The 42,163-nt window shown below is 37.4% G+C and carries 40 protein-coding genes; 13 read left to right on the top strand and 27 right to left on the bottom strand.

All coding sequences use genetic code 11. From position 1 onward, the window contains the following. The first annotated feature begins 161 nt into the window (after window positions 1-161). The 9 genes from K9N40_03800 to K9N40_03760 all read left to right on the top strand — a co-directional run bounded on the left by K9N40_03800 (window position 162) and on the right by K9N40_03760 (window position 12,861). Window positions 162-923 carry a DUF5777 family beta-barrel protein gene (locus tag K9N40_03800; GenBank protein MCF7813590.1) on the top strand — a complete coding sequence of 254 codons (762 nt, stop codon included), beginning with the start codon at window positions 162-164 and terminating at the stop codon, window positions 921-923. Window positions 924-931: 8 nt separating this feature from the next. Beyond that, the gene (locus K9N40_03795) at window positions 932-2,494 is read left to right on the top strand and encodes a hypothetical protein (GenBank protein ID MCF7813589.1); all 1,563 of its coding nucleotides are present in this window, start codon (window positions 932-934) and stop codon (window positions 2,492-2,494) included. 113 nt (window positions 2,495-2,607) lie between these two features. Beyond that, a complete protein-coding gene (locus tag K9N40_03790; protein ID MCF7813588.1) occupies window positions 2,608-6,078 on the top strand; it encodes a T9SS type A sorting domain-containing protein in 3,471 nt (1,156 codons plus the stop codon). 144 nt (window positions 6,079-6,222) lie between these two features. Next, window positions 6,223-8,331, top strand: a complete 2,109-nt coding sequence (locus tag K9N40_03785) for a T9SS type A sorting domain-containing protein (protein MCF7813587.1) — start codon at window positions 6,223-6,225, stop codon at window positions 8,329-8,331. Window positions 8,332-8,485: 154 nt separating this feature from the next. Next, window positions 8,486-9,097 carry a penicillin-binding protein activator LpoB gene (gene lpoB / locus K9N40_03780; GenBank protein MCF7813586.1) on the top strand — a complete coding sequence of 204 codons (612 nt, stop codon included), beginning with the start codon at window positions 8,486-8,488 and terminating at the stop codon, window positions 9,095-9,097. 11 nt (window positions 9,098-9,108) lie between these two features. Next, window positions 9,109-10,509 carry a hypothetical protein gene (locus K9N40_03775; GenBank protein MCF7813585.1) on the top strand — a complete coding sequence of 467 codons (1,401 nt, stop codon included), beginning with the start codon at window positions 9,109-9,111 and terminating at the stop codon, window positions 10,507-10,509. Window positions 10,510-10,541: 32 nt separating this feature from the next. Then, a complete protein-coding gene (locus tag K9N40_03770; GenBank protein MCF7813584.1) occupies window positions 10,542-11,561 on the top strand; it encodes an LPP20 family lipoprotein in 1,020 nt (339 codons plus the stop codon). A 14-nt stretch (window positions 11,562-11,575) separates the two neighbouring features. Continuing rightward, a complete protein-coding gene (locus K9N40_03765) occupies window positions 11,576-11,992 on the top strand; it encodes a secondary thiamine-phosphate synthase enzyme YjbQ (protein MCF7813583.1) in 417 nt (138 codons plus the stop codon). Window positions 11,993-12,003: 11 nt separating this feature from the next. Further along, window positions 12,004-12,861, top strand: coding sequence for a transporter (locus K9N40_03760; GenBank protein MCF7813582.1), 858 nt, complete (start codon window positions 12,004-12,006; stop codon window positions 12,859-12,861). A gap of 110 nt (window positions 12,862-12,971) precedes the next feature. Here K9N40_03760 and K9N40_03755 read toward each other — a convergent pair whose 3' ends face one another. The 23 genes from K9N40_03755 to der all read right to left on the bottom strand — a co-directional run bounded on the left by K9N40_03755 (window position 12,972) and on the right by der (window position 33,191). After that, window positions 12,972-13,472 carry a cache domain-containing protein gene (locus K9N40_03755; protein MCF7813581.1) on the bottom strand — a complete coding sequence of 167 codons (501 nt, stop codon included), beginning with the start codon at window positions 13,470-13,472 and terminating at the stop codon, window positions 12,972-12,974. 82 nt (window positions 13,473-13,554) lie between these two features. Further along, on the bottom strand, window positions 13,555-14,442 hold the full coding sequence (locus K9N40_03750) for a M23 family metallopeptidase (GenBank protein ID MCF7813580.1): 888 nt from the start codon (window positions 14,440-14,442) through the stop codon (window positions 13,555-13,557). Beyond that, window positions 14,429-15,190: a tetratricopeptide repeat protein gene (locus K9N40_03745; protein MCF7813579.1), complete on the bottom strand. Its 762-nt coding sequence runs from the start codon at window positions 15,188-15,190 to the stop codon at window positions 14,429-14,431. The genes K9N40_03750 and K9N40_03745 overlap by 14 nt, the downstream gene beginning before the upstream one ends. Then, a complete protein-coding gene (locus K9N40_03740; GenBank protein ID MCF7813578.1) occupies window positions 15,187-16,965 on the bottom strand; it encodes a BatD family protein in 1,779 nt (592 codons plus the stop codon). The genes K9N40_03745 and K9N40_03740 overlap by 4 nt, the downstream gene beginning before the upstream one ends. A gap of 60 nt (window positions 16,966-17,025) precedes the next feature. After that, the gene (locus tag K9N40_03735; GenBank protein MCF7813577.1) at window positions 17,026-17,787 is read right to left on the bottom strand and encodes a tetratricopeptide repeat protein; all 762 of its coding nucleotides are present in this window, start codon (window positions 17,785-17,787) and stop codon (window positions 17,026-17,028) included. 147 nt (window positions 17,788-17,934) lie between these two features. Continuing rightward, complete coding sequence (locus K9N40_03730; GenBank protein ID MCF7813576.1) at window positions 17,935-18,948, bottom strand: VWA domain-containing protein; 1,014 nt, start codon at window positions 18,946-18,948, stop codon at window positions 17,935-17,937. 206 nt (window positions 18,949-19,154) lie between these two features. After that, window positions 19,155-20,144: a VWA domain-containing protein gene (locus K9N40_03725; protein ID MCF7813575.1), complete on the bottom strand. Its 990-nt coding sequence runs from the start codon at window positions 20,142-20,144 to the stop codon at window positions 19,155-19,157. Further along, window positions 20,137-21,192, bottom strand: coding sequence for a hypothetical protein (locus tag K9N40_03720; GenBank protein MCF7813574.1), 1,056 nt, complete (start codon window positions 21,190-21,192; stop codon window positions 20,137-20,139). The genes K9N40_03725 and K9N40_03720 overlap by 8 nt, the downstream gene beginning before the upstream one ends. Window positions 21,193-21,199: 7 nt before the next feature. After that, window positions 21,200-22,084: a DUF58 domain-containing protein gene (locus K9N40_03715; protein ID MCF7813573.1), complete on the bottom strand. Its 885-nt coding sequence runs from the start codon at window positions 22,082-22,084 to the stop codon at window positions 21,200-21,202. A gap of 258 nt (window positions 22,085-22,342) precedes the next feature. Next, window positions 22,343-23,329 (bottom strand): MoxR family ATPase, encoded by a 987-nt coding sequence (locus K9N40_03710; protein MCF7813572.1) that lies wholly within the window; start codon window positions 23,327-23,329, stop codon window positions 22,343-22,345. A 13-nt stretch (window positions 23,330-23,342) separates the two neighbouring features. Beyond that, window positions 23,343-23,840 (bottom strand): YfcE family phosphodiesterase, encoded by a 498-nt coding sequence (locus K9N40_03705; protein MCF7813571.1) that lies wholly within the window; start codon window positions 23,838-23,840, stop codon window positions 23,343-23,345. A 112-nt stretch (window positions 23,841-23,952) separates the two neighbouring features. Beyond that, entirely contained in the window at window positions 23,953-25,605 is a 1,653-nt protein-coding gene (gene argS / locus K9N40_03700; protein MCF7813570.1) for an arginine--tRNA ligase, read from the bottom strand. Between the two features lie 3 nt (window positions 25,606-25,608). Further along, on the bottom strand, window positions 25,609-25,959 hold the full coding sequence (gene rsfS, locus K9N40_03695) for a ribosome silencing factor (GenBank protein MCF7813569.1): 351 nt from the start codon (window positions 25,957-25,959) through the stop codon (window positions 25,609-25,611). 6 nt (window positions 25,960-25,965) lie between these two features. Further along, on the bottom strand, window positions 25,966-26,391 hold the full coding sequence (locus K9N40_03690) for a LytR C-terminal domain-containing protein (GenBank protein MCF7813568.1): 426 nt from the start codon (window positions 26,389-26,391) through the stop codon (window positions 25,966-25,968). A 31-nt stretch (window positions 26,392-26,422) separates the two neighbouring features. Further along, on the bottom strand, window positions 26,423-26,923 hold the full coding sequence (locus tag K9N40_03685; protein MCF7813567.1) for an HIT domain-containing protein: 501 nt from the start codon (window positions 26,921-26,923) through the stop codon (window positions 26,423-26,425). Between the two features lies 1 nt (window position 26,924). Beyond that, window positions 26,925-27,686, bottom strand: coding sequence for an NTP transferase domain-containing protein (locus tag K9N40_03680; GenBank protein MCF7813566.1), 762 nt, complete (start codon window positions 27,684-27,686; stop codon window positions 26,925-26,927). Window positions 27,687-27,708: 22 nt separating this feature from the next. Beyond that, entirely contained in the window at window positions 27,709-28,164 is a 456-nt protein-coding gene (gene folK / locus K9N40_03675; protein ID MCF7813565.1) for a 2-amino-4-hydroxy-6-hydroxymethyldihydropteridine diphosphokinase, read from the bottom strand. A 28-nt stretch (window positions 28,165-28,192) separates the two neighbouring features. Continuing rightward, complete coding sequence (gene folB, locus K9N40_03670; GenBank protein ID MCF7813564.1) at window positions 28,193-28,549, bottom strand: dihydroneopterin aldolase; 357 nt, start codon at window positions 28,547-28,549, stop codon at window positions 28,193-28,195. Continuing rightward, complete coding sequence (locus K9N40_03665) at window positions 28,546-28,968, bottom strand: SoxR reducing system RseC family protein (GenBank protein ID MCF7813563.1); 423 nt, start codon at window positions 28,966-28,968, stop codon at window positions 28,546-28,548. Before K9N40_03665 ends, folB begins: the two co-directional genes overlap by 4 nt. A gap of 394 nt (window positions 28,969-29,362) precedes the next feature. After that, window positions 29,363-29,836 (bottom strand): D-glycero-beta-D-manno-heptose 1-phosphate adenylyltransferase, encoded by a 474-nt coding sequence (gene rfaE2 / locus K9N40_03660; protein ID MCF7813562.1) that lies wholly within the window; start codon window positions 29,834-29,836, stop codon window positions 29,363-29,365. A 36-nt stretch (window positions 29,837-29,872) separates the two neighbouring features. Next, entirely contained in the window at window positions 29,873-31,234 is a 1,362-nt protein-coding gene (purF, locus tag K9N40_03655) for an amidophosphoribosyltransferase (protein MCF7813561.1), read from the bottom strand. 21 nt (window positions 31,235-31,255) lie between these two features. Then, window positions 31,256-31,876, bottom strand: coding sequence for a glycerol-3-phosphate 1-O-acyltransferase PlsY (gene plsY / locus K9N40_03650; GenBank protein ID MCF7813560.1), 621 nt, complete (start codon window positions 31,874-31,876; stop codon window positions 31,256-31,258). Further along, window positions 31,863-33,191, bottom strand: coding sequence for a ribosome biogenesis GTPase Der (gene der, locus K9N40_03645; GenBank protein ID MCF7813559.1), 1,329 nt, complete (start codon window positions 33,189-33,191; stop codon window positions 31,863-31,865). The genes plsY and der overlap by 14 nt, the downstream gene beginning before the upstream one ends. Before the next feature lie 750 nt (window positions 33,192-33,941). On the opposite strand from der, the gene K9N40_03640 reads away from it, so the two are divergent. The 3 genes from K9N40_03640 to K9N40_03630 all read left to right on the top strand — a co-directional run bounded on the left by K9N40_03640 (window position 33,942) and on the right by K9N40_03630 (window position 40,156). Further along, window positions 33,942-36,620: an SBBP repeat-containing protein gene (locus tag K9N40_03640; protein MCF7813558.1), complete on the top strand. Its 2,679-nt coding sequence runs from the start codon at window positions 33,942-33,944 to the stop codon at window positions 36,618-36,620. 812 nt (window positions 36,621-37,432) lie between these two features. Next, window positions 37,433-38,815, top strand: a complete 1,383-nt coding sequence (locus K9N40_03635; GenBank protein MCF7813557.1) for a TldD/PmbA family protein — start codon at window positions 37,433-37,435, stop codon at window positions 38,813-38,815. A 9-nt stretch (window positions 38,816-38,824) separates the two neighbouring features. Continuing rightward, a complete protein-coding gene (locus tag K9N40_03630) occupies window positions 38,825-40,156 on the top strand; it encodes a TldD/PmbA family protein (protein ID MCF7813556.1) in 1,332 nt (443 codons plus the stop codon). Between the two features lie 150 nt (window positions 40,157-40,306). Here the strand turns inward: K9N40_03630 and K9N40_03625 are convergent, their stop codons facing one another. The 4 genes from K9N40_03625 to K9N40_03610 are packed head-to-tail and all read right to left on the bottom strand — an operon-like array spanning window position 40,307 to window position 41,727. Next, window positions 40,307-40,561 (bottom strand): peroxidase, encoded by a 255-nt coding sequence (locus K9N40_03625; protein ID MCF7813555.1) that lies wholly within the window; start codon window positions 40,559-40,561, stop codon window positions 40,307-40,309. Between the two features lie 51 nt (window positions 40,562-40,612). Then, window positions 40,613-40,858, bottom strand: coding sequence for a peroxidase (locus tag K9N40_03620; GenBank protein MCF7813554.1), 246 nt, complete (start codon window positions 40,856-40,858; stop codon window positions 40,613-40,615). Window positions 40,859-40,863: 5 nt separating this feature from the next. Then, window positions 40,864-41,139 carry a hypothetical protein gene (locus K9N40_03615; protein ID MCF7813553.1) on the bottom strand — a complete coding sequence of 92 codons (276 nt, stop codon included), beginning with the start codon at window positions 41,137-41,139 and terminating at the stop codon, window positions 40,864-40,866. A gap of 9 nt (window positions 41,140-41,148) precedes the next feature. Further along, window positions 41,149-41,727: a TerB family tellurite resistance protein gene (locus tag K9N40_03610; protein ID MCF7813552.1), complete on the bottom strand. Its 579-nt coding sequence runs from the start codon at window positions 41,725-41,727 to the stop codon at window positions 41,149-41,151. Between the two features lie 68 nt (window positions 41,728-41,795). Here K9N40_03610 and K9N40_03605 point away from each other — a divergent pair. Next, the coding region (locus K9N40_03605; protein MCF7813551.1) for a hypothetical protein at window positions 41,796-42,163 on the top strand (368 nt) is incomplete at its 3' end.

The raw sequence follows: 42,163 nt of genomic DNA, 5'->3' as shown, positions 1-42,163 counted from the left end.
CAATAATTTTCATGGGATTATCTCTCTCAGGAATTGGCCTGGACTCTAATTTTTTGGGGGAGATTTTCCCACTATGGTATATTTGTATAGAAAATAATTAGTTAACGTAAAAAAAAGAAGGTTTTGTGTTACAGAACCTGGTTTTTCTTAAGGAGAGTTTTATGAAAAAAATATTTTTAATCTTCATAGTATTTTACTTTTCATTTCTTTCAGCCTACGATTTTTCTATGATCAATCTTATAAATCCTTCAGGACTGGATGCAAAACAAGCTGAATTGATGATAAGACACCGTTTTTATGGTGATATAACCGATGAACCTTTGGATAACTTTCTGGGAATGGATGCCGGTGCAAATGTAAATCTCAGTGCTCGCTATCAATTTATTAGAAATGCAGAACTAAAACTTGGTTATTCTCGTCGGAAAAGCGAAAAAACATTAGGTGCTTCCTATAAAATTGAGATTGATGATTTTCCAATAATAGGACAGGTTGGACTTGACTATTTCTCTTATGAAGAAGTAAGTCAACCAGAAACGACAAGACGCAATATCTTTCCTTATTTTGCCTTGCAGAATGAGGAAGTAATCGACCGATTAGTTGCTACGATCAATACCGGCTTTGACGGTTATAATGAAAGATTTGTTCTGGGAGCTGGTTTAACGGTAAGGATCTTAGATAACATGAGTTTACTTTTTGAATATTATCCTGTTCTGGATCGTGATTCTGCCAGTGATGAATTAGCTTTTTATTTAGGAGAAGAAGATGCTTATTCTTTTGCCATCAAATTTGACACTTACGGGCATCAATTCACATTCTTACTCAGTAACACAGACAATATAGGAATTAGGCGATGCAGCCTGGGAGCTGAAAAAGATTCCTATCTTCATCTTGGCTTCAATATCCAGAGAAGACTGGAATGGTAGGAGGAGTTTTGAAACTGAAAATAGTAATTATCTTATTTTTAGTAGGATTGATAATATTCTTTGGTTGTGATAGTGTTTCCGATGAGATCATTGGTCCAAACGGCGGTGAACCAGATACTCTGGGTTTTGTAACTGCTTCTGCGGCGGGAATTACTCTTAAATACAAAGTAGATGCTTCCGATTTGCATTGCATCCTGAGTGCCAATACAAATGGTTGGGTAGCTGTTGGTTTTGATCCAACTTCCATGATGCAGAATGCAAACCTGATTATTGGATATGTAAGTGGTGGCAACGGAAATATAAGAGATGACTGGGGAGTTGGTAACACGACTCATAGTTCTGATATTAGCCTTGGAGGAACATCAGATGTTACTTTGATTTCCAGCTCGGAAGTTGTTGGAAATACAGAACTTGAATTTAAAATTCCTCTGAATTCAGGAGATCAGTATGATGTTGCTTTGCAATTGGAACAAACTTATTCAATAATTTTAGCCCAGGGAAATGATGATGATTTTGATTCATACCATTCTGCTGCTGGTTATTCTGAGATTACGATTTCTGAAACTGGTGGTGGAGGTGGCAGCGGCGGTAATTCATCCGCATTTCCAGATACTACTCTTTATATGTCTTTAGAAACGATTGGAATGAAGTATTATTGGCTGGTTGATCCTGACACTATTCATTGTTTAGTTTCTGCTCCTACAAACGGTTGGGTTGGCATTGGTTTCGATCCTGAAAACGTTATGCAAAATGCAAACTTCATTATTGGTTATGTGGAGAACGACTCTGTAGGTTATTTGCGAGATGATTGGGGCACTTCAGCTACAGCTCATACTTCCGATATAAGCAACGGCGGAACAGATGATCTGTATAACACAGGTGGATTAGAAATAAATGGCGAGACTTATATCTACTTTTCAATGCCGTTGGATAGTGGAGATAATTATGATAAACCGCTGCTCTGGAGTGAAAGCTATCCTCTCATTTTAGCTTATGGAGATGATGACAGTTATTCTTCCATGCATACCAATGCCGGATTCTCATCGTTTACTGTAGATAATGAAACAGGTGGTGGAAACAATGGTGTAACTACCGGAGGAGATATCAGCTTGGACAATGATACACAGAACTTCAATATGGAAACTGTCGAAGATTTCACTTTTAAATGGAAAGTAGTAGGAGATTCTTTGAGATGCATGCTGCTTGCACCAACAACTGGATGGTTAGCTGTTGGTTTTGATCCTACTGATGATATGCAGAATGCTAACTTCATAATTGGTTATGTTAATAATGGCACAACCTATGTAAGAGATGATTTCGGAGTCTCTGAAACAATGCATTCCGCAGATGTAGGCTTGGGAGGAGAGAATCATGTAACTCGTGTTTTTGGTCATGAGGAAAGTGGAATATCTGAGATCAGATTTACTATACCTTTAAATTCCGGTGATCAATACGACAGAATTCTAATACCAGGTCAAACCTATGAAATTATTTTTGCTTATGGATTCAATGGTGCAGATGATTTCAATAGTATGCACGATGAAGAGGAAGACACTGATATCCAAATATAAAAAATTTGATGACATTTTACCCCGCAAAACCTGCGGGGTATTTTTTTGCTTGCAATACTCATTTGTGGTTTAAAACTTGCATTAAATAAACAAAAAAAGGAATAGGAGCAGAAATGAAAAAAATATTTTTTCTAATTTTTCTAATTTTAGTTAACCTGAGTTTATTTGCAGAAACTATTGAACATACATATTATTTCCGGCAACCACAAATTTCAGAAGTTGGGAAATATCAGATCATTGAATTTGAAAATACAGTTCAGGCAGGAATTACTGGTGAACCTTCTCTGCCGTATTTTCCTGTAAAACTGCTATTGCCCGAAGGTAAAATAGCAGCATCGATAGAGGTTACAACTGATAATGAATTGAGCTTGTCAGGCAATTATCAACTTTATCCCATGCAGCCTTCCAGACCACTATCTTTAGGAAAATCGGGCGGCTTCAACAAAAACGAAACTCTCTATCAATCCAACTCGATATTTCCTGACCAAAACTTGGGACATTTAACCACGGAATTTATGAACGGATTTGGATTTGCTTTATGTACGATAACACCAATCAGTTATATTCCGGCAACAGGAGAGATTTCTTATTATCGAGAAATAACTGTGAAAATTCAATTGGCAGATGATCCTAATTATCTAAAATCCAGAAAAAATTTAAAATCAAATTCCAGAATTGATAAAAAAGTTAGAGAATTTGCTCAAAATCCTGAAATAATGAATTCTTACAATGTAATGCCTTCCAACCGGGAAGGGGAATACGATGTAATGATCATTGCTACCAGCGACTTTGAAGATTCTTTCCAGGATTTAATCGATTTGAATTTAGCCCGTGGATTTATCACAGAAGTTGTTACGATTACTGAGATCAACTCCACAATGACCGGCCAGGATCTTCCGGAAAAAATGAGAAATTACATCATTCAGGAGTATCAGGATAATGATGTGAGTCAGATTATTCTGGCTGGAGATATTGAGCTTATTCCTTACAGAGGATTTTACTGTTACGTTCAATCGGGTAGCGGTTACGAAGATTACGGAATTCCGGCAGACCTTTACTTTTCTGCCCTGGATGGAACCTGGGATGATGACGGAGATGGCATCTGGGCAGAAATCGGTGAAGATGATCTGATTCCGGAAATCGCTGTTTCGCGTCTCACATTCAATACTCAGGATGAACTGGATAATATGCTGAACAAAACGATGATGTATCAGACACAGCCGGTTTTGGGAGAATTGGATAGTCCGCTGCTGGCAGGAGAGAACATGTACAATAATCCCCTGACCTGGGGCGGAGATTATCTTGATCTTTTGATCGGATATCATGATGACAACGGTTATGAAACCAATGGAATTCCGGTAGATGATGATTATCTTACAATGTACGATCGTGATCTGGGAAGCTGGTCAGCGAATCAATTGATGAACGAAATAAATCAGGGGCATTCCTTTATTTATCATGCCGGACACTGCAATTACAGCTATTGTATGCGACTTGATGATTGGCAGATCACCAATCCAAATTTTTCTCAGGTAAATGGAATTGATCAAAATTTCAGCCTGATCTATACTCATGGTTGTAATGCCGGTGGCTTTGATGTGGCAGATTGCATTGCAGAATATATGGTTATGATAGAAAATTTTGCTGCTGTTTATGTCGGAAGCTCCCGCTATGGCTGGTTTAACGAAGGCCAGACCGAAGGGCCATCAGCTCACATGAACAGAGAATTTTGTGATGCACTTTATGACGCTGATTATTATTTGATCGGTGAAGCGAATATGGATTCCAAGATCGATACAGCTCCCTGGGTTACTGCGCCTGGTCAATACGAAGAAGGTGCATTGCGCTGGACTTTTTATGGCACAAATGTATTGGGAGATGGTTTACTTCCTGTCTGGACTGATGAGCCTATGAATCTGGATGTAACTTTTAATTCTAATATATTTTTGGGAGTAACAAATCATGAAGTCTGGATTGAAGAAAATGGAAATGGAATTGAAAACGTCAATTGTGTTCTAATCCAGAATGGTGAATTGGTTTCGGTTGCATCTACCGATAACTCAGGTTATGCTGATTTGCAATTTGATGCTGCTTCTATACAACCTGGAGAAATCAGCCTTTTCGTGAGTGGAAATAATTGTCTTCTCACCGAATATCAATTACAGGTGATCCCAGCCGGGTATTTTATTCAAGTATCAGATCATAGCGTTTTTGCTGGAAATGATGAAGTTCTCGAATTTGGCGAAAATGCACTGCTCAGTTTAACTTTGCAGGAAGTCGGTAATATTGGTGATATTCATAATACCGAAGTAACAATCTCAGAATCTGATGATTATATTACATTAAACGATGATTCAGAAATAATTGGAACAATTGCCAGCGGATCAACAATAGATTTGATAGATGCTTTCGATTTTGATGTCAGTAATGATGTTCCCGATGAACATGAATTTACAATTGGCATCGAAATTTCTTCCGACGAAGGAACCTGGCAATCAGAATTGGATTTTATGGCTTTTGCTGCTGATATTCATGTGGAATCGGTGATTATTGACGATGGTGGAAATGGAATTCTGGATCCTGGTGAAACTGCTGTGATGCAGCTGGAACTGATGAATGAAGGTGGTGCTGATGCTTATAATGTGATTTTGAACCTTCAAACAACCAATCACTACATTTCATTATTACCATTACCTTTATCGATTGATTCTCTGAATTCCGGTGGAAGTGGTACTTTTCCAGTTTGTGATATCACTTTAGATAGTTCATCTCCTCTGGGTGAAGTTGTAAGTTTTGATCTGGAGATAACAGCTGATAACGGCTACTTCACTGAAAACAATTTTGATCTGATCACTGGACTATTAATAGAAGATTTTGAATCTGGGGATTTTTCAGCTATGGATTGGAGTTTCAGTGGTGATGCCGATTGGATAATTGATGATGAAGTTCACGAAGGAGTATTTTCTGCGAAGTCTGGCGATATTTCACATTATGATGACAGTTCTTTGGAGATAAACTATGAAGTAATTATGGAAGGTTCGATTTCGTTTTGGAAAAAGGTGTCTTCTGAAGAAAGCTATGATTTCCTACGTTTTTATATTGATGATATTTTACAGGAAGAGTGGAGTGGTGAAGATGACTGGACATTGGAATCTTTCACAGTAGAACCCGGTGTTCATAACTTCAGGTGGACATATTATAAAGATCAAGCTGTTACTAATGGTGAAGATTGCGGCTGGATCGATTACATCACCTTTCCACCTGTAAATATGAATGTTTCTGCTCCGAATAACAATATTTCTCAGGTTACACATCTTATTGGAAATCATCCAAATCCCTTCAACCCGACAACAACTATCGATTTTGTGATCGCTGGATCTTCTGCACAGACAGAATTATTGATCTATAACATAAAAGGTCAAAAAGTTAGTTCTTTGATTAATAATGTGTTGGAAGCTGGTGCATATTCTATTTTGTGGGATGGAAAAGATAGTAAAAATCGGACAGTTTCATCTGGAATTTATTTCTATAAATTAAAGGTCGGGAATGTTGAACAAACCCGAAAAATGATAATGCTTAAATAGTAAAAACTGATTTTGTCTTTCAATACTCCGGATTTTTTGATTCGGAGTTTTTTTTATCTTGAATTAAAAATGGTTTGACATTATAGTTTCCAATAATGTTTTTTTGATTTAAAGGATAGTTTGAGCAAAAAAAAGGGAGGAGCAATGAAGAAAAAAGTTATTTTTATTTTAATGTTAACCGTGGTTATTTCGTTATTTGCCAATGATTTTATGCAGCCAATCCAAAAAGAAACTGCAGAATTTGACGGCAGATATCAAAAAAGGGTGTATGAAGGATCAAGTCGAGTTATACCAGATTTTTCATTTATCACAGAACCAAACATCATTTTAACGTCCTTCTTCGATTACATGCCGGGAAGTTACAACAGTTTTCCACTTCGAATTCAACCAGATGGCAATGGAATGTATGTAGTATTTCATGCTCGTGAAACTGCTGCTGCGAACAGAAGAGTATATTATGCTTACATCGATGCCAATGGTAATATTTTGAACGTGGCTACGATTGAAACTGAGGATGTTTTTGAAGGATATGCCGGTATTGGAATTGATCCTGTAACAAGCGATCCGTTAGTCAGCTGGCACGAAGTTTATTCTGGTCCTATTTCACATCGAGATAAGTTTTCTTACGATTTGTATCATCTTGGAGCTGCCGGACTATGGAAAACACCATTTACCTTGATCGACGAAACAATTCCTACACCATTTGACGATGATGATTTCATCTGGCCGTATGTTTATGTAGGACCTTCACCAAATGCCGATAAAAGAAGAGTTTATGTAGTTTGTAACAATTATATTAGTCATCAACCTTCCGGTAATCCTTCAGAAAATGTACTCATTGGTTTTGCAGATTTTGATGAAAATGATTTTAATGCACAAAGTGAACTTACCTGGACCTGGAATACGATTCCAATGTTAGATGGATGGAATCAGGGAATTCCTGAAGAAGTAAGACCCAATCAGGCTTTTGCCGTTTCTCAAGATGGTCAGGTTGCTTATATGGGATACAGCTCTGGTATTTCCACTGGTGATGAACTTTACGTATTTTATAATGATAATTATGGTGAAGGTGATTATGAATACATTTCCATGTTGGGAGAGTGGGATATTCCAAATCCGCAAAACCAGGATGGAACTTATCGCTTTGTAGATCCTGATACAGGCCAACCTCAAGAACTTTATATGATGCCTTATTTATGTAATCATGCAAATGCAGTTTTCAGTTCCGATAATTCCAAATTGATGTTCCTGGGAAATATGAATATGATGCTTCGCCCCGATCAATGGTATCCTGATCTACCTATGATGTATCTAAAGTTATATACTTTCGATCCAGCAACAGAAGAATTTGATTTCATGGATTTCGTTGATGTGCCAGGAGCAAATCCCAATGATGATAACCCTATGCTGCCCTGGGACTTGGACGAAGATGGTGAAGTTGATGAATATGATCCTGAAGGCTATGTAACGTGGGTCGGTGGACATCCCATTTATTTTGATGTTGTGGATGACATGTTCCATGAAAATCAAACCAGACTTGTTACAAGCCCCGACAATGGCTGGATGGCTGCAACCTGGATAGATGGACTGAAGAATCGCTATGCAATTGCCGGTGATCCAAATTATGCTGGTTGGGAAGAAAAAGTTGAGATAAAAATTGCACTTTCTGCAAATAATGGTGTAGACTGGTCCGAACCGATCACCATGAATGCTAAACAGGATGATGACAATTATGTTTCTCAACTGGATGGAATGATGCCTTGTTATTTCTATCCTTCCGATACGATTATCGATCTGGGCAATGGCCATGGAAGGCTTGATTTCTTTTTCTACGATGATAACAGCTTTGGTTCATATTCCAGTCCCAGTGGTCACGGGCAAAATCTGGGTGGATCTTTGATGTATATGTCCATGGATCTGGATTTTTCTGAACTAGTAACTGGAACTGATCCAAATCTGGTTTCTGTAAGCCCGATCAGTTCTGTACAGAATTATCCAAATCCATTTAATCCGACAACTACTATTGCTTATTCTCTGGATCAGAATGCAGAGATCAGCATCAATGTTTACAACCCAAAAGGACAGAAGATCAATACCCTTTTTGAAGGAGCTCAAACAGCTGGCGATCATACTGTTTCCTGGAATGGAAAAGACATCAATAACAAATCAGTAGCAAGCGGTGTATATTTTTATGAGATTAATATGAAAGGTACAGATTATACAAGTCTCAGAAAAATGCTTCTACTTAAGTAATTGATTGTAATATAATAAATTACAGGGATAGCTTTGGTTATCCCTGTTTTTTTATTCTCCTATTTATTTTAGAATTAGTTTGACATCATACAATACAAATCAAGTTTTTAGATAAATAATAGAATGTAATAAAAGTAAAAAAATTGGAGGGAAGATGAAAAATTTTAGAATAATTTTGTTAACGGTAATGTTCTGCGCTGTTTTGCTAACTTTGGGTTGCGGGCCAAACAGAACAGTTTCACGTGTTTCTTCAGATGAAGTAACCGACCTTAGTGGAAATTGGAACGATACAGATTCCAAACTGGTAGCTCAGCAAATGATCCAGGATATGGTTTATCGTCCCTGGATTAGTGATTTCATGATGGAAGAAGATCGTAAACCAGTTGTTATCGTAGGTACTATCCGTAATTTCAGTTCTGAGCACATTCAAACTGATACTTTCATAAAAGATATCGAGCGTGAGCTGATCAATGCAGGAAAAGTGAAATTTGTAGCCAGCAGTAAAGAAAGGGAAGAAATCCGCGACGAAAGAATGGAACAACAATCTTATGCCAGCGATGATACAGCTAAAAGACTTGCTGCTGAATCCGGAGCAGATTTCATGCTTCAAGGTGGTATTAAATCTAATGTAGATGCCAGTGGTGGAAAAGCTGCCAAATTCTATCAGATCGATCTGGAACTGATCAATGTGGAAACTAACGAAAAAGTATGGATTGGAAGTAAAGAGATCAAGAAACTCGTAAATAAAAAGAAAACTAAGTGGTAGAAGGAAATACCATGAAAAATCTGAAATTGTATCTGGCACTCAGTTTTGTAGTTCTATTGCTTTTCACAGGTTGTGCCAATATGAAGACTTCCAAAAAACAATTTGTGGGAACCGATGAGAAATTAATTGCGCAGGATTATGAAGGAGTCTTAAAGCAAATTCAAGCAGCCAAAGGCAAATTCTACAAAAAGAAAGAGCAGGCACTTTTTTATCTGGATGAAGGTATGCTGCTGCATTATGCCGGCCGTTATAAAGAAAGCAACGAAGCTCTTTCCAAAGCAGAACAGGCAATTGATGAACTTTATACGAAGAGTATATCTCGAGCTGCCACTTCTATGCTTTTCAACGATAATACTCTGGAATATGCCGGAGAAGATTATGAAGATATTTACCTGAATGTTTTCAAAGCTTTGAATTATCTTGAACTTAATCAGTTCGATGCTGCTTTTGTGGAAATCCGAAGAATTAATGATAAACTGTCTTTATTGGAACAAAAACACAAGAAAACAGCAAATCAATTGAATCTTTCCAAAGATAAAAAGAATGAGTTTAAAACCGGTAAGAACAAATTCCATAATTCCGCTCTGGGAAGATATTTAAGCATGCTTTTGTACAGAGCTGAAGGTAAAATGGATGATGCCAGGATAGATAGAGATAAGATCGTGGAAGCATTTAATCTGCAGGCTCAAGTTTACGATTTCAAGCATCCAAATCTTGATAGTTATCTGGAAAGAACAGAAAAAGCAAAAGTTAATTTCATCAGTTTTGTAGGGCGTGGACCAGACAAAAAAGCCAATACACTTTATATTCACACCGAAAAAGATCTTATAATCATCGGAACAACGGAAGAAAATCCTCGCGGAAATCAGCAATTGGAAACACTGGATATAATAAACTGGCCTGGTGTAAAAGAAGGTTATCATTTCAAATTTCAACTTCCCTACATGGAAATGAGAAAATCCAAAATTGGAAATGTAAAAATTGTAGTAGATAATCGAGATTATGGCTATATGGAGAAGATCGAGAGCATCGAAAAAGTAGCTTTGGAAACATATAAGATCAAAGAACCGATAATCTACCTGAAAACAATAACAAGAGCTGTAATCAAAGGTTTAGCTGCTGAAAAAGGTAAAGAAGAACTGGATAAACAAGTTGGCGGCGGAGGTTGGGGAGACCTCTTACGTTTGGCTACAGATGTTGCTGTAGATCAGACTGAAAATGCTGATCTTAGAATTTCAAGATTCTTCCCGGCAAAAGCTTTGGTAGACGAAATCGAATTGGCGCCTGGAACTCATCATATAAAGCTGGAGTATTACGATAAAAACGGAAATCTGCTCTGGATAGATGATAAGGGAGTAAAGGAAGTTTCCAGGAAAGATATGAATCTCTTTGAATCTTATTATTTGAATTAATTTGGATTTCCAAGGAAATGAAAGAGGAAATTATGAGAAAAAGTATAATTATTGTAATGGCAGCATTGCTTTTACTAAGCTGCAGTGTTTATGCCAAAAAGAATAAAGCACCAAAATGGCTGGATAATCCCAAAAGTGTATATCCCGAAAATATGTATCTTTCTGCTTTGGGAGAAGCAGATTCGCGCGATATGGCGGAAAATATGGCAGCCGGCAATCTGGCTCGAATCTTCGAAACTAATGTAAAGACAGATCAAACATATCGGCAGCGTTACATGGAGTTGACCGAAAATGGTCAAACATCATACGAAGATCAATCTGAGACGCTGAAAAACGTAAATATCTCTGCTGATCAGACTCTGGTGAATATCGAGTTTGGAGAAAGCTACACCGATAAAATGGGAAGAGTTCATGTGATAGCTTATCTGAACAGGATGAAAACAGCTGACATCTACGAACAGAAGATTGCGGAAAATGCTGATAGAATAAAACAGTACAAAAAAATGGCAGACGAATCTTTCGATATCTTATTTGATTATGCAGCGATGAGTGCAGCAGCAGCTTTCAGTTCTCAAAACGAAATTCTGTTAAGTCAGTTAGGAATTATTCTGCCATCTGCCAAAGAAATGCTGGAATTGAATTACAATCATACAGAAGTTATGAAACAAACTGCCGAAATTGCCAGGCAGATCGGTTTTTCAGTCAACATTAAGAATGATGAAGATAATAAGATCACGATCCTGGTAGAAGAGCTGATGAACGATCTGGGCTTTGTGATTTCGAACTCTCCGCTTCTGAATGCAGATGGAATGGTCTTGTTCGAAGAAACAGATCTGCAGAGACAAGAGAAATTTGTTCGTTATGAACTGCAATTGCAGGTTGTAGATCCAGTTGGAAATACGATTTTAACATTGGATGAAAAAGGCCGTGAAGGTCACATCAGCTACAGCGAAGCAAAAGCACGCGCAATTCGTTCTGTAGAAAAGGAAATCAAGAAAAACCTGAAAAAGAAGATAATCTCTTATTTCGACAATATGGTGCTGAAAAAGTAAGGAAAAGATGAACTATGAAGTCATTTCGTAAAGAATTATGGTTCAATACAACAAGCAGAAGACAACTGATAAACATTACCTCGGAGATCGAAAGCTGCCTGCATGAAAGTGGAATCAGGGAAGGTTTGTGCCTGGTGAATGCCATGCATATCACTGCCAGTGTATTCATTAATGACGATGAAAGCGGACTGCACGCAGATTTTGAAAAATGGCTGGAAAAACTGGCTCCCGAAAAACCATATTCCCAATATCAGCATAACGGCTTTGAAGACAATGCAGATGCACATCTGAAGCGAACAATAATGGGAAGAGAAGTTGTAGTTGCCATCACAAATGGGAAGTTAGATTTTGGTCCCTGGGAACAGATCTTTTATGGTGAGTTTGATGGCAAAAGAAGAAAAAGAATTTTAGTAAAAATTATCGGAAAATAGACGGAGGAGAAATGAAAAAAAAATTGGTTTTAGCTATTTTGATTTTATCACTATCACTATTATTTGGTCAGGATTATTATGAAAGGAGTGCAGTTCTGGCTGAACCTTCCATCAGTTATGATCTTAACAGACCAATTGAAACAACAACAATTACAAGTCCTGAATTGGCACCGGAGATGGAGTTTTCATCTGGAAGACAATCTGTTAAAATTCCTTTTGCTTATCCCTTAGGAAATTTTGTGGTTTCGGCGAACTTGCCGTTGCAGAGGATTACAGCAACATCGGGTGACAAATCTAAGAGTGCGATTGGCATTGGTGATATTTCAGTGGGCGGAGCTTATCGTTCCTACCTGCCAGAAGGATTCAATGGTTGGAATATGGATTATTCTGCTGATATCTCTGTAAAACTTCCTACAGGAGACAAAGATAAAACAGTAGAAATCAGCAATGTAGATTACGGAACTCCGATGGGATCGGGATCACTGGATTTTACTGCTGCCGGGAATGTAATTTTGAGTACAGATAACAGAGAAATTCTGGCAGATGTAAAATATCGGCTGAACGGTGAAGATGAAGATGAAGTTAAAAATGGCAACATGTTATCCATGAAAGGCCGATATGGTTTTTTGAAATTTGAACCAAAATTTGACGGATATTTAGGATTTTTGGTGGTAGTATCCGGAGATGCAAAAGCTGGAAGTTCTGATGTTGAATCCAGCATGTTCCTTATGGATTTTGTTCCTGAACTGCATTATCTTACGGGTATGGGAATGTTCAAAGTCGGTTTTTCCATGCCGCTTATCACAAGCGCAGAAAGCAAATTTACTCGTGAATACACGGTAAGGTTTGGTTTCAGTAAAAGTTATTAAATAATAAATTTACAAACTAAAAGCCCGGTCAAATTTGATCGGGCTTTTTAATTTTTTTATAAGTATAAACATTCGGAAGATCCCGATGAACCGGGAACATTCCGAAGTTTTTATTGTAAGTAAACTCCTGTTCCGATAAAATAATCGGTTCCGGGAATTGGTTCTACATAGCCCATTTTTTTATACTCAATTTCATCATCAGGTTTTTGCCAGTAATATTCTACATAACCACCACCGTTTTGGCTGGCAGCACTCAATTCTCTAATTACATATTTTCCTTTCGCATCCCGATAATCGTACAAATTCTGACCCTCCAGATCTTTCTGAGTGGCATGAGCTATATTCACACAATCAAAGTTATAAATGTAAAAATATCCTGTTTTATCTGGATAAAATCTAATTGGAGTTATGTAAGTCCTTAGAAATTCAATTTGCTCATCAGCAGATTCGATATTTGATAAAGCAGCACCTAAACCTTGAGTAGTTGTGTGAACAACGTATTTGGCGATCAATTCATAATTTTCTACTGAGTTTTCATTTTCCGCAAACATGAAAATACTTGATAAAAGTAATGCCAGAATAAAACACAATTTCATTTTCTTTAATATCATTTTTCCTCCCTTTACTTTTATGAAATAAATTAGTTAAAGATGAAATTGGTCAAGAAAATTTAGTTCAAAGAATTTTTTAGATTTATTTATTCGATAAAATTTTATCTTCAGTAATCTTACTTTTGAAAACCAGAAATTCATCCTGCGGTTTTAGCATGAGAGATGGATTGATCCTGCTTTTGTACCACTTAATTCCCCAATGCAAATGGTTTCCGGTAGATCTACCAGTTGAACCAACTTCACCGATCTTATCACCAATCTTTACAAAATCACCTTTTTCTACGGATATTTTGCTCATATGAAGGTAGATAGAACTAAGACCGCTGCCATGATCGATGAGGACAAATTTACCGTTGTAAAAATAATCACCGGTCAGAGATACAACACCATTAGTCATCGCTTTTATCTCTGTTCCTTTTGGTACGGCAATATCTAAACCGCTGTGAGGTCGTTGTGGAACTCCATTTATGATGCGCTGACCACCAAAATCTGAGCTGATCCAGCCTTTTTCTACCGGTCGAATAAAAATCGAATCAGCATAGAAAAAGATATTTTTACTCATCTGTTTACGAATTGCTTTCAATGTATTTGCTTCCAATTGAATTTTATTTGCCAGAAATGGATCGGCAGGAGGAGCAACGTATTTTTTCTGCACTCTGGTGATTTTCTGAATGTCGTATTCGTATTTGGCAATATCAAACTTAATAAATTCTGAGTGATCATCAAAGATCAAAGTGATTTCATGCACCAACTCGGCATCACGATCAAAACCGTAGATGAAGCTTCTGCCGATCAGATGCAGCTTTTCTCCATCCAGATTCACCTGCTTCACAGCTTCAGAGATCGTGCCAAAGATCAAACCACCTTGAGAAGGAATTCCCTTTAAACTCAGATGTTTTTCCAGCGCTGAAATTTGAGTTCCAATCAAGATGAGCAAAAAAACAAAAATGAATAATCTATATTTTTTCATAAGTATTGGTTGGAATCCAACCGCCTAATCCATTTGCAAGCTTGATCAGACTCCAATCATTTTCCGTTCTTTCTATTTGGAATATCATACCTTCGTGAATCGTGAAAACACGTACGAATTCCTGGCTGGGGCCACTATAACCAATTGCACTTTTGGAAAGCAATACTGCCTGCTTGGAATGATGATAATCCTGCCATTTTAGAAAACCAAGCAGAACAAAAACGATCATAAAAACTATTAAAATGGATGTAATGAAAAAAGGAACGGTCTTTTCTCTTCCCCGGTAGCGGATTATCATAATGCAGATCATAAAAACGATTGCTGCAAAAAATATCAGGATTAGGAATGCTAATAAATTCAAAGAAAGTGAATCGTAAGTTTTCTTCCAGAAAGAGCGGACAACGTCTTCATTATTGGTTCCCTGCTTATCCTGGGTAAAAGTAAGTGCATAATTCAAATTTCTACGGGCTGCTTCGTGGTTAGATTGCTCTTTTAACGCTTTTTTATAATACAGGATCGCTTCCCCGATATTTCCCAATCGAAAATGACAGTTACCAATATTGTAAAACAGGTCAGCATTGATAATTCCTTCATTTTCCAGTTGAGAAAACGATTTTAATGCTGTTTCAAAATCATTCGCTTCATAAGCTGAAAGTGCTTTTTGGAATGTATCTTGAATAATTTCCTGGGCAAATATCAATGAAATGAACAAGAAGGAAATTAATAAGAATATCATTACCTTTTTCATAATTTACTCCGAGAAATTTCTGTTATGATTTCTTTAAGTTCAAGAAAATCTGCTTGTATGTTATCTCTGGAAAATCCACCTGGCATGAAGCGAGCTTTGTTGCAGGTTTCGAAGATATCTTTGATCTTTTCCAGAAGTTCATTTTGAATATTTCTGCTGGAAATCTCAGTTATTATCTGATCGGTCGTGCTGCCGCGCGGAATGCGCAGTTTATCGCACAGATAGCTGCTGAGACCGGTTTGAGCTGCGGCATAAAATCTCACATCTTCTATTTTGTGATATTCAGTAGCCTGTTTCATGTATTTTTTCAGAATTTTATTTGCTCTGCGCTGGCGTTGAAAATCGAGATTTCCCTGCAGTTTTTCTTTTTGTTTTGTATAAAGCGAAGAAGTTGGAATTATCAAGAAAATCAGAAATATTATCAACCAGTAGAGAAAAGAATCAAACCAGATCTTTTTGTTTCTCAGGTTTGTATCTTTGATGATAAATCCTATATCTTTTCCTTCCATGCGAACTACCGACTGAGCTGTGCTGCTGGGAATGATGGAACCGCTTCCTTCTGCAATATTCAAGGTGTAGCTGTCGGATTGCAATGTGCGGTATCTTCCTTGTTTTGTATCGAAAAAACTGAATTTGATCGGAGGAATCGTGAATGTGCCTTTTTCCTGTGCGATCACAAGATATTTAATGTTTTTGGTTCCGGATTTCTGATCCTGATTAATCTCGTTGGTAATTTCCGGATCGAGAAACCTTAAATGCTGAATTAGTGGTAAAGTAGGCACATCAAACTGCTTCAGGTTGCCTTCACCTTTCAATTCCAAAGTGTAGGTAAAAGAATCACCAACTTTCAGCTCCGTATCACTTACATTGCTGCTCAAACTATACGTTCCAACTGCATTTGTGAAATTCTGCGGTTTTCCCTCTTCAGGAAGTTCACGCACGTTTATCCTGAGCGGTTTACTTTTGATGGAATATTGTTTGGTCGCACCAAAATCGAAGAAACTGGTCGGTTCAGTGCGAATATCCACCAGCAGTTCCATCGATGGAATTTCCATTTTTCCGCTTTGGGTAGGGAAGAGCACGATCGTTTTCATCAACATTGTGTTGTAAAGAACGCCATTGTAATTTCTGCGACTGAAATTTATCTGACTTGGAGTGAAAACATCTTCTTTCCAGAATCCACTGAAATTCTGATCTTCACCAAAAGAAATATTGGTGATGTTATATCGGGTGAGAAGTGTGTAATCGACAGTGATCGGCTCATTTTCCCAAAAAATTGTTTTATTGATTTCAGCGATTACGAATAGATTTTCCTCGAAATTATTCTGGGTCTGCTTCTGCTGGTTTCGATTGAAATTTCTGGAAGTTGGAGGTGGAGGTTCTGTGCTGCCTTCCACAACTTCCACAGTAATGGTTGTGGTTTTATAAGTTTCATTCTTGAATCTAATTGTAACAGGCGGAATGATGTATTTACCTTTTGCTTTCGGAACTAAAGTGTATGTGTATTTTTTGGTATATTCGGATTGCATCCTGCCGTTGATAATGGAAACCGACGAGGAAGTGGAAGTGGAACTTCCCAGATTGCGGAACCCCTTGATTTCAGGAAGATCCGGCTCTGCTACCTGATTTGCTTCTTCACCGGAAATTTCGATAGTAAAATTCAGCCTGTCGCTGGTGCCGATCTTAGTCTGATTCACATAGGAATCGATGCGCAGCAATTCTGCATTTAGAAACGAAATCAATATCAATCCGATTATCAAAAATATCTTTTTCATTTTACCAACATAATTTATTCTTTTAACCATTCGCAAGGTTTACATCATTGCGAAGGTTTATTACCAATATTTACCTTCTTTGGCTTTGTCAACATTCATCTTCTGCTTTTCTTTCTTCATCTCTTCTTTCTCTTTCTGCAAGAGAGCTTTCAGAATTTTTTCTGCATCTTCTTTTTTCTTTTCTTCTGCTTTCTGTTTTTCAGTTTTCTGTTCTTCCTGCGGCTGTTGATCTTTATTTTCTTCTTTCTTCTGTTGCTGCTGTTGGTCTTTTTTCTCTTCGTCTTTCTTTTGTTGATCCTGCTGTTGTTGTTGCTGCTTTTGCTGATCTTCATTTTCTTTCTTATCGTCGTTCTGCTGCTGTTGCTGCTGATTCTGTTGTTGCTGCTGTTGTTTCTGAAGCATTCTTGCAGCCAGTTCATAATTGTATCTGGCATCGAGGTTGTCTGGATTTTGAATGAGGGCATCACGATAATGTTTTATGGCATTCTTATAATCTTTCTGCTGGAATTTTACATTTCCCAGATTCTGATGAGCCAACGATTTATCTTTGAAATCAGGATTTTTTAGAGCCATGTTGTATGAGTTCTCTGCTTCTTCCAGATTACCGTTTTTATATTGGGCATTTCCCTGATTGAACTGCAGGCGAGGATCGTTTGGATGCTGAATAGCATTATCTTCAAAAGCTTCTCCAGCTTTGTCGTATTCACCATTTTTGTAGTATTTAATACCTTTCAGGTTGGAAAGCACCTTGTCGTAATTCAGCATTTCTGCTGAAAGTAAGCTGAACGAAATCAGCATTAAGATAATCAATTTTTTTTTCATAATATTTTGCATTCGTTTTTTATCATGCCACATCCTTCGTCTCTGCTCAGGATTGCAATGATGTTAATCATTTTTTTCAACCATTCGGAAGGTCTGTGACCATTCGGAAGGTTGGAATTATTCAATTTCAAATTTTCAATATTCAATTTAAATCACTCTTTTAAATTTAACTTTCTTTTTGTAGATAATCAAAGATTCCAAGATTAGCAGGATCAATGCTGCGATCACAAAATACTTGTATTGTTCTTTGTAGCGTACAAATTCCCGGGAATCGAATTTCTTTTTCTCGATCTCATTGATGTTTTTCATGATCTCAAAAATTTCCGACTGTTGCGGAGTGATAGGGAAGAAGCGTCCATTACCGATCTTGGCGATTTGCGTGAGAGTGTTGATATCCAATTTGGTAAAAATTATGTCGCCTTTATCATCTTTGGCATAAACGGTATTTCCTGATTCATCTTTCAGCGGGATCGTGCTGCCTTCCGGCGAACCAACACCCAAAGTGTAAATAATAGCATTCTGTTTGATCGCATCTTTAGCTACATCGATCGCACTTTCTTCCAGATCCTCGCCATCGCTGACCACGATGATGACTTTATGTTTTTCTTCTTCGCCAAACAGTGAAATCGCTTTTTCTATTGCACCACCAATATTTGTTCCGTAAGAAGGCACACTTTCGGTATCCAGTAAATTCAGGAAAAGTTTGGCTGCACCGTAATCATCGGTGAGTGGACATTGCACGTAACTTCTTCCAGCAAAAGCAACTATGGATATTCTATCACCTTTAAGCTGATCGATAAACAGCGAAATCTGATCTTTGGCTCTATCGATTCGGCTGGGTTGAATATCCTGAGCGTCCATACTTTTGGAAACATCCAGGCAGATGGCAATATCAATCCCTTCCTTTTTCACTATCTGCACTTCTTTATTCCAACGGGGACGGGCAATTGCAATTATCATGAATAAAATTGCGATAACGAATAAAACGTTTTTCAATCCCCAGTGAAAAGCAGAATATTCCTGCAAAAAGAAATTATAAAATCTGCTTTCACCGAATTTAGTGAAATTCTTTTTTCTGCGATGTTCTGCCAGTCCGATCAAAATGAAAAAGATCGGTATCAGGATCAAAAGAAACAGTAAATACGGATTTCCCCAACGCATAATTTAACCTTTTGCAGCGAACAAAAACGAACAAAAAATGTTCATTTGTATATTTTTTAACCGCTGATTTACGCCTATTTTCGCAGATAACTGATTCAATTTAAAAAGCAACATAGCTATTTCACTTACTCCATTTTCTCATTTTCACAAATTCTCATAGTCACATCGTCGCAGAGTCTCAAATACTGTGTGTCTTTCCATTTCCATCACGGAATCTCTTTCCTTATTACAATTCTAAAAATAAATTCGATCATCAAAAGTGCAAATGCCAATAAAAGAAAACGCCAGAACATTTCCTGGTAAACGTAATAATCATTGATCTTGATCTCAGTTTTTTCCATTTCATCGATATGTTTCATGATGGCTTCTAATTCTGCTGTGTTTGTAGCTCTCAGTGCTCTTTCTGTTCCAGTTTTTTCAGCAATGTCGTTTAAAGTGTCCATATCGATATCGATCTTAACTTTGCGATATTGTATTCCGAAAGCTGTTTGTATCGGAAAATCTACCAAACCGGTACTACCAACGCCAATCGGATAAACTTTTATATCGTAGGTTGCTGCCAGATCAGCAGCTGTGAGCGGATCGATCTCGCCGGCATTGTTTCTACCATCTGTTATTAAAATTATTACTTTAGATTTTGCTTCCGATTCGCGCAGCCTCGCTACAGAAGTGGCTAAACCCATCCCTATCGCAGTTCCATTCGCTTCTTTGTTGATTTCCACGTTGTCCATAATTGTCATCAGAATATTGTAATCCAAAGTGAGTGGACATTGTGTGAAAGCATTTTCGGCAAACACGATCATCCCGATCCTGTCGTTTCGGCGTTTATTAATAAATTCTTTGGCAACTTCTTTGGCAGCTTCCAAGCGGTTTGTGGGTTGGAAGTCAACTGCCTGCATACTTCCACTAACGTCTACAGCCAGCATAATATCGATGCCTTTGCCGGTGATCTGCTGCCTTTTATGAGCCAGGCGCGGACGTGCTAAAGCCAGGATAAGAAGTGCAATAACAAGAGTTCTTAAAAGAATTGGAAAATAATTATAGATCCAACTGCTGCCGGAAATTTTCTTAAGAAGTTCAACTCGACTGTGCAGCAAACGAACTTTTCTTTTCTGCTTGAAGAATATCTCATAAAGCAGATACGGGATCAAAATAAAAAATGCCCAGAACCAGTCAGGATGCACAAACTCAAGCATTTGCTTCCTCCTGGTCTGATTGTTCTGATATTTCTTTAAATTTTAAAAGGTAGCTTTCCAGCCAATTTAGCGCTTTGTCCGATTCTTCAGTAGAAGGAATAAATTTAGCAAATTTGATGCGATCTGCAAAAGAGAGGAATTTCAGAACTTCTGATTTTTCTTCAGGATCGATCTGAGTAAGATTTTCTCTGATCTCACTGGTAGTCATTTCCACAGCAAACACTTTATAATGTAATTCTATGAATAATCTGAGCAGATAGGAAAGACGGAAATGGAAGATAAGGAAATCACCTTTTTCCAACAATTTTTCTGATCTTAGTTTTTGCAGTTCTTCCAAAACGATCTGCCAATCTGGTCGATCATCGATGATAATTGGTTTTACATCTTCTTGCTTGCGAGCTTTCAAATATTTTATCAGGAGATAAATTCCCAAAATCAAAATCAGGATGATGAGAATCGGTAAAGCATAATCCCAGAAACCAAGATTCACTTTGATCGGATCGGCAATATCCTGCACCACGTTTGAGCTGTCTGCAAGCATTGACTGTACGTTTACCAGGAACTCATTAGTTTTTAAAACTGTAATTTCTTCACCACTTTTTACAGAATATTCCAGTTCGGGAAAGGTGTATTCTCCTGTGTCGAAAGCCTGGAATGTCATATCGATCTTAGTTGTTATCGAATCATTTTCCACAATATCTTCCGATTTCAGCTCGCGTAAAATGAAGACATCCAAAGTATCGATAACCGGCGCAAAAATGCTGTCCTGCAAAGAAGTTTGAATATCTACCAGAACATGAAATGGTGTGCCAACAAAAAGCGGTTTAGGTTTTTGAACGTAATATTCCAGAGTTTGAGCTGAAAGAGAAAGAACAGTTAAAGCAAAAAAGATAAAAAAAATAATTTTTTTTATTTTAGTGAACCCCTCTGTACCAATCCTTCGATTGAGCCTGTCCTGAGCTTTATCGATGAGTTCAGGATAAGATTGGTTGATGTCGCTCGCCTTTAGAAGGGGGAATAAAAGGGGGATTTTGATTTTTTTTAACATTATTATTTTACCTCTGGTTCTTCATGCGAATTCTGAATTTGAAAAATTTTCTCAGTTCTGGTGCGTAAGGTTTATCGGTAAAAAGGGTTACAAGTTCTATCTTCATTTTCCTAAAAGTTTCTTTCAGTTTTTCATCTTGTTCTTTTATCAAATCAGAGTAACGATCTCGAATTTTTTTATGGGAAGAATTCACAGTGATCATTTTTCCCGATTCTGCATCTTTCAATTGCAGAATTCCAGCATCTGGAAGTTCAATTTCTGCTTTATCTAAAACTCGCAAAGCGATCACATCATGTTTTTTTGCCAGAAGCTTAAGGCTGTTTGTATAATCGTCATCCATGAAATCCGAAATAACGAAAATAATACTTTTCTTTTTGGTAAGGCGATAAATGTATTCCACCGCTTTTGTGATGTTTGTTTGTTTATTTTTAGGTTCGAAATATAGAATATCTCTTAGAATTCGCAGTGCTGATTTCTTTCCTTTGCGGGGAGGAACGTATTTTTCCACATCATCAGTAAAGAGCAGCAGGCCCACTTTGTCATTATTGGAAAGAGCAGAAAAAGATAGCACAGCAGTGATTTCCGTGATCAGTTCCGATTTTAGATAGCTGTGTGTGCCAAACAGGGTAGAAGCACTGCCATCCACCAGAAACAACACATTCAATTCACGGGTTTCTTCAAATTTTTTGATGAACGGAAAACCCTGTCGGGCGGTTACATTCCAGTCGATTTGACGGAAACTGTCACCTTCCTGGTATTCACGCACTTCAGAAAATTCCAGTCCCTGCCCCTTGAACAGGCTGTGATATTCGCCCGAGAAGAGATCGTTTACCAGGTTTCTGGTCGTTATCTCAATTTTTTTTATGCGCTTTATTATATCCGATGTTTCCATATTAATATTACTTTCTCTAATTCCATCTGCTCAAATCCTTCGATACAATCCCGTATTCTTCAGGATCACTCAGGATGACTTCGGAACTTTCTACCTTTTCATAAGAAAAAATGTTCCTTCCAGTCCCCCTTTAGAAGGGGATAAAATTAATCCCGTGGAATCCTATGGATATCCACTGGAAGGAGGTTCACACTATATCTTTTAAAAATTAATACAAACATTCGGAAGATCCCGAAAATCGGGAACATTCCGAAGTTCTTACGGCACTTCGATCTCATCAAACAGGCGATTAACAATATCTTCCTGAGATATTTGTTCTGCTTCTGCCTCATAAGTAAGTATGATGCGGTGACGCAGAATATCCTTTCCGATGGCTTTAATATCGTCGGGTGTTACGTAGCCGCGATGTTCCAGGAAAGCATGAGCTTTGGCTGCACGAGCCAGGAAAATACTGGCACGGGGAGAAGCTCCGCATTCGATCAGATCCTTCAGCTCCGAGAGATTTTTGTATTCTTGGGGATTACGCGTAGCAAAAACCAGATCCAGAATATAATCTTTTACTTTATTTTCCATGTAGATGTCTTTTATCAGGTTGCGCATTTCCAGAATTTCTTTAGGTTTTAGCACAGGTTTGATCTTGATCTCATCATCGCGCACCATTTTTTCCATGATCAGATTTTCTTCGGCACGAGAAGGATAATCGATCAGGAGTTTCAGCATAAAACGGTCAACTTGAGCTTCGGGTAGCGGATACGTTCCTTCCTGTTCCAGGGGATTCTGAGTTGCCATCACCAGAAATGGCTTTGGCAGCGGATAAGTTGTGTCGCCGATCGTAACCTGTCTTTCCTGCATCGATTCCAGCAATGCAGATTGTACTTTTGCCGGAGCACGATTGATCTCATCCGCTAAAATGAAATTGGCGAAAATCGGTCCTTTTTTGGGAACAAATTCACCGGATTTCTGGTTGTAGATGAGCGTTCCCACCAAATCTGCCGGTAGCAGATCGGGAGTGAACTGCAATCTTTTAAAACTGGCTTTGATCGTATTGGCAACAGTATTTACAGCTAAAGTTTTTGCCAAGCCGGGAACACCTTCCAGTAAAATGTGTCCATCTGCTAAAAGACCGACCAGCATTCGCTTTATCATGTACTTCTGACCAACGACTACTTTTCCGATCTCTTCATTCAATGTGTCGATGATCTGACTTTTTTCGATAACTTTCTGATTAATTTCTTCAATTGTCATCGTCCCTCCAAGTTTATCTCGATATGGTTTTTGTCATAAAAATTTCTTTATTTAATTTTTTCCAATTGAAAGTGATTTTATCAGTTTCTGTTTCGGCAATAATATAAGATGCATCGTTGCCGCGATCTCTTGATCTTTTCAGGTGACCGGGATTGATAAAATACATTCCATTCAATTCTCTGAAATTTGGTCGATGAGTATGTCCGTAAAGCACAAAGTCCAGATTTTTATGAAGTTTTTTTACATCATTCAAAAAATGGACCAGCTGGAATTTCCAATTTTCTACTGTTGCTGGAATGCTATGGTGGATAGATCTGTTAAGGTAGCCATCGTGATACAATCCGGGAACTTTGAATACTTCTATACCTTCGATCAGATCAAGATTTTCATCCAGATCTTCGTAAGTATCTCCCAAATGGAAAATATGCGTTATATTTTCCTCATCCAGGAATGCTTTCCTTAATAAGACTTGATTTCTATGAGTATCAGACATAATCATTATTCTCTTCATTTATTGAATTCTCACTTATGACAAAAAAATAAAAAATACACATAACAAAAAAGCCTTATCAAACCTCCCTTCATCACTATTTTACTATCTATAACGATTAATAATTAGAAGGTTACATTTTATCTTTGGCTGTAACGCCCAAAAGATTCAATGAAATCGCCAAAACTGATTTAATGGCAGAAAGCAGGTATAATCTGCTTTGACTGAGCTCTTTGTGTTTAGCATTTACGATCTGATATTTTGCATAATATTTGTGTAACATTCCAGCAAGTTCGTGTGTGTAGCCGGCAAGTCGATGAGGTTCACGATGATCGGCACAAGCATGCAATATCTCGGGTAAATTCAGCATTTTCTTGATGAGTGTAAGTTCGCTGTCTTTGTTTAATTTTCTAAGATTTTTTACATCAAAATCTTTTAAGGTTATTTTTTCTTTTTTAGCCTTTTTTATCACACTGGCAATTCTGGCATGAGCATACTGACAGTAATAAACCGGATTTTCAGAAGATTTCTTTTTTGCCAATTCCAGATCAAAATCAAGATGAGCACTAGGTTTTCTGTTCACGAAGAAATAACGAGCTGCATCTTTTCCTACTTCATCGATCAGATCATCCAAAGTTACTATCTTTCCTGCCCGTTTAGACATCTTCACCGTTTCACCATCCTGAATGAGATTGATGTGCTGCAGATAGACAATTTCCAGTTTGGAAAGATCAAGTTCCAGGGCTGTGAGAGCAGCACGCAGCTTGGAAACATGGCCATGATGATCCGGTCCTAAAACGTCGACCAGAACATCGAATCCACGCTGAAATTTGGTGATATGATATGCGATATCCGGAACAAGGTAAGTAGGATTGCCGTCAGTTTTGATGAGAACTCTGTCTTTTTCATCACCGAATTGCGTCGAAGAAAACCAGACTGCATCTTCTTTTTCGTAAGTGCAATGAGCTTCTGCCAGATAACTGAGTGCTTCTTCCAGCATTCCTTCCAAGCGTAATTTCTTTTCACTCATCCAGTTATCAAAGATCACGTCGAATCTTTCCAGGCTTTTTACCTGCATTTTATGGATTTCTTCCAGAGCAAAATTCTGCATTCTTTCCAATCGGTCTTTTTCGGCAATATGGAAAAGTTTAGAACCATCTATTGAGTTCAGCTGTGCTGCCAGATCTTTGATGTATTCACCATGATAAGCTTCCGGCGGAAATTCTTCCATATCATCGCCATGTAGCTCACGATAACGAATTTCCATCGATTCACCAAGAATCTCAACCTGATTTCCAGCATCATTCACATAAAATTCTTTAAAAGGTTCAAAACCGACGAATTCCATGATCCTGGCCAAAGAATCTCCATAAGCACCCGCTCTGGCACTAACTACGTTCAAAGGTCCGGTGGGATTGGCACTGATAAATTCCAAAAGAATTTTCTTTCTTTTACCATAATCGGAAGATCCGAATCGGTCTTTGGCTTTAATGATCTCCTGCAAACTTTTATGATATAATGAGTTTGAAAGTTTGAAGTTTATAAATCCTGGACCGGCAATTTCCACAGATTTGTAATTTTTGCTTTTGTTGAGTTCTTTAGCAAGTTTTTCCGCCAGTTCTCGCGGCTTCATGCCATTCATCTTGCTGATGACCATAGCAACATTTGTAGAATAATCGCCATGTTCTGCAATATTGGGAATTTCTACATGGAATTTTCGATTATATCTCAATTCCAGCTTTTTCAGGCTGGAAAGGATATTGTTAAAGATTTTCTTTTTTAGCATAATTTATCTCTTTTCCCTGTTTCTGGGAGTTCTCTTGTAAAGATCTTCAAGATGATAGAATTCTCTTGTTTCTTCATTAAAAACATGCACTATAATATCAATGAAATCCAGTATAATCCATTGAGAATTTTGAAAACCTTCTTTGGCATATAGTTTAATGCCGTTTTCTGAAGCCTGACTTATGATAAAATCGGCAATTGCCTTTACATGAAGATCTGCTGTTCCATGACAAACAATGATCGAATCTGTGAAATCGGTTTTTCCCTCAACATCGTAATGTAAAACATTTTCGGCTTTTTTATCTAAAGCCCAGCCAATGATCTTTTCTACATTCTGTAAGCGTTCTGTTTTCATAATCTCCTATTTAAAAAACTCTCTGTAATCGTTTCCCAGAATGATCTGCAGATCTTCGATTGCATTATCGTCAATTGCATAGATCTTGCGATCGATCCCGGTAAAATCCATTAAATATTTTAATTTTTCATCGTCATCTTTTTTTATAACGATGATACTTTTATTATAAATGAATAAATTTCTATCAACATTTCGCCAGGAAACGATATCCACATTTCCCGAAGTTTTATTGATGAAATATTCTTTTACTTCCGTTGCAACCCCATCAATTCCACAACCATTTAAAAGTGCTAATTTCAAACTTGGAGGTGGTTTTTTTTCTTGTTTTACAACATTCTCACTTCTATCTAAATTCAAGAAAATCGCAATCGATAAGACAGCTAAAAGTACTACTATAATAACGATTACAAGCCTCTTTTGAATCTGTGACAAATTATTTTCCAACCTTCGAATTGTCAATTTGTTATTCTTGTGAATTCATCACAATTTCAAAATGTTTTTTGAGTTCTGAATATGCTCGTTCAAAGGATTCGGGAATTACCCTGGTTCCGTTTACAGCTGTCATAAAATTAACGTCTCCGCTCCAACGTGGAATAACGTGAACATGCAGATGTGTGTCGATTCCAGCACCGGCAGCTCTGCCCAGATTTATTCCAATATTCAGTCCGTCAGGATTGTAATTGGAGCGTAAAACTTTTTCGCAAAGTTGAACTGTTTCGAATAGATCGTCGATTTCTTCTTTCGATAAATCCGTTAATGATGAAACATGGTTGAAAGGAACAGCCATGAGATGTCCATTATTGTAGGGATACATATTCATTATTACGAAGCTGTGTTTTGTACGATGCAGAATTAAATGTTTGTTGTCATCTTCGGCTGAAGGGCGGATGCAGAAGATGCATTTTTCTATTTTCTGGGAAAGTATGTATTGCAAACGCCAGGGAGAATATAAAATATCACTCATTCTATTCACCGTCGAAATGTGCTTTTCTAGTTAAATATTCATTTTCCAAATTTTTGAGCTGTTCTTTGGAATTCACTCCTGATGCTTCTACCATGTCTTCCAAAATTACTGATGTAACCAGTTTGCCTGCCTCATTCAGAATTTCCAATGTATCAGTAAGATAGTATTCGTTCTGATTATTATCACAATCAATTTTCTTAAGAGCGGAAAAAAGACTTTTACTGTCGAAGCAGTAAATACCGGTATTGATCTCTTTTATCTCTTTTTCCTGTTCTGCTGCATCTTTAAATTCTACTATTCTCTGTACGTTTCCAGCATCATTTCGCACTATTCTTCCGTAACGCAACGCATCGTCCATAACTGCTGTCAGAACAGTACAGGCAGCATTATTTTCATCGTGATGCTGCAGCATTTTCTTCAGAGTTTCAGCTCGTAGAAGCGGAACATCTCCACATAAAATAAAAACAGTTCCATCAAAATCTTTGAAAGCGGGTTCTGCCATCATCACGGCATGTCCGGTTCCGTTTTGTTCTTTTTGTTCTACGAATATTATCTTATCATTTCTGGGAATTACATCGATTACAACATCTTTTTTGAAACCGACAACAACCGCGATCAGATCACTATCAATTTTTAATGAAGTTTCGATCACACGATTGATCATCGGTTTGTCTGCCAGTACATGCACAACCTTCGGTTTATCTGATTTCATGCGGGTTCCCTGACCGGCAGCTAAAATTATCGTAGCAGTTTTTTTACTCATAAAATTCTCCAAATTCAAGTTTTTAATATATTTCAGAATACATTTCTTTTATTCTTTTCTTCGAAACAGGATGAATATAATCGGGACACAACTCTACCAAAGATCGCAAAACAAATTCTCTTTTTGGAATGCCGGGATGTGGAATTTTCAGGTTAGGTTGTTCTACAATTCGATTTTCATATAATAAGAGATCGATGTCGATAGTTCTTGTTCCCCAGGTTTCATAGCGTATTCTTCCCAGGCTTTTCTCAGTCTTCAGACAGAATTTCAAAAGCTCAGAAGGATTAAGTTGGGTTTTTATTTTCATTACACAATTCAAAAAATCCGGTTGATCTTTTTTGCCAAAAGCTTGGGTTTCGATTATCGTACTGCATTTCAGCATCGAGATTTCGGGATGTGATGAAATCCGTGAAATAGCTCTGTTGATGTAATCTTTTCTATCTCCCAGATTTGAGCCTAATCCCAAATAGCAAATCATAATAATCTCCTTGAAATTAATGGGATGATTATCGATTTCTTTCCATTTCCACTTCCACAGAATCCAATGATCCATTTATTGGAACGGAAGGTTTTCTTATTCGAACATTAGCATAAATAATTTTCGGGAATTCCTCTAAAATATGATCTAAAATAGAATTTGCGCACACTTCCAGCAGATGAAACTCCCTTTTTTCCAAAGTGTGTTTTATTATATCGAATACTTTTGTGTAGTCGATCGTGTCTTCCAGATGTTTAATTTCTTTATCTCTTTTGGGATCAGATTCGTAGGTGAAATCAACTATAAAACGCTGACCGAGCTTTCTTTCTTCGGGATGAACTCCATGGTAACCATAAAATATCATTTCATTCAAATATATTTTCATTTTTCCACCTTTTCTTTGATCTCAAATTTGATCTTCTTACCAAACTTTCTATCGATCCTGTAAATTACAATTCCACTTAAAATAAGACCAATAAACGCTGACAAGATCGCAATTGGTTCTGATAGATGTAATCCAAAACTGGCGATCGCAAAGAATAAGATCATAGTTAATATAGGAACCAAAAAAACCAGCATCGAAGTTGCGATTTTTAATCCAGGAGCTACTTCCACCTTTAGCAGATCGCCAACTTCATATTTTTTATCGGTGAAGATCTTATGGGTAACTGTTCTATCTTTGCCATGACACAATCCGCTCATTCCACAGGAATCGCAGGAACCGGATTTCATCATTTGGACTAAAATGAAATCATCATGAACTTCGATAACTACTGCAGCATCTTCCAGTTTGTTTTCTTCCATGATATTATTTTTAACCCTCAGTCCTCATACTTCGGACAGCTCCCTTAACAGGGAGCAAAATTGGAAGCGAATTCTCTCAATTCCTATTTCTTCCCCTATTCCAATTTGTCTGGACAAAGGTGTTAATCGTCTTTCTAACCCCTCAGTCCTCATACTTCGGACAGCTCCCTTGACAAGGAGCAAATAAGGAACAAAAACTTCACTCTTATTTCTTCCCCTGTTAAGGAGAAATGTCGAGCTTGTCTTGACAAAGGGGTTAATCTTTTCCATAAACCCTCAGTCCTCATACTTCGAACAGCTCCCTTAACAGGGAGCAAATACGGAACAAAAATTTCACTCTTCAAATTTTCTTTTCTCCCCCAATAAAGTAGAATTGTGGGGATCGCTTAATCCATTATATAGTTTCATTTTTCATTTTTTCAATAATATCTGTAGTTGAATACCCTTTATTAAAAGGAAGTGAACGTACGACACCACCACTTGCCTGAACAATTTCAGATCCGACAATATCCTTTATTTTCCAGTCTCCACCTTTCACCAGGAAATCAGGCATGATAATATTTATCAGTTCATACGGCGTATCCTGATCGAAGATGACTACATAATCTACCATCGAAAGAGCAGAAAGAACAAAGGAACGATCATTTTCATTGTTTATTGGACGAGATTCACCTTTTAATCTTTTTACTGAAGCATCGCTATTTAAGCCAATAATGAGAACATCTCCCAGCTCCTTTGCATCCATGAGATATTGAATATGACCTGCATGTATAATGTCAAAACAGCCATTTGTAAAAACTATTTCTTTACCTTTCTTCTTCAATTCCTGCACTAATTCTGTAACTTCTTTCCAAGTTTTAGTTTTCATATTGGTTAAACTCTCTTTGGTTTTTTAGTTTTCATATTATTTTACCGGATAATTACCACTGAAACAGGCGTAACAATAATCTTGTGGTTTACTAACGGTTGTTTCCAGATCTTCAATTTCTAAATATTTCAAGCTATCCGCTCCTGTATATTCTTCAATGCCAGCTACATCCATTTCATTTGCTATCAGTTCTTCGCGGGTTGGCGTGTCTATTCCATAATAGCAGCTGAATTTTACTGCAGGTGAACCAATTCGAATATGAACTTCTTTAGCTCCGGCTTTTTTGATCAGCTTTACTAACTTACGAATGGTAGTTCCACGTACGATGGAATCATCGATGAGAACGACGATCTTATCTTTGAAGAAGTCAGGTAAAACATTAAATTTCTGATATACACTTTCATCACGGATGGTTTGTTCCGGTTTTATGAATGTTCTTCCCACGTAATGATTTCTGATAAGTCCCATTTCAAATGGAACGTTTTTCTGCTTGGCATAACCCAGGGCAATGAAATTGGAGGAATCGGGCACAGGAACAACCGTATCTGGTGTTATTTCGTCTGCTTCAGCTAATTTTGCTCCGATTTTTTCGCGTACTTCAAATACATTTTCTCCATAGTTAATGCTGTCTGGTCTGGAAAAATAAATGTGTTCAAAAATGCAATGTTTGTTTGTGTCTGTAGCTCTAAACTTGTTTGGATCATTGGGAAAAGTCTCAATTCCATCCTTATTTATCCTGATGATCTCAGCAGGTTGAACTTCTTTTACCCAATCCATATAAAGAATGTCCAGTGCGCAACTCTCGGATGCAACAGCAACAGCATCTTCTTTTGTTTTTCCATAAGTTATTGGTCTTAAACCATAAGGATCTCGGAATAAGAACATTTCGGTTTTCGTAGCTAAAACGGTTGAAAAAGCACCTTTAACATATTTCATCAGAAGTTTGATAGCTTCGATTATTGTTCGGTCTTCTTTTTCCACATGATAAACAATATATTTTAGTAGTAACTCTCCATCATTGCTGCTGGCAAAATATACACCATTATCTTCCAGGAATTTTCGAATTTCTTTATAATTTATGATATCACCATTGCTGGCAAGTGCGTAGGAAGGACCGGAAAGAGTTTCCACCACATGAGGTTGGGAATTGTAAACAGAAGAAGCTCCACGAGTAGGATAACGAACATGTCCAATCGCAATTTCACCGGGAAGATGTTGTAATTTATCCGATGTAAAAACATCTTTTACTAAGCCCATTTTCTTGCGAAGACGGATCGTAGTTCCATCATTTACTGCCATTCCGCAGCTTTCCTGACCGCGATGCTGTTCGGCAAATAATCCTAAAGTTGCTAATTCTGCTGCATTTTTACTGTTATAAATTCCAATAATTCCGCACATTAACTATTATTTCTCCCAAATCTATTTCTTAAAACTAATTTTATTTTCATTTCCTGCCAACAATCTTTTGATATTGGCTGTATGACGAATAACAACAAAGAATGCGATCAAAAATACGAAAATCAAAATCTCCAGATCTTCAAAATTATTATTGATATTAATGATAAGCTCAACACAAAACAAACTAACAGCAGCTAAAATGGAACCGAGAGAAACATATCTGCTTATCCATACCGTGACAATGAAAACAGTTAAAGTTATAGTTACCGGAACAGGAATAAGAGCAATGAAAACTCCCGCAGAAGTTGCCACGCCTTTTCCACCTTTGAAGCTTAAAAAGATCGTGAAAATATGACCCAGAATTGCAAACAGGCCAAACCCGATGAGCATCAAATTAGTAAAATCAGGATTGAGCATTTTTCCAATTTGAACAGCAACAATACCTTTGCCGATATCGAAGATCAGTGTGATAATTCCAATTTTCGTTCCTAAAATGCGTAGAGCATTTGTAGCTCCCACATTGCCGCTGCCATGCTGGCGAATATCGATTCCTTTTACCAACTTTCCCATTATGTAGCTGGTGGGAATGCTTCCCAGAAGATAAGCAAAAATAAATGATAAGATCAAATTAAAATAGTTCATTTTCTTTCCTGCTGCGGAAAAGAGTTTTTATGGAAGCTCCGGCAAATTTAAAATTCTCTCGTAATTGATTGTTAAGATATCTGCGATAATGTGTTGTAATCAATTTCTTGTCATTACAGAAAAAAACAAAAGTTGGAGGATGAGTTTTCACTTGTGTACAATAATAGATTTTGGCATGTTTTCCGCTGGAATGTGAAGGTGGAAATCTATTCACCACTTTTTCCAGGAATTTATTTAAATCTGAAGTTCCAATTCTTTTTTTACTTTCTTCATTAACCTTTAAAATCAGATCAAAGATCTTTTGCACTCGCTGACCTGTTAAGGCTGACAAGAAAACAACAGGAGCAAATTCTACAAACTTCAGTTGCTGGCGAATGTCTTTGATGAATTCACCGGTTGTGGAATTGTCTTTTTCCACAAGATCCCATTTATTCACGGCAATAATTATATCTTTAAAATTTCTGGCAGCGTAAGAAACGATTTTCTGATCCTGATTAGAAATGTCATTTGTGGCGTCCATTACCAGAAGCACAATGTCAGCACGATTTATACTTTCGATCGTGCGCATTGTACTGAAATATTCCACTCCGTACTTAATGCTTTTCTTTCGTCGCAATCCTGCAGTGTCGATGAAAGTTATCTTCTGTCCGTAGTGTTTGAATTTTGTATCGATGGAATCTCTGGTTGTTCCGGGAATGTCGGTAACAATGTTGAAATCCTGACCGGAAAGTTTATTGATCAATGATGATTTCCCTACATTTGGTTTTCCCACGATAGCAACTTTGATCTCGTCATCTTTTCTTTCCTCATATTTTGCAGTATCGATTGCTGAAACCAGTTCATCAAGAAAATTTCCAGTGTTTCTACCTTGATTTGCTGCAATAGGAAAAGGTTCTCCGAAACCAAGCTTCATGAAATCGTAAATTTCCAGCTCATCTTTTTCGTTATCTACTTTATTTACGACCAGCATCACTTTCTCTCGATGTTTGGAAAGGATTTTAGCAATTTCCATATCAACATCGGTAGGACCGGTTTTTACATCGACAACAAAAAGAATGAAATCTGCTTCATCGATAGCGACTTCTGCCTGAAATTTTACAGCCTGATCGATTTTATTATTTGATTTTGGAATGATACCACCGGTATCGACGACGATAAAGGAATGACCAGACCATTCCGCTTCTTCGTATTTGCGATCTCTGGTGACGCCTTCTTCAAAATCCACAATAGCACTGCGTTTGCGGCAGATTCTATTGAATAATGTACTCTTTCCTACGTTTGGTCTTCCTACTATTGCGACAATACTTTTTTTCATCTATCTTATATCACCTTAAAACTACCGTATTTTCATGCCAATCTCTTTCGCAGGGTCGATTTGTCAAATTAAATAGAAATATTAAATTTAGCTAGAATTTTTAATAATAAATTTAGTTTTAAAAAAAAATTAATATTATAGTTTTAGATTAAAACACGCATCCACCCGAAAAATATTTATTTTCCAGTAAGCAACAAAAAAAACACAATAATTTCATTTTTTTCAAGCCCATGAATTTTTAACCTGTGAAATCAATTCAATTTCACTGGGTTATTCATGGGAAAAGCAAACAAAGCCTTTTATAGTAACCATTTCAATGGTTTATTATTTGTGCAAACGGTTGAAACCGTTGTCCGATATATTTCTGGTATCAAGATTCCCACGAATGAATTCGTGGGCTTTGCTGGATAAGGTTTTGGACGAGTAAGATAGCAACAATTTCATTTATTAAATAAATGAAGTTTATACCTTTCAAATTTTTCGGTGATGAGTGAAATAGAAGAAGGATTTGTTAATTCTTTTGTTTAATTGTAAATATTATAAATTTCTAAAAGCTAAACAAAGATTAGAATTACTTAAAAATATTATTAGTTGCATATATAAATACAAAAAAAATTGACAAAAAAAGTTAGCATACGTAACTTTAGCACAATCATGAAATTGAAATGGACACAGTAAACATTGATTCAGTTATTGAATGCAGAAAATAATGTATTTGTTAAATAACCAAAAAAAAATAGAGGAGGAATGATGAAAAAGCCGCTTATTTTATTTTTATTTTTTTTGTTAGTATTTAATTTATGTTCTGCAACAAAATTTAATTACACAGTTTCGAGCAGTAAATTTGAAAATTTGACCGTACCTTTTATAGAAAATGAAGGTCAAATTGAAAATGAAGATGTTGCGTTTTATGCTCAAACTTTTGGGGGAATTGTTTTCGTTGAAAAAGGTGGTGTTCTTACTTATTCAATACAATCGGAAACGAACAAAAACATAGTCTTGAAAGAAAGATTTCAAGGAATAAATTTCAAACTGGAAAAAGGAAAATCCCATAATGCGAACATAAGCTATTTCTCTGGAAATGATCCGACTAAATGGATTAATGATTTAAATACATATAAATCATTGTCTTATGGAGAATTTGTTAAAGGTATTTCTTTGGATTTAAAGGCATATTCTCAAAAAGTGGAAAAGATATTCACAATTAATCCCGGAAGCAGTGCGGAAGATATTTTTGTAGAATTAGAAAATATTTCTTATTTGAGTATCATCGATGATCAACTTGTTGCTACTACAGACAATGGAACTTTGGAATTTTGTAAACCCATTGCCTATCAGATAATTGATAAGGAGAAAGTCATTGTAGGTGTTGAGTACAAATTGATTTCAAATGATTGCTATGGTTTTAGAGTTGGAGCATATAGATTTGATTTACCACTAATTATTGATCCCTTTTTAGCCAGTACATATATTGGGAGCTCCGAAAATGATAAAGCCCGATCAGATATAGCTCTTGATTCTAATGGTAATGTTTTTATTGCAGGCCTCACAGTTTCAACAAACTATCCAACAACAGGTGGTGTTTATGATGGTGGATACAATGATGGGGGTTCAGACGTTTTTGTTAGTAAGCTATCGGGTGATTTAAGTCAGTTATTAGCTAGTACTTTTATTGGTGGTGAGGCAGGTGAATCAGCAGAAGGTTTAGCTATTGATAACAACAATAACATTTATATTACTGGTTACACTTACGGTAGAACTTCCGGAGTAACAAATTATCCTACTACGTCCGGAGCATATCAGACTGGTCATACAGCCTCTACAGGCGGATGGAATGCCTTCGTAAGTATTTTTAGTAATGACTTAACTACGTTATCATATAGCACTTTATACGGTCATACAAATGGAGGTGATTATTCTTATGGTATTTTGTTGAATGGGAATCCAGTAGATATTTATATCGTTGGTCATTCTGCCAATCATACAACCGGAGATGGCTATGAAGTATTTGTATTGAAATTTAATAATACTTTATCTACATTATCAGATAGCTACTTTTTATATAGCGGATCATCTGCTGAAGGTCAAGATATTGCCATGGATTCAAATAATGATATTTTTATTGTTGGTTTTACGGGCTATTTAAGTTCATACCCATTTATGGAAAATAGTGGAGTAACTATAGGCTATGACCATACTCATAATGGAGGTTTAGATATTTTTGTCTGCAAAATAAAATCTGATATGACTGGTGTTGATTCGTGGACATATTTAGGCGGAAGCACCAGTGATTGGGGATATGGAATAGATATTGATTCTAATGATAATATATTTGTTATCGGTCATGGATATTCAAACGACTTCCCAACCACAGTTGGAGCTTATGATGGAACCTATGGCAGTCAGACTGACGTAGTTTTATCAAAATTTGATAACACATTAGCAAATTTGAGTGCTAGCACTTACATCGGGGGCAATGAAATTGATTATGGTTTCTACATCTTGTTAGATGATAATGATTTCCCTTATATCACGGGAACTGCAGGAGAATCATGGCCAACTACTGTCGGTGCTTACGACACTTCAGCTAATGGTAGCACAGATATTTTTGTCACCAGGTTATTAAATGATCTTAGTGAGATCTCCTTAAGTACCTTTATTGGTGGCTCAAATGAAGATAGAGGTATTTCTTTATGTTTTGATGCAAATGATAACTTATACGTTGCTGGTTATACAGGTTCAAGTGACTTTCCGGTTTCGAGTGGTGCTTATGATGAATCATTCAATTCAATGGCGGATGTTGTACTATGCAAAATTACTGATGACCTGACTCTTCCCGTTACACTTTCATCATTCACCGGAATTATCGAAAACGGTCTTCCAACCTTGAATTGGACCACCGAATCCGAACTGGAAAATCTGGGTTGGAATGTTTACAGAAGCGAATATGAAACTGGTTTGGAAGATAATTCAATCAAACTAAATAATATTCTAATTCCCGGCATGGGAACAGTATCAGTTCCAACCGAATACAGTTACGTAGATGAACAGCCGGTTCAAAATGTAGGACTTCATTATTACTGGTTGGAAAGCGTGAGTAACAGTGGAGATTTGGAAATTTATGGTCCAGTTTCCATTGATCTGAGTAATTCTAACCTAATCCCCGAAACGCCAGCAAAAAGTTATGTGAGTCAGAATCGACCCAATCCTTTCAATCCTACTACCACAATTGAATTCGGAATTGAGGAAGGAGAAACCGGCACACTCGCCATTTACAACTCCAAAGGGCAGAAAATCCTTTCACAAGAATATGAAGCAGGATTCCACACCTTTAATTGGGATGCAGCCAGTCAGGCATCAGGAGTCTATTTTTATCAACTTAAAACAGACAAATATTTTAAAACGAATAAAATGCTGATGTTGAAGTAAAAAAACCTTACCTTGCGGATGCAATGGTTGTTAATCAGTCCGCAGGACTTTATTCGTTTTAGCGTCAGGCTTCAGTCTGTCGCCGATGATGATTTCTTGTTGGGCTTCACGTCTTGTGGAGTCTGAGCATTTACAATTTTTCGTCTCGAAAATTCCACATATCTGATCGTGGACGATCAGTAAAAACAATAAGTTCAATCGAGACGATTGAACCAACCTCATAATCTTGCGGATGGGCGTTAGACCTCCGCAATGGTTTGTTAATCAGTCCGCAGGACTTTATTCGTTTCAGCGTCAGGCTTCAGCCTGTCGCTGATGATGATTTCTTGTTGGGTTTCACGTCTTGTGGAGTCTGAGCATTTACAATTTTTCGTCTCGAAAATTCCACATATCTGATCGTGGACGATCAGTAAAAACAATAAGTTCAATCGAGACGAAGAAACCAACCTCGAAACCTTGCGGAAGACCTCCGCAATGGTTCTACATCCCTTTCCCACAGCTTCTTTCGCAGATTCTTACAGAAGCTGTCGGAAAGGTTTCATGCATCAACTTTCCGAAACCAACGAAGAAGATTTTGCGAGAGAATGTTTCGGAAAGAGGTTGAAGCTGTTTACCATTCACAAGGTCTGTTCGACCATTGAGAAGGTAAACATGGTTTTTTTGAACTGGACTCCAGCTCATGATGACAAACTCCTTTTACTCTCATCACTCATCTCTCACTTCTCATTTCACTGGATAAAATCTTGTCCTTGACATCAGAACCATATTTAAATTCTTAAAACAAAAAATAATATAAATAATCAGGAGGTTGAATGTTAGACAGAAAACTTATCGAGAAGGTCATCGATAAGGCACTTTCCAACGGAGCAGACTTTGCAGAGATCTACGTGGAAGACACTTACAATTCACGCATTTCTTTTAACGACAGCAAAACAAAGCAAAGTATTGCCGGGAAAGATTTTGGAGCTGGTGTTCGCGTTTTTTATGGAACAACAGCCATTTATGCCTATACCAATGATCTTTCGGAAAGATCATTACTGGCTGCCGCAGATGCAGTTAGTAAAGCAGCAAAAGGTGGAAAAATCATCACATCTATCGATCTTACAAAAAACACTTTCACCAACTTACATCCCATCAAAATACCAAATGACAGCGTTCCCAAAAGTGAAAAAGTCGATTATCTGAGAAGAATCGATAAAGCCGCAAGATCGGTGAGTGACATGATAACTCAGGTAGATATGAATTTACTGGGAAAAATGCAGAAGATCATGATCGCCAACAGTGAAGGTCTTTGGGCAGAAGACAGCCGCACATACACTCGTGTTTCAGCTAATGCAATTGCTTCCAAGGGAAGCGAAAAACAATCTTGCAGTGACGGACCAGGTGAACACAAAGGTTTTGAATTATTGCACGAGATCGACCCGATCGAACTGGGAGAGAAAATTGCCAAAACAGCAATTTTGATGCTGAATGCTGATTATGCACCAAGCGGAAAATTCCCGGTTGTAGTCGATAATGGTTTTGGTGGAGTTATTTTCCACGAAGCCTGCGGACATGCACTGGAAACTACTTCAGTAGCAAAAGGTGCTTCCGTGTTTGCCGATAAAATGGGAAAACGTGTAGCAAATCCTGTTCTTACAGCTATCGATGATGGCACAACTCCCAATGGTTGGGGAAGTACAAATATCGATGATGAAGGTATGCCGACTCAGAAAACTGTTCTCATCGAAAATGGCATTTTGAAATCATTCATCGTAGATAAAATGGGAAGTATCAAAACAGGTTATGCCAGAACTGGAAGCGGTCGTCGTCAATCTTATAAATTTGCACCAGCTTCAAGAATGAGAAACACTTACATTGCAGCTGGAACCAGTAAATTGGAAGATCTTATTTCTTCTGTAGATTATGGAATTTATGCTAAGAAAATGGGTGGTGGTTCTGTGATGCCCGGAACAGGGAATTTCAATTTCGCAGTAAATGAGGGCTACATTATCCGCAAAGGCAAAATTGCTGAACCTGTGCGTGGAGCCAGCCTGATTGGAAACGGTCCCGAATCGATAAAGCAGATCAGTATGGTAGCAGATAACTTGAAAATGGCACCCGGAATGTGCGGATCGGTAAGCGGCAGCATTCCTGCCAATGTCGGTCAGCCGGCAGTTAAGATCGATGAAATAATCGTTGGTGGAAGAAAGTAGGAGGAAAGAATGTACGATAAAGAATTTAAATTTATTTTTGATTACGCTCAGGGAAAAGTAGATGATATCGAGATCGTTCTTTCTGCTACGAATTCGTTCCAAACCAGGATAAACCAGCAGGAAATTGAATCTTTCAATTATTCTGATGCCAAAGGATTGGGAGTGCGAGTAATCGTGGAAGGAAAACTTGGTTATTCCTACACAGAAAAGTTTGATGAAGAATCATTCAAAATGGTTGTGGATGAAGCTGTGGAAAATGCTAAACTGAATGAAGATTCCGATCCGGCAATTATGGCAGATTATCCCGCCGTGGCTGCCGAACTTGATCTTTACAGCAAAGAATTGGATAAAGTGGATGTGGAAGATAAAATCCAAATTGCCAAAGATCTGGAAAAATATGCCAAAGCAGCCGATGCACGTGTTTTTAACGTTCCTTATGCTGTTTATGGAGATACAAAAGCATACAGTAAAATTGCCAACAGCAAAGGATTGAACAAAGAAGAAAAACAGAATTCAGCTTTTTGTTATGTTGGTGCTTTGTCACAACAGAATGATGACAAAAGAGTTGGTATCGAATTTTTTATTGGTAGAGATTTCAACAAGATCGATCCGAAGAAACTGGCTGAGATTAGCGTGAAAAAAAGTACCGATCTTCTGGGTGGAAAACCGGTAAAATCGGGAAAATACCCTGTTGTTTTCAATAATGAAATGATGGCAACAATGCTGGGAACTTTTGCCAGTGTTTTCTATGCCGATTCAGTTCATCAGGGAAAATCACTTCTCATCGGTAAAATGGGGCAGAAGATAGCCAATGAAAAAGTGAACATCATCGATGATGCTCTACATCCCGAAGGTGCAAATTCCCGTCATTTCGACAGTGAAGGCTATCCATCTCAGAAAACTGTTCTCATCAAAAGTGGTAAGTTGAATTCCTATTTACACAACACAAAAACAGCCTTGAAGGATAAAGTTAATTCTACAGGAAACGGCAGCAGAGGTTATAAAGGAAGTTTGGGAATTTCTGTTTCTAACTTGATTCTGGAACCAGGAAAAAACAAAGAAAATGAACTTTTAGCAACTCATGACAAAGTGATCGAGATCGTTGCTTTGCAGGGAATGCATGCAGGTGCAAATACAATTTCTGGAGACTTTTCACTTTCTGCGGAAGGTTTCTTATACGAAAACGGTAAAAGACAGCATTCATTAAAGCAGTTCACAGTTTCTGGAAACTTCCTGAAAATACTGCAAAACGTAGAAATGATTGCAGATAATTTCCACTTCAACAGCAGCTCCATAGGAACTGCTTCTGTTCTGATCAGGGAATTAGCGATTAGCGGATAAAAAAAATAACTGAATAATTCCTTATTTCTTTCCTGTTTTGGAGGGAGATGCCGAAGGCAGAGGGGTAAAAAAAATAAAAAGGCTGGTGCTCGATTGAACATCAGCCTTTCATTTTATATCGTACTTCAAGACAAATATGAATAGATCAATTTATTTTGAATTGACCAAGTAATCTTCCAATTCTACACCTAATCCACAAGAAAGTCTATTAACGAAAGAGAAATAACTGGAAATTAAGTTTATATCCAAAATCGCTTCATCATCAAAGCCTACTTCCCGTAAATGCTTTATATGTTTTTCAGCGATCCGACAGGGTTCTGTAGCCAAAGCTTCAGCATAAATCAACATGGACTTTTCCATATTGGAAATTTCAGCAGTTCTAAAATCCTGTTTGATAGAATTCACAAGCTGTTCATTTTTAGTAAGATGGAGAAGAGCTTCTCCATGATGAGTAATTCAGTATTCACACAAATTTACCTTGGAAACAACAACCGCGATCATTTCTCTTTGTGAACGAGTTAAGCAGGATTTTTCGAACATTAAAGATTTGTAGAAAAGAGCGTGCTGCTTCATTGAGGAAGGTTTAATACTCTGAACTTTAAGAATATTTCCCATTCGATCCCAGGAAGTTTTCATCTCTTTCAAATATTTTTCATGCTCTTCCGTAAGCTCTTCTTTCTTTAGCTGTTTAATCCAAGCCATATTATTTATTTTCTCCGTTTTTTACGAGTAAGAGACAACGTTCCAAAACCACCGATAATTGCCAGGTAAAATCCAAGATCATAAATCCAACCTGCATTATGAACTTCATAAACTCGAATGGCAGGATTGAATAAGCCGACGATCAAAGATAGCGGAGCGATCCAGCCATGCCAGATTCCCCAGAAAAATCCTGCCGGTTTTTTGCTGGTGTGTTTGCCATCACCAGGAATGCAGCTGGAGAGTAGAATTAAAATGATCAGTAGAAGTATGACTTTCTTCATTTGAATCTCCTATTTTTCCAGAACTTCTTTTTTAACCTCTTCCTCGATGCGTCTAAGCTCATCTGCCGGTACTTTCATTTTAACAGCTAAACTGCTAATAGCTTGTTTTTCAGCTGTGTCGAAATCGTAATCGGAAAGGGCACAATAATAGCACAAACGGATCAGGTAATAGCGTTTTTCAGGATTGTTCTGGTAGATCATGGTGATAACATCAACTATCTTTTCCAGATCCAGTTTTCCAGTTTTGTAATCAGCAAGGATCTTATCAAAGATATTCAGGATGATATCTTTTTCATAACTTCCGAATTTCTCTGAAAGCTTACTGAACTCATAAGGTCGCTGCTCCAGTTGAAAGATCAAGTCTTTGACTATCTGCTCTTTTTCTTCATCTTTCAGAACTCTGTCTGCTTGTGCGATATGAATAAGAATTGCCATACTGCTGGTAATCAGTGAAAATTCTTCGAAAATCTTCTTTTCCTCTTCAGATTGTGGAAGATAATTCTTTGGTTTAAAAAAATCTTCCAATGAGTGATCAGGTTCTGATGTGAAAGAAATTATCCTTTCAATTCCTTCATTCCAACGCGCCATTTGTAAAACTCCTCCTTTTTTTATTTTGCTTCTCAAACAGAGAAAGAATCTTAGTTAACTTATGTCAAATGATTTGTTTATTGTTGCTTGATTCTGGTTTCTTGTTGCTGGCAAGTCCCGGCGTAGCTTTTTTTTACTTCTCTTTCATCAGCGAAGCCGGATTGCTGGTTGTCATGGTTGTCATGGTTGTCATGGTTGTCGGTGTTGTTATGGTTTTACACTCTCACTTCTCAACTCTCATTTCTCATCTTCCCAAAGTCTCAAAGTCTCAAAGTCCCGAAGGTCCCGGTGTAGCTTTTTTTTTACTTCTCTTTCATCAGCGAAGCCGGATTGCTGGTTGTCATGGTTGTTATGGTTTTACACTCTCACTTCTCAACTCTCATTTCTCATCTTCCCAAAGTCTCAAAGTCTCAAAGTCCCGAAGGTCCCGGCGTAG

Source organism: Candidatus Cloacimonadota bacterium (assembly GCA_021734245.1).
Classification (GTDB): Bacteria; Cloacimonadota; Cloacimonadia; order Cloacimonadales; family TCS61; genus B137-G9.
This window is presented reverse-complemented; position numbering and strand designations above follow the sequence as displayed.

Coding starts and splice junctions, on each gene's coding strand:
- K9N40_03800 (MCF7813590.1), top strand. CDS start 162: ATGAAAAAAATATTTTTAATCTTCATAGTATTTTACTTTTCATTTCTT.
- K9N40_03790 (MCF7813588.1), top strand. CDS start 2,608: ATGAAAAAAATATTTTTTCTAATTTTTCTAATTTTAGTTAACCTGAGT.
- K9N40_03785 (MCF7813587.1), top strand. CDS start 6,223: ATGAAGAAAAAAGTTATTTTTATTTTAATGTTAACCGTGGTTATTTCG.
- lpoB (MCF7813586.1), top strand. CDS start 8,486: ATGAAAAATTTTAGAATAATTTTGTTAACGGTAATGTTCTGCGCTGTT.
- K9N40_03775 (MCF7813585.1), top strand. CDS start 9,109: ATGAAAAATCTGAAATTGTATCTGGCACTCAGTTTTGTAGTTCTATTG.
- K9N40_03770 (MCF7813584.1), top strand. CDS start 10,542: ATGAGAAAAAGTATAATTATTGTAATGGCAGCATTGCTTTTACTAAGC.
- K9N40_03765 (MCF7813583.1), top strand. CDS start 11,576: ATGAAGTCATTTCGTAAAGAATTATGGTTCAATACAACAAGCAGAAGA.
- K9N40_03760 (MCF7813582.1), top strand. CDS start 12,004: ATGAAAAAAAAATTGGTTTTAGCTATTTTGATTTTATCACTATCACTA.
- K9N40_03755 (MCF7813581.1), bottom strand. CDS start 13,472: ATGATATTAAAGAAAATGAAATTGTGTTTTATTCTGGCATTACTTTTA.
- K9N40_03750 (MCF7813580.1), bottom strand. CDS start 14,442: ATGAAAAAATATAGATTATTCATTTTTGTTTTTTTGCTCATCTTGATT.
- K9N40_03745 (MCF7813579.1), bottom strand. CDS start 15,190: ATGAAAAAGGTAATGATATTCTTATTAATTTCCTTCTTGTTCATTTCA.
- K9N40_03740 (MCF7813578.1), bottom strand. CDS start 16,965: ATGAAAAAGATATTTTTGATAATCGGATTGATATTGATTTCGTTTCTA.
- K9N40_03735 (MCF7813577.1), bottom strand. CDS start 17,787: ATGAAAAAAAAATTGATTATCTTAATGCTGATTTCGTTCAGCTTACTT.
- K9N40_03730 (MCF7813576.1), bottom strand. CDS start 18,948: ATGCGTTGGGGAAATCCGTATTTACTGTTTCTTTTGATCCTGATACCG.
- K9N40_03725 (MCF7813575.1), bottom strand. CDS start 20,144: ATGCTTGAGTTTGTGCATCCTGACTGGTTCTGGGCATTTTTTATTTTG.
- K9N40_03720 (MCF7813574.1), bottom strand. CDS start 21,192: ATGTTAAAAAAAATCAAAATCCCCCTTTTATTCCCCCTTCTAAAGGCG.
- K9N40_03715 (MCF7813573.1), bottom strand. CDS start 22,084: ATGGAAACATCGGATATAATAAAGCGCATAAAAAAAATTGAGATAACG.
- K9N40_03710 (MCF7813572.1), bottom strand. CDS start 23,329: ATGACAATTGAAGAAATTAATCAGAAAGTTATCGAAAAAAGTCAGATC.
- K9N40_03705 (MCF7813571.1), bottom strand. CDS start 23,840: ATGAAGAGAATAATGATTATGTCTGATACTCATAGAAATCAAGTCTTA.
- argS (MCF7813570.1), bottom strand. CDS start 25,605: ATGCTAAAAAAGAAAATCTTTAACAATATCCTTTCCAGCCTGAAAAAG.
- rsfS (MCF7813569.1), bottom strand. CDS start 25,959: ATGAAAACAGAACGCTTACAGAATGTAGAAAAGATCATTGGCTGGGCT.
- K9N40_03685 (MCF7813567.1), bottom strand. CDS start 26,923: ATGAGTGATATTTTATATTCTCCCTGGCGTTTGCAATACATACTTTCC.
- K9N40_03680 (MCF7813566.1), bottom strand. CDS start 27,686: ATGAGTAAAAAAACTGCTACGATAATTTTAGCTGCCGGTCAGGGAACC.
- folK (MCF7813565.1), bottom strand. CDS start 28,164: ATGATTTGCTATTTGGGATTAGGCTCAAATCTGGGAGATAGAAAAGAT.
- folB (MCF7813564.1), bottom strand. CDS start 28,549: ATGAAAATATATTTGAATGAAATGATATTTTATGGTTACCATGGAGTT.
- K9N40_03665 (MCF7813563.1), bottom strand. CDS start 28,968: ATGGAAGAAAACAAACTGGAAGATGCTGCAGTAGTTATCGAAGTTCAT.
- rfaE2 (MCF7813562.1), bottom strand. CDS start 29,836: ATGAAAACTAAAACTTGGAAAGAAGTTACAGAATTAGTGCAGGAATTG.
- purF (MCF7813561.1), bottom strand. CDS start 31,234: ATGTGCGGAATTATTGGAATTTATAACAGTAAAAATGCAGCAGAATTA.
- plsY (MCF7813560.1), bottom strand. CDS start 31,876: ATGAACTATTTTAATTTGATCTTATCATTTATTTTTGCTTATCTTCTG.
- der (MCF7813559.1), bottom strand. CDS start 33,191: ATGAAAAAAAGTATTGTCGCAATAGTAGGAAGACCAAACGTAGGAAAG.
- K9N40_03640 (MCF7813558.1), top strand. CDS start 33,942: ATGAAAAAGCCGCTTATTTTATTTTTATTTTTTTTGTTAGTATTTAAT.
- K9N40_03635 (MCF7813557.1), top strand. CDS start 37,433: ATGTTAGACAGAAAACTTATCGAGAAGGTCATCGATAAGGCACTTTCC.
- K9N40_03630 (MCF7813556.1), top strand. CDS start 38,825: ATGTACGATAAAGAATTTAAATTTATTTTTGATTACGCTCAGGGAAAA.
- K9N40_03620 (MCF7813554.1), bottom strand. CDS start 40,858: ATGGCTTGGATTAAACAGCTAAAGAAAGAAGAGCTTACGGAAGAGCAT.
- K9N40_03615 (MCF7813553.1), bottom strand. CDS start 41,139: ATGAAGAAAGTCATACTTCTACTGATCATTTTAATTCTACTCTCCAGC.
- K9N40_03610 (MCF7813552.1), bottom strand. CDS start 41,727: ATGGCGCGTTGGAATGAAGGAATTGAAAGGATAATTTCTTTCACATCA.